This window comes from Sulfitobacter sp. (genome assembly GCF_036961165.1).
In the GTDB taxonomy this organism is placed as follows: domain Bacteria; phylum Pseudomonadota; class Alphaproteobacteria; order Rhodobacterales; family Rhodobacteraceae; genus Sulfitobacter.
On record NZ_JBALVJ010000009.1, the window covers coordinates 1 to 56,747 of the forward strand.

53 protein-coding genes, 1 tRNA gene and 1 pseudogene (1 of these 55 running past the window's edge) are annotated in these 56,747 nt (G+C 57.6%); 25 read left to right on the forward strand and 30 right to left on the reverse strand.

Annotation, left to right across the window (positions count from 1 at the left end):
- Positions 1-47 precede the first annotated feature (47 nt).
- Positions 48-179 (reverse strand): hypothetical protein, encoded by a 132-nt coding sequence (locus tag V7730_RS06545; protein WP_335746794.1) that lies wholly within the window; start codon positions 177-179, stop codon positions 48-50.
- Between the two features lie 61 nt (positions 180-240).
- Here V7730_RS06545 and V7730_RS06550 point away from each other — a divergent pair, with 61 nt between their 5' ends.
- Both V7730_RS06550 and V7730_RS06555 read left to right on the forward strand, forming a co-directional pair.
- Positions 241-1,167, forward strand: a complete 927-nt coding sequence (locus V7730_RS06550; RefSeq protein ID WP_335746795.1) for an alpha/beta hydrolase — start codon at positions 241-243, stop codon at positions 1,165-1,167.
- 409 nt (positions 1,168-1,576) lie between these two features.
- Positions 1,577-1,719: pseudogene (locus V7730_RS06555) on the forward strand (IS3 family transposase); the annotation flags it as partial.
- A 104-nt stretch (positions 1,720-1,823) separates the two neighbouring features.
- On the opposite strand, the gene V7730_RS06560 reads toward V7730_RS06555, so the two are convergent.
- Positions 1,824-1,908, reverse strand: a tRNA-Leu gene (locus V7730_RS06560).
- 149 nt (positions 1,909-2,057) lie between these two features.
- Here V7730_RS06560 and V7730_RS06565 point away from each other — a divergent pair.
- Positions 2,058-2,579, forward strand: a complete 522-nt coding sequence (locus V7730_RS06565) for a Hint domain-containing protein (protein WP_335746796.1) — start codon at positions 2,058-2,060, stop codon at positions 2,577-2,579.
- Positions 2,580-2,634: 55 nt separating this feature from the next.
- On the opposite strand, the gene V7730_RS06570 is transcribed toward V7730_RS06565, so the two are convergent.
- Positions 2,635-4,326, reverse strand: coding sequence for an NAD(P)H-hydrate dehydratase (locus V7730_RS06570; protein WP_335746797.1), 1,692 nt, complete (start codon positions 4,324-4,326; stop codon positions 2,635-2,637).
- A gap of 167 nt (positions 4,327-4,493) precedes the next feature.
- On the opposite strand from V7730_RS06570, the gene V7730_RS06575 reads away from it, so the two are divergent.
- The 5 genes from V7730_RS06575 to V7730_RS06595 all read left to right on the forward strand — a co-directional run bounded on the left by V7730_RS06575 (position 4,494) and on the right by V7730_RS06595 (position 8,441).
- Positions 4,494-4,832 carry a P-II family nitrogen regulator gene (locus tag V7730_RS06575; RefSeq protein WP_259995692.1) on the forward strand — a complete coding sequence of 113 codons (339 nt, stop codon included), beginning with the start codon at positions 4,494-4,496 and terminating at the stop codon, positions 4,830-4,832.
- A 44-nt stretch (positions 4,833-4,876) separates the two neighbouring features.
- A complete protein-coding gene (gene glnA, locus V7730_RS06580) occupies positions 4,877-6,283 on the forward strand; it encodes a type I glutamate--ammonia ligase (protein ID WP_335746798.1) in 1,407 nt (468 codons plus the stop codon).
- Between the two features lie 106 nt (positions 6,284-6,389).
- Entirely contained in the window at positions 6,390-6,902 is a 513-nt protein-coding gene (locus V7730_RS06585) for a hypothetical protein (protein ID WP_335746799.1), read from the forward strand.
- 87 nt (positions 6,903-6,989) lie between these two features.
- Positions 6,990-7,793, forward strand: a complete 804-nt coding sequence (locus V7730_RS06590; protein ID WP_335746800.1) for a lytic murein transglycosylase — start codon at positions 6,990-6,992, stop codon at positions 7,791-7,793.
- A gap of 222 nt (positions 7,794-8,015) precedes the next feature.
- Complete coding sequence (locus V7730_RS06595; RefSeq protein WP_335746801.1) at positions 8,016-8,441, forward strand: glyoxalase superfamily protein; 426 nt, start codon at positions 8,016-8,018, stop codon at positions 8,439-8,441.
- Here V7730_RS06595 and V7730_RS06600 read toward each other — a convergent pair.
- The gene (locus V7730_RS06600; protein ID WP_335746802.1) at positions 8,411-9,202 is read right to left on the reverse strand and encodes a heme-dependent oxidative N-demethylase subunit alpha family protein; all 792 of its coding nucleotides are present in this window, start codon (positions 9,200-9,202) and stop codon (positions 8,411-8,413) included. The genes V7730_RS06595 and V7730_RS06600 overlap by 31 nt on opposite strands.
- A gap of 113 nt (positions 9,203-9,315) precedes the next feature.
- Between V7730_RS06600 and dddP the strand changes: the two genes are divergently transcribed.
- Positions 9,316-10,665 (forward strand): dimethylsulfonioproprionate lyase DddP, encoded by a 1,350-nt coding sequence (gene dddP, locus V7730_RS06605; protein WP_335746803.1) that lies wholly within the window; start codon positions 9,316-9,318, stop codon positions 10,663-10,665.
- 430 nt (positions 10,666-11,095) lie between these two features.
- Entirely contained in the window at positions 11,096-12,118 is a 1,023-nt protein-coding gene (locus V7730_RS06610; RefSeq protein ID WP_335746804.1) for a LysM peptidoglycan-binding domain-containing protein, read from the forward strand.
- 66 nt (positions 12,119-12,184) lie between these two features.
- On the opposite strand, the gene V7730_RS06615 is transcribed toward V7730_RS06610, so the two are convergent.
- Positions 12,185-13,354 (reverse strand): trans-sulfuration enzyme family protein, encoded by a 1,170-nt coding sequence (locus tag V7730_RS06615; protein WP_335746805.1) that lies wholly within the window; start codon positions 13,352-13,354, stop codon positions 12,185-12,187.
- A gap of 147 nt (positions 13,355-13,501) precedes the next feature.
- Here V7730_RS06615 and V7730_RS06620 point away from each other — a divergent pair, with 147 nt between their 5' ends.
- The 6 genes from V7730_RS06620 (at position 13,502) to V7730_RS06645 (ending at position 19,220) form a co-directional block, all read left to right on the forward strand.
- Positions 13,502-14,716: a bifunctional alpha/beta hydrolase/OsmC family protein gene (locus tag V7730_RS06620; protein WP_335746806.1), complete on the forward strand. Its 1,215-nt coding sequence runs from the start codon at positions 13,502-13,504 to the stop codon at positions 14,714-14,716.
- 113 nt (positions 14,717-14,829) lie between these two features.
- The gene (purB, locus tag V7730_RS06625) at positions 14,830-16,134 is read left to right on the forward strand and encodes an adenylosuccinate lyase (protein ID WP_335746807.1); all 1,305 of its coding nucleotides are present in this window, start codon (positions 14,830-14,832) and stop codon (positions 16,132-16,134) included.
- 125 nt (positions 16,135-16,259) lie between these two features.
- Complete coding sequence (locus tag V7730_RS06630; protein ID WP_335746808.1) at positions 16,260-16,415, forward strand: hypothetical protein; 156 nt, start codon at positions 16,260-16,262, stop codon at positions 16,413-16,415.
- A gap of 118 nt (positions 16,416-16,533) precedes the next feature.
- Positions 16,534-17,052: a tetratricopeptide repeat protein gene (locus V7730_RS06635; protein ID WP_335746809.1), complete on the forward strand. Its 519-nt coding sequence runs from the start codon at positions 16,534-16,536 to the stop codon at positions 17,050-17,052.
- Between the two features lie 123 nt (positions 17,053-17,175).
- Positions 17,176-18,252 (forward strand): flagellar motor switch protein FliG, encoded by a 1,077-nt coding sequence (locus V7730_RS06640; protein ID WP_335746810.1) that lies wholly within the window; start codon positions 17,176-17,178, stop codon positions 18,250-18,252.
- A 68-nt stretch (positions 18,253-18,320) separates the two neighbouring features.
- Entirely contained in the window at positions 18,321-19,220 is a 900-nt protein-coding gene (locus tag V7730_RS06645) for a lysophospholipid acyltransferase family protein (protein ID WP_335746811.1), read from the forward strand.
- Here V7730_RS06645 and V7730_RS06650 read toward each other — a convergent pair.
- A complete protein-coding gene (locus V7730_RS06650; protein ID WP_335746812.1) occupies positions 19,217-19,927 on the reverse strand; it encodes a DUF1223 domain-containing protein in 711 nt (236 codons plus the stop codon). The genes V7730_RS06645 and V7730_RS06650 overlap by 4 nt on opposite strands.
- Before the next feature lie 228 nt (positions 19,928-20,155).
- On the opposite strand from V7730_RS06650, the gene acnA reads away from it, so the two are divergent.
- On the forward strand, positions 20,156-22,942 hold the full coding sequence (gene acnA / locus V7730_RS06655) for an aconitate hydratase AcnA (protein WP_335746813.1): 2,787 nt from the start codon (positions 20,156-20,158) through the stop codon (positions 22,940-22,942).
- Positions 22,943-23,195: 253 nt separating this feature from the next.
- On the opposite strand, the gene V7730_RS06660 is transcribed toward acnA, so the two are convergent.
- From V7730_RS06660 to yajC, 11 genes are all read right to left on the reverse strand, one after another.
- Positions 23,196-24,002, reverse strand: a complete 807-nt coding sequence (locus tag V7730_RS06660; protein WP_335746814.1) for a sterol desaturase family protein — start codon at positions 24,000-24,002, stop codon at positions 23,196-23,198.
- A gap of 390 nt (positions 24,003-24,392) precedes the next feature.
- Positions 24,393-24,932 (reverse strand): DsbE family thiol:disulfide interchange protein, encoded by a 540-nt coding sequence (locus tag V7730_RS06665; RefSeq protein ID WP_335746815.1) that lies wholly within the window; start codon positions 24,930-24,932, stop codon positions 24,393-24,395.
- Complete coding sequence (gene ccmD / locus V7730_RS06670) at positions 24,919-25,083, reverse strand: heme exporter protein CcmD (RefSeq protein WP_335746816.1); 165 nt, start codon at positions 25,081-25,083, stop codon at positions 24,919-24,921. The genes V7730_RS06665 and ccmD overlap by 14 nt, the downstream gene beginning before the upstream one ends.
- A complete protein-coding gene (locus V7730_RS06675) occupies positions 25,080-25,811 on the reverse strand; it encodes a heme ABC transporter permease (protein ID WP_335746817.1) in 732 nt (243 codons plus the stop codon). The genes ccmD and V7730_RS06675 overlap by 4 nt, the downstream gene beginning before the upstream one ends.
- Before the next feature lie 50 nt (positions 25,812-25,861).
- The gene (ccmB, locus tag V7730_RS06680; RefSeq protein WP_335746818.1) at positions 25,862-26,518 is read right to left on the reverse strand and encodes a heme exporter protein CcmB; all 657 of its coding nucleotides are present in this window, start codon (positions 26,516-26,518) and stop codon (positions 25,862-25,864) included.
- Complete coding sequence (gene ccmA / locus V7730_RS06685; protein ID WP_335746819.1) at positions 26,515-27,135, reverse strand: heme ABC exporter ATP-binding protein CcmA; 621 nt, start codon at positions 27,133-27,135, stop codon at positions 26,515-26,517. The genes ccmB and ccmA overlap by 4 nt, the downstream gene beginning before the upstream one ends.
- Before the next feature lie 6 nt (positions 27,136-27,141).
- Positions 27,142-27,495 (reverse strand): Mth938-like domain-containing protein, encoded by a 354-nt coding sequence (locus V7730_RS06690; RefSeq protein ID WP_335746820.1) that lies wholly within the window; start codon positions 27,493-27,495, stop codon positions 27,142-27,144.
- A gap of 3 nt (positions 27,496-27,498) precedes the next feature.
- Positions 27,499-28,254 carry a sulfite exporter TauE/SafE family protein gene (locus V7730_RS06695; protein ID WP_335746821.1) on the reverse strand — a complete coding sequence of 252 codons (756 nt, stop codon included), beginning with the start codon at positions 28,252-28,254 and terminating at the stop codon, positions 27,499-27,501.
- The gene (secF, locus tag V7730_RS06700; protein WP_335746822.1) at positions 28,247-29,215 is read right to left on the reverse strand and encodes a protein translocase subunit SecF; all 969 of its coding nucleotides are present in this window, start codon (positions 29,213-29,215) and stop codon (positions 28,247-28,249) included. The genes V7730_RS06695 and secF overlap by 8 nt, the downstream gene beginning before the upstream one ends.
- 1 nt (position 29,216) lies before the next feature.
- Positions 29,217-30,866 carry a protein translocase subunit SecD gene (gene secD / locus V7730_RS06705; protein WP_335746823.1) on the reverse strand — a complete coding sequence of 550 codons (1,650 nt, stop codon included), beginning with the start codon at positions 30,864-30,866 and terminating at the stop codon, positions 29,217-29,219.
- 31 nt (positions 30,867-30,897) lie between these two features.
- Positions 30,898-31,176 (reverse strand): preprotein translocase subunit YajC, encoded by a 279-nt coding sequence (gene yajC, locus V7730_RS06710; protein WP_335746824.1) that lies wholly within the window; start codon positions 31,174-31,176, stop codon positions 30,898-30,900.
- Between the two features lie 205 nt (positions 31,177-31,381).
- Between yajC and serS the strand changes: the two genes are divergently transcribed.
- On the forward strand, positions 31,382-32,674 hold the full coding sequence (gene serS, locus V7730_RS06715) for a serine--tRNA ligase (RefSeq protein WP_335746825.1): 1,293 nt from the start codon (positions 31,382-31,384) through the stop codon (positions 32,672-32,674).
- Between the two features lie 135 nt (positions 32,675-32,809).
- On the opposite strand, the gene V7730_RS06720 is transcribed toward serS, so the two are convergent.
- Positions 32,810-33,865 carry a DUF2235 domain-containing protein gene (locus V7730_RS06720; protein WP_335746826.1) on the reverse strand — a complete coding sequence of 352 codons (1,056 nt, stop codon included), beginning with the start codon at positions 33,863-33,865 and terminating at the stop codon, positions 32,810-32,812.
- 63 nt (positions 33,866-33,928) lie between these two features.
- Between V7730_RS06720 and V7730_RS06725 the strand changes: the two genes are divergently transcribed.
- Positions 33,929-34,636 carry a hypothetical protein gene (locus V7730_RS06725; protein WP_335746827.1) on the forward strand — a complete coding sequence of 236 codons (708 nt, stop codon included), beginning with the start codon at positions 33,929-33,931 and terminating at the stop codon, positions 34,634-34,636.
- A gap of 38 nt (positions 34,637-34,674) precedes the next feature.
- Here the strand turns inward: V7730_RS06725 and der are convergent, their stop codons facing one another.
- The 3 genes from der to V7730_RS06740 all read right to left on the reverse strand — a co-directional run bounded on the left by der (position 34,675) and on the right by V7730_RS06740 (position 38,338).
- Positions 34,675-36,135, reverse strand: a complete 1,461-nt coding sequence (gene der, locus V7730_RS06730) for a ribosome biogenesis GTPase Der (protein WP_335746828.1) — start codon at positions 36,133-36,135, stop codon at positions 34,675-34,677.
- 79 nt (positions 36,136-36,214) lie between these two features.
- Complete coding sequence (locus tag V7730_RS06735; protein WP_335746829.1) at positions 36,215-37,588, reverse strand: PQQ-like beta-propeller repeat protein; 1,374 nt, start codon at positions 37,586-37,588, stop codon at positions 36,215-36,217.
- Between the two features lie 66 nt (positions 37,589-37,654).
- The gene (locus V7730_RS06740; protein ID WP_335746830.1) at positions 37,655-38,338 is read right to left on the reverse strand and encodes a hypothetical protein; all 684 of its coding nucleotides are present in this window, start codon (positions 38,336-38,338) and stop codon (positions 37,655-37,657) included.
- Positions 38,339-38,593: 255 nt separating this feature from the next.
- On the opposite strand from V7730_RS06740, the gene V7730_RS06745 reads away from it, so the two are divergent.
- The 3 genes from V7730_RS06745 to V7730_RS06755 all read left to right on the forward strand — a co-directional run bounded on the left by V7730_RS06745 (position 38,594) and on the right by V7730_RS06755 (position 44,222).
- Positions 38,594-39,829 carry an efflux RND transporter periplasmic adaptor subunit gene (locus V7730_RS06745; RefSeq protein ID WP_335746831.1) on the forward strand — a complete coding sequence of 412 codons (1,236 nt, stop codon included), beginning with the start codon at positions 38,594-38,596 and terminating at the stop codon, positions 39,827-39,829.
- Positions 39,826-43,665, forward strand: a complete 3,840-nt coding sequence (locus tag V7730_RS06750) for an efflux RND transporter permease subunit (protein ID WP_335746832.1) — start codon at positions 39,826-39,828, stop codon at positions 43,663-43,665. Before V7730_RS06745 ends, V7730_RS06750 begins: the two co-directional genes overlap by 4 nt.
- A gap of 98 nt (positions 43,666-43,763) precedes the next feature.
- Positions 43,764-44,222 carry a DUF302 domain-containing protein gene (locus tag V7730_RS06755; protein WP_335746833.1) on the forward strand — a complete coding sequence of 153 codons (459 nt, stop codon included), beginning with the start codon at positions 43,764-43,766 and terminating at the stop codon, positions 44,220-44,222.
- Between the two features lie 111 nt (positions 44,223-44,333).
- On the opposite strand, the gene V7730_RS06760 is transcribed toward V7730_RS06755, so the two are convergent.
- A complete protein-coding gene (locus tag V7730_RS06760) occupies positions 44,334-46,130 on the reverse strand; it encodes an ABCB family ABC transporter ATP-binding protein/permease (protein ID WP_335746879.1) in 1,797 nt (598 codons plus the stop codon).
- A 122-nt stretch (positions 46,131-46,252) separates the two neighbouring features.
- The gene (locus V7730_RS06765; protein WP_335746834.1) at positions 46,253-47,356 is read right to left on the reverse strand and encodes a LysM peptidoglycan-binding domain-containing protein; all 1,104 of its coding nucleotides are present in this window, start codon (positions 47,354-47,356) and stop codon (positions 46,253-46,255) included.
- Between the two features lie 127 nt (positions 47,357-47,483).
- Here V7730_RS06765 and V7730_RS06770 point away from each other — a divergent pair, with 127 nt between their 5' ends.
- Positions 47,484-48,041: a TIGR00730 family Rossman fold protein gene (locus V7730_RS06770; protein ID WP_335746835.1), complete on the forward strand. Its 558-nt coding sequence runs from the start codon at positions 47,484-47,486 to the stop codon at positions 48,039-48,041.
- A 30-nt stretch (positions 48,042-48,071) separates the two neighbouring features.
- Here V7730_RS06770 and V7730_RS06775 read toward each other — a convergent pair whose 3' ends face one another.
- From V7730_RS06775 to V7730_RS06800, 6 genes are all read right to left on the reverse strand, one after another.
- The gene (locus tag V7730_RS06775) at positions 48,072-48,527 is read right to left on the reverse strand and encodes a host attachment family protein (RefSeq protein ID WP_335746836.1); all 456 of its coding nucleotides are present in this window, start codon (positions 48,525-48,527) and stop codon (positions 48,072-48,074) included.
- A 146-nt stretch (positions 48,528-48,673) separates the two neighbouring features.
- Positions 48,674-49,273: a superoxide dismutase gene (locus tag V7730_RS06780; protein ID WP_335746837.1), complete on the reverse strand. Its 600-nt coding sequence runs from the start codon at positions 49,271-49,273 to the stop codon at positions 48,674-48,676.
- 262 nt (positions 49,274-49,535) lie between these two features.
- Complete coding sequence (locus V7730_RS06785) at positions 49,536-49,937, reverse strand: hypothetical protein (RefSeq protein ID WP_335746838.1); 402 nt, start codon at positions 49,935-49,937, stop codon at positions 49,536-49,538.
- Between the two features lie 75 nt (positions 49,938-50,012).
- A complete protein-coding gene (locus V7730_RS06790) occupies positions 50,013-50,597 on the reverse strand; it encodes a sarcosine oxidase subunit gamma (protein ID WP_335746839.1) in 585 nt (194 codons plus the stop codon).
- Complete coding sequence (locus V7730_RS06795) at positions 50,590-53,607, reverse strand: sarcosine oxidase subunit alpha family protein (RefSeq protein ID WP_335746840.1); 3,018 nt, start codon at positions 53,605-53,607, stop codon at positions 50,590-50,592. Before V7730_RS06795 ends, V7730_RS06790 begins: the two co-directional genes overlap by 8 nt.
- A 58-nt stretch (positions 53,608-53,665) precedes the next feature.
- Entirely contained in the window at positions 53,666-53,989 is a 324-nt protein-coding gene (locus V7730_RS06800; RefSeq protein ID WP_335746841.1) for a sarcosine oxidase subunit delta, read from the reverse strand.
- Between the two features lie 50 nt (positions 53,990-54,039).
- On the opposite strand from V7730_RS06800, the gene V7730_RS06805 reads away from it, so the two are divergent.
- On the forward strand, positions 54,040-54,234 hold the full coding sequence (locus V7730_RS06805) for a hypothetical protein (protein ID WP_335746842.1): 195 nt from the start codon (positions 54,040-54,042) through the stop codon (positions 54,232-54,234).
- A gap of 5 nt (positions 54,235-54,239) precedes the next feature.
- Here V7730_RS06805 and V7730_RS06810 read toward each other — a convergent pair whose 3' ends face one another.
- The gene (locus V7730_RS06810) at positions 54,240-55,484 is read right to left on the reverse strand and encodes a sarcosine oxidase subunit beta family protein (protein ID WP_335746843.1); all 1,245 of its coding nucleotides are present in this window, start codon (positions 55,482-55,484) and stop codon (positions 54,240-54,242) included.
- Between the two features lie 237 nt (positions 55,485-55,721).
- Between V7730_RS06810 and ccmI the strand changes: the two genes are divergently transcribed.
- A protein-coding gene (gene ccmI / locus V7730_RS06815; protein WP_335746844.1) for a c-type cytochrome biogenesis protein CcmI crosses the window boundary here: on the forward strand, positions 55,722-56,747 show its 5' portion. Its footprint extends 204 nt past the window's final position; 1,026 of the gene's 1,230 nt are visible here — the first part of the coding sequence; the start codon lies at positions 55,722-55,724; the stop codon falls past the right edge of the window.

Genomic DNA, 56,747 nt, shown 5'->3' on the forward strand with positions numbered 1-56,747 from the left:
ATGCATCTTAGCCAAGCCGCAAAACTGTCCTAAAAAGCAGGACCACTTCAATCAAGGTCGGCCTTGTCGAGCACATCATCTACAACATCCTCGCCGAATGCCTTCTCCGCCATGTCGACGAGTTCTACGAAAATCGCGCCTTTCTCAGATGAATATTCGTGCTCCTTGCAAATACGCACCTAAGTATCGCAAGGTTGCTTGAAGCGGGTGTGTTGGTTTGATGCTGGGCAAGAGGGTTCTATGATCGGTTTTAGACTGTTTTATTTGCTGGCCCGCTTGTGGCTTACGAGCATGTGGCTGGTTGCGCCTGCGATGGCCGAGATCCGTTTTGATAACGCTCTGGGGAGCGATATTCTGGGGCGTCCCGTACGCTATGCGCTATACTTGCCGCCTGAATATGAAAAGGATAACCGGTCCTACCCTGTGCTGTACTTGCTGCACGGTGGGGGTAACGGACAGCCAAGCGATTGGTTCACTATTGCTGGGCTTGGCCAGACACTTGACCGAATGATTAGCGAGGGCACAATCCGGCCACTGATTGCCATTGCGCCTGACGGTCGTCGGGACGAAGCCAACGATATAGCAACTTATTTTCTGGACGATCAAGACGGCCGCGTGCTTTGGCAAACGATGTTCTTCGAAGATTTCATGCCCGCCATCGAAAAGCGACATCGTGCGATTGGTGGTGGGGATGCCCGCGCCGTTCTTGGGATTTCAATGGGGGCAGTGGCCGCTACGATCTATCAAATGCAGGCGCCCGATGCATTTGCAGGGGTGGCTGCCATCAGTGCGGCGTTCCGAACGCCGAAGCAGGTGCTGGATCTTTCATCTGACGGATACCGCAGCCGTTACGCTGGCGTTCTGGGTGCCGATTTAAAGGGCGAAGAACGGTTGAACGAGACTTGGACGGCGCTGCTACCGAAAACACTAGCAGATCAAACCGACAAGGCGCGCTTCAAGCGCATCCCGAGATTATACTTTGATATCGGCGCAGATGATCCCTTTTTCGAAGCTAGCACGGATCTGCACTTTGCATTTCGAAATGCGGAAATCAAACACCGGTTCCGGGTCACCGAAGGCGGTCACGACTGGAATTTCTGGCGTACCTCGTTGGAAGCAGCATTGCTCCATGTCGACGCGGTGTTGACGCGGGGCTACGGAGAGTAGCTCGATCATCTCACCCGCAAAAATACCAAACTCGCAAATTAAATATGCTCTAAGTACGTAATCCGAAACGTTTCAGTCTAAGCGCCACGAAACCTAGTCCGCTTTCTGTGTTGACGGTGAATAGGATAGTAACGCTGAGACGCGCGTGAATGAACCTTCTCAGGACCTTTCTGCCCGGTGCCTTACCAGCAAGTGAATGCATTGGACTAAACTAGTCGGCCAGTCACTCATGAAGAGGGGCACAGCTGGACACCCCTCCCAGCAAAGCTGAATACCTACATCACAAATACAGTAAAAATTCGAAAACCGCCCTTTTCTGCAGATGACGTAAACGGTTCCAACTAGACCTTGCTGATCCTCTCCCTTTGAAGGGGTCCGCCCCTATAACTAGGAAGGTGGAGCACCTAAAATGGCTATTAAGAGCCCCAGGCCGAAAGAGATTGTCGTGAAGTTGCGGCAGGTTGAAGACCTGATGGGCAAGGCATTCTTCGGGTTGATGCAATCAGACAGATCGGCGTAACTGAACAAACCTATCATCACTGGAAGATACAAATAAAGGTTGGTTAAAGCAAAGCACAAAAAGGGGATCAACGAGGGCGCTAGGGAAATCCACACATCAATAAATTACTGATATAGATACTAATAACATAAAAAATTGGTGCGGGTGAGAGGACTCGAACCTCCACGCATTGCTGCGTCAGAACCTAAATCTGGTGCGTCTACCAATTCCGCCACACCCGCACTGGCCGACTCGGAAATTTCCGAAGCGGCTGAGAAGTCACTAACAAACCACAATCAAAGAGGCGAGACAAAAAAACACGCGACATAAACATTATCTTGTCATATTGTTGGGAGAACCTGAGGCAGGTTAGATAACAAGAGAGACGCCCATGAAACCGAATACGGTCGGGCGCGTTGGTGGAGCAAATCCACAAACGGGCCAATACGCGCCTTATGCATCCCGTGATACCGGGCTGCTGCGAGGCACCATGCTACTGACACTTGAGGGCGAAATGCCTGTAGAGTTTGTAAGTGTCGGCGACAAAGTCATCACACGCGACAGCGGCATTGCCCGCGTCGAGCATATTCAGCGGACAAAACGCATGGTTCATACCATCGCTTTGGCGGCAGGATCGCTTGGTCACACCCGACCGGAGCGTGATGCGATTCTCGCTGGCGATCAGATGTGTTTGATCCGAGACTGGCGCGCGCAGGCCATGTTCAGCGCAGACCGCGCTTTGGTCGCTGCACGCACGCTGGTAGATGGCGAATTTATTCGCGATCTTGGCATGCAGGAACAAACGCTGATCCAGATTTTCTGTGACGGTCCGCATATTCTTTATGCTGACGGCCTTGAAGTCAGCACCGCAGACGGCGCCCGCGCCCGCGGTCAGATTCTTCACGCCGCCTAAGACCTGCTCTCGCATCTAAAAAAAAGGCCCCGATTCTTCGGGGTTTTTGGCGTTCCTAAAGCAGATCTCTCAGGACCGAGGGAAGAATTTCGGGCAAATCTTCGGCGATCAGACCAGGCCCAAAGGCGCGCGCACATTCGACGTGCAGCCAAGCCGCCACCTCGGCCGTCGCGAAAGGCTCGTACCCGCGCGCCAAAAGGCCGGTGATAAAGCCCGCCAGCACATCCCCTGCCCCTGCGGTGGCAAGCCAGGGCGCAGCCCGCTCTCCACGGGCGATATTGACGCTGCACCTTCCATCGGCCGCAGCGATCACGGTCTCGGCACCTTTAAACAAGACAACGCAGCCTGCGCGCTTGGCCGCGTCTCGTGTCGCATCGATCTTCGAATAAGCAGGCCCTTCGAGCGCGGGCGCGTGCAGCCTGTCAGCAACATCCGGAAACAGGCGCGCAAATTCACCGCCGTGAGGGGTCAGGACACAGCCCGCGTGAAGCAGACCAAACAACTCCTCGGGCACTTCAGAAAAGGCGCTGAGAGCGTCCGCGTCCAACACAACACGCGGCTCATGCGCGGCACCAAGAGCCACCGGCACCAGCTTGCGCGCACGTTTCCTCCCCATTCCAGGCCCAAGGCACAGCGCGTTGATGCGTTTGTCCTGCAAAATTTCCGCCAATTCGTCGGCGTCTTGCGTCTTTGCCTGCATCAGCCCCGTGATCTGGGCCGCAACCTCGGCCTTCGCGCCGCGCGGGACCCCAAGGGTTACCAACCCCGCACCGATCCTCAGTGCACCGCGCGCCGCCATGCGTGCGGCACCGGTTTTTCCCGCTGACCCCGACAAAACCAACGCATGACCATGATCGAACTTATGTTGTCTAAGCCCATGCCCCTTGTCCAATTCACGCCCCGGCCAAATGCTGCGCGTCCGGATGTGAGGGGCCTCGAATTCGAGCGCAGTTACCGCCTGCGAGGAGCGCGGCAACGCCAAATGCGCGGGATGCAGATCTTCTAAACCCAGACCGATATCGACCACACGCACGTCGCCCACACCTTCCCCCAGTGCATGAGCAATCTTGCGACGGTGGAAGGTAAGCGTCAGGTCCACATTCAGAAGACGCATTGACGCGTCGTCCTGCAACCACGCGTGCAATTTCTGGAACGTCTCATCTTCATCTCCCACCTCTTCGGGCCGTGGTGGCAGCAAAAACTTGCCGCTATCGCTGTCCATCCCTGACGGGCAATCAAGCGCCACTTTATGGAACGGCACGAACCAAGGGTGCGCCCCTCCTGCCTCGCGCTGCTCAACTGCATGAAAGGCTTTGGCTAACTCCAGCGGAATGGCGCGGTTCAGGCCGGTGCCAAACATTGCATCGACCAACAGCACGGGACGCGGCCCTTCCCCTGCACGCTCTGGCGTCAGAGGATGAACCTCCCCCATCGCAGCCCACACATCATGGTTTTTTCGAGCATCGGCCGAAAGACGTGCCGCGTTTCCCCAGAAGAAAACTTCGACGTCCCACCCTTTGTCACGCAAACGCCGCGCGACAACAAAACCATCGCCGCCATTGTTACCCGGGCCACAAAGAACCACCGCGTGCTGGCGCCCTTCGCAAAGCGCTGGCCAATGGGCCAATATCGCATCAACTGCCCCACGGCCTGCACGCTCCATCAGAGCCAATCCCGTGACCTCTCCGGCGGCAATAGCTTGCTGCTCAACCGCGCGCATTTGCTGTGCTGTCAAAAGCTCTGTCATTTTGCCGCCAAACTCCGATTCACTTCCGTCTACTTTTTAATCATGTCGCCTAGTTTTTGAGCGCACCGCATATATTTCCAGCTTAGCGCTTTGTGTAGTTCCTGTCGCGTCTGGATTCCCTTCAGCAGCGATGAAATCACTGCGGTGAAAGATTCAGGGAGGTCAGCATGAAAAAGATCGAAGCGATCATCAAACCCTTTAAACTCGACGAGGTGAAGGAAGCCCTTCAGGACGTCGGTGTTCAGGGCCTCTCTGTGATCGAGGTAAAAGGTTTTGGCCGTCAGAAGGGCCACACCGAACTGTACCGCGGCGCTGAATATGTGGTGGATTTTCTGCCAAAGGTGAAAGTCGAAATCGTTCTTGATGATGATCAGGTCGATGCCGCGATTGAAGCCATTGTAAACGCCGCCAAAACAGAGAAAATCGGAGACGGGAAGATCTTTGTCTCTCCGGTTGAGCAAACGATCCGCATCCGCACCGGCGAGACCGGTTCAGACGCCCTGTAATCCACAAATCTAACGCGACCAGACCAAAGTAAAAGGACATCGCCATGAACAACAAAGACCTGTTGAAACAGATCAAAGATGAGGACATCGATTACGTCGATATCCGCTTTACCGACACACGCGGCACACTGCAGCACGTCACCGTGGTAAGCGATCTAGTTGATGAAGATTTTCTTGAAGAAGGCTTCATGTTTGACGGCTCCTCCATCGCGGGCTGGAAATCCATCGAAGCCTCCGACATGAAGCTGATGCCCGACGCGGCCAGCGCCTATGTCGATCCCTTCTATGCGGAAAAAACAATCTGTCTGCACTGCTCTATTGTTGAGCCTGACACAGGCGAATCCTATGAGCGTGACCCACGCGGCACAGCCCAGAAAGCCGAGGCTTACCTGAAGTCTTCCGGCATCGGCGATGTGGCGTATTTTGGTCCCGAAGCGGAATTCTTCCTCTTTGACAACGTGAAATTCTCCAACACGATCAACAAAGTATCCTATGAAGTTGATGCGTCCGACGGGTCGTGGAACTCCGACACGGATTACGAGATGGGCAACATGGGTCACCGCCCCGGCCTTAAGGGCGGTTACTTCCCTGTGAACCCCGTCGACGAAGCACAAGACCTGCGCGCCGAGATGCTCTCGACGATGAAGCGTCTGGGCATGAAGGTTGACAAGCACCACCACGAAGTGGCGTCTTGCCAGCACGAGCTGGGCCTGCTGTTCGGCACGCTGACTACGCAAGCCGACGAGATCCAGAAGTACAAATACGTTGTGCACAACGTCGCCCACGCCTACGGCAAATCCGCGACATTCATGCCAAAGCCGATCTACGGCGATAACGGCTCAGGCATGCACGTGAACATGTCTATCTGGAAAGACGGCAAGCCGCTGTTTGCCGGCGACAAATATGCTGATCTGTCTCAAGAAGCGCTGTATTTCATCGGCGGCATCCTGACACACGCAAAGTCGCTTAACGCTTTCACCAACCCGACCACAAACAGCTACAAGCGTTTGATCCCTGGATTTGAAGCGCCCGTTCTGCGCGCTTATTCCGCGCGCAACCGCTCCGGCTGCGTTCGTATTCCATGGACAGAATCCCCTAAAGCCAAACGCGTAGAGGCCCGCTTCCCCGATCCGGCGGCGAACCCCTACCTGTGCTTTGCAGCCCTGCTGATGGCCGGCCTCGACGGCATCAAGAACAAGATCGATCCCGGCGAAGCCATGGACAAGAACCTGTATGACCTGCCTGCAGAAGAGCTGGCCGGCATCCCAACGGTTTGCGGTTCCCTGCGCGAAGCAATGGACGAGCTGAACAAGGACATGGATTACCTGCTGGCTGGTGACGTGTTCACCAAAGACCAGATTGAAGGCTACATCGGCCTCAAGATGGAAGAAGTGCACAAGTACGAGCACACGCCTCACCCTGTCGAGTTCGGCATGTACTACAGCTGCTAAACCAATCAGCAGACTGAATTAAGGGGCGCCTCTCGGGGCGCCCCTTTTTTCGTCCAATTCAGGCCAGGCTTCGGGCAACAACCGGCGGCAGAATGCAATGAGCACCATGAGCCACCAGATAAAAACGCAAAAAAGTTTCGAAGATCGCCTTGCCTCTTTGGCCGCTGAGGGTCAGCAAACCACCTCTTCCAGCAAAGCTGAACTATTAGCCACTACCTCACGGTCCGTGCCGCGTAAATCAGGAGGGTTCGCCAAACCGGTGATGACTGTTGGCGGCATTTGCCTCACACTCAGCATCACATTATGTCCCTTCGCAGACCGTATTGCTGATCAGATAACACAAACAAAGCTAGCCGCAGCCTCACTGAGAAGCGCGCGTGCCATGCATAAAGCCGACAGCGATTCAGCCGAAGTTGATCCATCAAAAACGGTTACCGCATTGCATGTCGCGACCAATCCGCCGACCGCTCTTATGGCCGCGTTTGGAAAGATACACGCAGAGCAAATAGCCCGGTACGGCAACCCGGATGATCTGCCAACCGAAGGGTTGGACCACAAACAAGCGGGTGCGCCAGTTATTGCCTATCGCATTGGACAGATTTGTCGTCCACCCCTGTAACAGCGCAATTGCCAAACAAACAAGGTCTTTGCAACGGCCTTTAGGTTAGTTAATCTGCCGCGAACCCAACACCAGAGGTAGAATAACATGCGTTCCATCAAAACTGTCGCCATTTCGCTGGCGCTTACGGCCACACTCGCCGCACCTGCGATAGCGGCCCAATGCGGCAACAACGCGGGCGGTTTCGATGCTTGGAAATTTGCATTTGCCGCTGAGGCAAAAAAGGCCGGCGTAAAGCAGCGCGGCCTTGAAGCCTTGGCTAGCGCCCAATACGCCACGGCGACAATTCAGGCCGACCGCAACCAAAAATCCTTCAAATACACGTTGGACAAATTCCTTCAGGTGCGCGGGGCGGACACGATTGTGAGCCAAGGCCGCAAACGTAAGGCCAAGAATGCGGGCTTCTATTCCTCGTTGGAGCAACAGTACGGCGTGCCTGCTGGCGTGCTGCTGGCCATTCACGGGATGGAGACCGGTTTTGGCGGTTTCATGGGCAGCTCGGCTGTTGTTTCAGCCATCACAACGCTGGCCTATGATTGCCGTCGTTCGGATTTTTTCACACCCCATGCCATTGGCGCGCTTATGCTGGTCGACCGTGGTTCAATCACGTCCAACACCAAAGGCGCAAAGCATGGCGAACTGGGCCATACTCAGTTCCTGCCCGGTAACGCCCTACGGTACGGCGTTGACGGCAACGGCGACGGTCGTGTGGATCTCTACAACCAAACCGATGCGATGGCCTCAACCGCGAACTTCCTGCGCAAAAAAGGCTGGAAGCCCGGTCAGGGATACCAGCAGGGCGAGCCCAACTATGCCGTGATCAAACAGTGGAATGCTGCGACGGTCTATCAGCAGGCAATTGCGATCATGGGCGCCAAGATCGACGGCTGATCCCTTACACGCCATAACCAAGATGTCACAGACCCCGGCCATGCAAATGGTCGGGGTCTTGCGTTTCGCGCACGTCCTCCCTATCTGCGGTCCTAGGGTCAGGCCCCTGCCGTCCGCAATCCGGTGAAGTTCTGCTATGCAAATTTCGTCCTCAACCACACCGATCCGTGGAATGCAGGCAACGCGGACACCTCAGACGCCACGCTTTTGGAGTGATGGACAATGACACAAATACCTTCCCGCGATGTGCTTAAGGCACAAGCAAAACGCCTGCGTGCCGAATTGGGCGCGAAAGGCACCGAGATGACCCATGCCGCAGCACTTGAGACTGTCGCGCATCAATGGGGCATGCGCGACTGGAACACGCTTGCTGCCAAAGCTGATGTCAGCGCACTGCAATGGCACCCCGGCAAGCGCGTGTCGGGTCGCTATCTTGGCCACCCGTTTCGGGGCATGATCAAGGCGGCGAGCCTGTCATCCTCTGGCTACTGGTCCCTGACGGTGCGCTTTGACGCGCCCGTCGATGTAGTGGAATCCAAGTATTTCACCTCCCTGCGCCAACAGGTGAACACCAAGGTGAATGCCACCGGAGAGTCGCCGCAGAAGACCTCGAACGGTCAGCCACATATGGTTGTGGGGCCAGAGTGATCCCCAGAGCGTCCGGCTTTTTGTCGGGCGCTTTTACTTGGCCACAACGTACGTGTGGATCGAGAAGACGACGACCTCACTGACTGGCATACGCACGATGCATTGCCGCTCCGAACGGATATAGGGGGCGGCCAGCCGGTTAGGTTCGATCCGCCGCGGCGCTGTGCAGATCGTGGCTGGTGCAGCTCTGGATCGTCATACCAAAGCCGGTTAAAGCGCCAAAGCGGCCGCCCTGCCCGCACCCCGTCAAACAGACGCTGCACCCGTCGCGCCAGTTCGTCATCGTACTCTTCCAAGGGTTCGTGGATGCCGACCAACGGCCTGCCCGCCTTTTCGGCCAGCCGCCAACTGGCCGGAAAGCAAAGCACAGCGCCAACCAGCACTTGCTCTGATCCGTGTTTACGCAAGAGACAGATATCTTCTCGGACCAACCTGCCCAGCGTTAAAAGCGGCTCTTCGTTATCGATGGCGACAACACGCCCGTCGTGGCAGATCACCTCCTGCATCTTCACGGTAAATCCAAGCTCAGGCAGAACAGTCAAAGCCTCCGCCAGCACCTCACACGCGACGTCCAGCGCCGTCGGGTCCATCCACAGCACAGCCTCCCGCGACCCTGCCAACAGCGTCAGTCGCCGCTGCATCTGCGTGCCATACGCCTCATCCACGCGCAGCCAGTCATGCGGGTCGACCGGTGCCATGCCCAGCAATCCGGCCTCTTCCAGCATCTCCAGCGGCAGGGTATTTTGTACAATCACAGTCATAGATAAAATCTATTGCACAGCCGGATCTCTAGCAAAAGCGACATGAAACCTTGTCGCAAACATTCAAGCACGGGTGCATTTTTGCGTCACGCTGACCCACAGGGAGGCCAGCCATGAACCAGCACTACAGAGAGACCCGCAAGATCGACCCGACAAAGGGCGCCACCCTGCCCGACGGCTCCCCAAATGATGCCGACCGTGTCGAGATTGGGCCCACACAACTCGCCTTTCGCGAATGGGAGGCTGCGGGGCTGGTGCTGCCCAATCTGGCTGCCATGCGCCGCTACCGCTGGGAGCGGCTTACGCGCCACATCGTTGATCGCGGCTACGGCGGGTTGCTGATGTTTGACCCGCTCAACATCCGCTATGCCACCGACAGCACCAACATGCAGCTGTGGAATACGCACAACCCTTTCCGCGCGGTCCTGCTGTGTGCGGACGGATATATGGTGATGTGGGATTATAAGAACTCCCCTTTCCTGAGCGAATTCAATCCGCTGGTGCGCGAACAGCGCTCAGGCGCGGACCTGTTCTATTTTGATCGCGGTGACAAGGTAGGCGTGGCCGCCGATGCTCTGGCGGGCGAAATTCTCGATCTGGTCATGGCGCATGGCGGTGGAGAGATGCGGCTTGCTGTAGACAAGATCATGCTGCACGGCTTGCGGTCGCTAGAGCGATTGGGCTTCGAAGTCATGGATGGTGAGGAAGTCACCGAGAAGTCGCGCAGCATCAAGGGGCCTGATGAAATCCTTGCCATGCGCTGCGCCAACCACGCCTGCGAGACCTCGGTGCGTGCGATGGAGGATTTTGCGCGGGCGAATGTGCCCCTTGGCACCACGTCAGAGGATGACATCTGGGCTGTCATGCACGCCGAAAATATCCGCCGCGGCGGCGAATGGATCGAGACGCGGCTGCTGTCCTCTGGTCCGCGCACAAATCCGTGGTTTCAGGAATGCGGCCCCCGTATAACGCAACCCAACGAGATCATCAGTTTTGATACCGATCTGGTCGGCAGTTACGGCATCTGTGTAGACATCTCGCGCAGCTGGTGGATTGGCCATCAGGCGCCACCGCCCGAAATGGTCTATGCCATGCAACACGGCGTCGAACACATCATGCAGAATATGCAAATGCTCAAACCCGGCGTGATGATTCCCGAGCTGTCAGCGAATACCCACGTCCTTGATGCGCAGTTCCAAAAACAGAAATACGGATGCCTGATGCATGGCGTTGGGCTGTGCGATGAATGGCCCTTGGTCGCGTATCAGGATCATGCCGTTGAGGGTGCCTATGACCACCCCCTTGAGGTCGGAATGGTCCTGTGTGTGGAGGCGCTGGTCAGCCCCGAGGGGGGCAAATTCTCGATCAAGCTCGAAGATCAGGTCCTGATCACCGAGAGCGGGTTCGAAAATTTGACCACTTATCCGTTCGATCCTGCCTTGATGGGTCACCGCATGGATTGATACGGCGCAAATGGCCTGCCGCGCTCGCAATGAGCTTTGGCGGGAGAAATTTCCCAACAGTCCCAGCCATATAGGTCATTTAAAATTGACCTGTCGAATTTCGACTGCAACATGTACGCCAGTTATAGGTTGCGGGCCTGCCAGCCGCAAACGCGACATATAGTTGATTGATCTGGGGGGTCATATGGGCATGAATCGGCATGATACGCGGCAACGCGTGTATGTCTGTGCGAGCAGCACAGCTGCACCGCAGCCGGTTTCACGCTCGACGGGACACGTATTTGTACCAAGCCTGCACGCTTTCCTATTCGATTTCAAAAACGTCTGGCACCGCGCTCTGATCCACATCACCGATATTGGTGGTCGTGGTTTGCGTGCGCTTCGCCAGAGTAGCTTTGTGTAAATTCTCGTCGAAAGAAGGAAGCCGACCATGCTTAACGGATCCACCCGACGCTCCGAAGCGTCACGGATCGCGCTTTATGCGGCTCAGGGCGGCGGGGCCTTCATTCTAGGGATCGTGATCACGCTGGTTGTTGTCCAGATGCGATCTCAGCAACAACAAATCGCACAAATGAGCGACATGGTCGCACAATTGTCCCAAGCGCAGCAGTTCGCTCAGGAGCCGCAAGATGTGACGCGCACGGTCGCTCCCGATTTGCTGACGGTTACGGCACCTGCGCCTGCTGTCATGGCGGCGGCTGCCACCCCAAATCCGGCGACACAGGTCATGCAAGCACTGGCTGCGGGCGAGTCTTCGGTTGCTCCGAAAGCACCAGAGCCTGCGGCCGTCGCCCTGACGGCTCCGGACACCACAGCGAACAAAATCCGCTCGCTCGTCAACGCGGCGCTCACGCCTTCAACCCAGCCTGAGCTGGACAAAAACACACTGAGCAATGCCCGTCGCCTTGAAACCCTCGCGATCATTCATGCCGGGATGCAAGAACTGGTAACAGCAGTGGTGAAGGGTAATTACGAATCCCATACCAATTATAAAGACGCAGATTTCTCGGGCCGTATCCACTTTGCTTTTGTGGGCCATGAGGAAGACCAAACCGAGCTGGAGCGTTTCCTTGCCGCTGCTGCTGAAAACGGGATCGTGAAGCACTCCAACTCCGTGGTCAGCAGCGATGGCAGTGTTAACGGCCACATTCTGCTGTTTGATCTGGTGGAACGTGCCCTGGAAAACGGCACACCGGAAGAGCAGCGCGCAGGCACCAAAATCCGCCGTGAAGCGCAGCAGATGCTTGCCAAGGCCGGAGCAGCGGGCGGACTTACCAATGCACAGGGCGAAAAGTTCTATGTGGTAGAGCCCGGCGACAGCCTTGCCTATACTGCGCTGCAATTTTACGGCAACACCAACGATTTCGAGCGGATTTATAAGGCAAACAGAACACAGATCAGCCAGCCCGACAAAATCCGTGTGGGCCAGCGTCTGCGTATTCCCAAGGCCTGACAGCTATAACTTGTCAGCGTTGAAATGCGGGAGCATGCTCCCGCATTTTTGCGTTACTGTGGTATGTTACTGGCCCAGTGCCTGACCCAGATCGTCTGCCAGATCACCCGCATCTTCGATCCCTACCGACAGACGCAACAGGCCTTCGGGGATACCTGTATGCGGTTCGATGGTGTGGCGATGCTCGACAAGGCTCTCGACCCCACCAAGAGATGTCGCGCGGTGGAATAGCTGCAAGCGTGCAGTCGCCGCCAGCGCTGCCTCGGCGCCGCCTTTAACCACAAATGACAGCAGCGGACCAAAGCCGCCTTTCATCTGGGTACAGGCCAGATCATGGCCGGTGTGGGACGGCAGGCCGGGGTAAAGAACGGCCTCGACCGCAGGATGGTCCGACAGATATTCAGCCAGTTTTTGCGCGTTGGAGGACATCCGCTCAACCCGCAGGGACAACGTCCGCATGCCGCGCAGCAGCAGCCATGCCTCGAACGGTCCCAACACAGCACCCGCCATGTCGCGATCTGCTCGGATGGCGTGCCAGATCGGGCTGCTTGCATCCGCGCAGGCCAACGCACCGGCCAACACATCCGAATGGCCGTTCAGCCCCTTGGTCGCGGAATGCATGACGATATCGGCACCGAAAGAAAGCGCACGGGTCAGCACTGGCGTAGAAGTCGTCATGTCAGCAACCAGCAGACCACCAGCCCCTTGCACCGCTTGCGCGCAGGCAGCAATGTCCACAATCCGCAGCCACGGGTTGGACGGAGTTTCGACCCAAGCCAATGCGGGCTTATGCGCTGCGCAGGCGGTGGCGAACGCCTGTGTGTCTGCGGCCTCAACCTCGATCAACGTAATCTCGCGACGCTCACAAAAGGCGCGGATCCACGCCGTGGTGCCCCAATAGATCTGGCTTTGCACCAGCACGCAGGCTCCGGCTGGCAGGGTGCGGAAGACAGCTGCAACCGCCGCCATGCCTGAGGGAAACACCAATGCCTCCTGCGCGCCTTCAAGGGTGGCCAGCACACCTTCGACCATCCGGCCGTTTGGCGCGTGTGAGCGAGAATAGACGTTGCCATCGACCGCTGGTGTATAGGTTTCATCGCGCACAAACGTCGTCGCGGGATGAATCGGCGGCACGACACCACCAGTTGCATCATCCAGAAGCCCACCTGCTTGGGCGGCAATCGTTGCGGGGCGAAGAGAATTGATAGGTTTGGAGGACATGGCGCGGGCTTTCATTGCGGGAGTGTCTTTGCTTATCAAAGGTGTATGCCTTGCGCGCAGCCTGTGCAAACGTTCTGTCACTTGGCCGTGAAGCCTGTGTCAGCCTATTGCGCCTGCCGTCGCATAGCGCCACTTTAAGTAGCGAAAGAAGGAGGCTGTTGCATGCCCGTAAATCAAATTTCATTTCCCGGCCACGATGGATCACAGCTCGCTGCACGGTTGGATCTACCGGCGGGGCCGCATCTGGCCACTGCGCTCTTTGCGCATTGCTTTACCTGCGGCAAGGATATCGCAGCCGCACGGCGGATTGCAGCACGCCTTTCAGCGATGGGAATCGCCGTTCTGCGGTTTGATTTCACTGGCTTGGGCCACTCCGAGGGAGAATTCGCCAATACGTCCTTTACCAGCAATGTGGATGATCTGGTCTGCGCCGCCAATTGGGCGACGCAGAAAGGTATGCCACCAAGCCTGCTAATCGGTCATTCACTGGGTGGCGCTGCGGTGATCAAAGCGGCAAGCAAGCTGGACGGCATCAAGGCCGTGGTCACGATCGGTGCACCTTTCGATCCTGCCCATGTGAACCAGCATTTCGCTGATGCTTTGCCACAAATCACACGGGATGGCGCAGCAGAGGTCGATCTGGGCGGGCGCAAATTTACCATCGGCAAATCCTTCATTGAGGATACTGGAAACGGTGTGCTGGGCGATGTCTTGGCCCACCTCAAAACGGCTCTATTGGTGATGCATGGGCCGTTGGATAAGGTTGTCAGTGTCGACAGTGCCGCACAGATTTTCATGGCCGCCAAACACCCCAAAAGCTTTGTGTCCCTCGATAGTGCCGACCATCTGATCTCGCACCCCGAGGATGCAGAATATGCAGCCAATGTGATCGCCTCATGGGCCGCGCGCTATATCAACCTGCCAATGCCCGCACCGCCCGTCGGCACGCCCGAAGGCATCGTGCGCGTTTCAGAGGCGGACCCGGACGGGTTCTTGCAAGATATCTCCTCTGGCACCCATGTGCATCTGCTGGCTGATGAGCCGCGCGCCTATGGCGGAACCAATATGGGCATGTCGCCTTACGGCTTTCTCGCCGCCAGTCTTGGCGCCTGCACCTCTATGACGATCCGCATGTATGCGCGGCGCAAAGGTTGGCCGCTGGAGCATGTGAGCGTGGATGTGAGCCACGACAAGGTCCACGCGCAGGACGCGGCAACCGGTTCGGGAGAGAAAATCGACCGGTTCAACCGGCTAATCACCCTGATCGGCAGCAAGCTCAGCGCTGAGGAGCGCGCAAGGCTGTTGGAAATCTCAGACCGTTGCCCGGTCCACCGCACGCTGGAGCGGACGTCGGAAATACACACAGCTCTTGTGTAATAGTCACCAATCGACACCCCCTTCGGCCTTTGCGCGCCGCGGGCACCTTGTTCTCGGCGCGACATCGGTCTATTGCGCCTGTGTCCCTTGTAGTGTCACAAAAAGGTGTGCCAATGATCCCCCGTTATTCCCGCCCTGAAATGGTTTCAATCTGGTCTCCCGAGACCAAGTTCCGCATCTGGTTCGAGATTGAGGCGCACGCCTGTGATGCCATGGCCGATATCGGAGTGATCCCCCGCGCCAACGCCGAAGCCGTATGGAAAGCAAAAGACGTTGAATTCGACGTAGCCCGCATCGATGAGATCGAAGCCGTCACCAAGCATGACGTCATCGCATTCCTTACGCATCTGGCAGAGCATGTCGGCAGCGACGAAGCGCGCTTTGTGCATCAGGGCATGACGTCTTCTGACGTTCTCGACACCTGCTTTAACGTCCAGTTGACCCGCGCAGCCGACATTTTGATCGCGGATATGGATCTGCTTCTGGCCGCGCTCAAGCGCCGCGCGTTTGAACATAAAGACACCGTGCGCGTGGGCCGCAGCCACGGCATCCACGCCGAGCCTACTACAATGGGCCTGACCTTTGCGCGCTTCTACGCCGAGATGGACCGCAATCTGCGCCGCCTGAAAACTGCGCGTGAAGAAATCGCCACCGGTGCCATTTCCGGCGCGGTCGGTACTTTCGCCAACATCGACCCCGCCATAGAAGAGCACGTCTGCGAGAAGCTGGGCCTCACTCCAGAACCGATCAGCACGCAGGTTATCCCGCGCGACCGCCACGCCGCCTTCTTTGCCTGCCTCGGTGTTATCGCCAGCTCGATCGAGAACGTAGCGACCGAAGTGCGCCATATGCAGCGCACCGAAGTGCTAGAAGGGGCAGAGTTTTTCTCTGCCGGCCAAAAAGGTTCCTCCGCGATGCCGCACAAGAAGAACCCTGTGCTGACCGAGAACCTGACAGGTCTGGCGCGCACGATCCGCATGGCCGTGATCCCAGCGATGGAAAACGTTACCCTTTGGCACGAGCGCGATATCTCGCACTCCTCAGTGGAGCGCGCGATTGGCCCCGACACGACAATCACATTGGATTTCGCCCTGCACCGCCTGACCAGCGTGATCGAAAAAATGCTGATCTATCCCGATAACATGCTGGCCAACATGAACAAATTCAGCGGTCTTGTGATGTCCCAACGCGTACTTTTGGCGCTGACCCAAGCAGGCGTGAGCCGTGAAGACAGCTATAAGCTGGTACAGCGCAATGCGATGAAGGTCTGGGATGACGGCAAGGACTTCAAAACCGAGCTGCTGGCCGACGAAGAGGTTGTTGCAGCCCTAAGTGTTAAAGAGATCGAAGAAAAATTCGACATGGGCTATCACACCAAACATGTTGATACAATTTTCAAACGTGTTTTCGGCGCCTGATAATTGCGCAAACACAGCCTAGTATCGCAAGATTGTGATGCGGCAAATTGACAAGCGGCGCGATTTCTTTTGAAATTGCGCCGTTTCGCGTTACTTTTTTTCATTGTCAAAAAAGAGTAATGAACATGAAAATGAAGATTGCACTTTCTACCGTCGTCCTGATCCTGCTACCCACGTTGAGTTTTGCCTCTGGCTGCAACTATGACAAGCAGGCCATGTCTTGCGCTGCAGGCCCCGTTTATGATGCCGAAAGCAACAGCTGCGTGGAAACCACAACCTGACATCAGAGCACTTGATGTCCCTTCCCTCCCAAGCGGTCGTGCGTGGCACAGTATTTTCTTTCCCGCGCACGACTTCGTTCTAAATATTCGTTATCAGAGTTTTCCGGAGTATCCTCTTATGCGCTTTCTCTTGGCTACCGTCCTTGCCATTTCACTGCCTGTCGCAGTCTTCGCCAATAGTGAGGAACAGGCTCCTCCGAAAAAGCCGCAATGCGAAAGCGGATTTATTTACGACAAGAAGACCAAAACCTGCGTCAGCACCAATGGTCATACGCTGGACACCGATGCGCTTTACCAAGAAGTACGCGCGCTTTCCTACGATGGCCGCTATGCCGATGCGCAGGTTTTGCTGGCACAGTTGCCCGCAGATGATGATCGCACGCTGACCTATATGGGGTTCACCAACCGCAAGATGGGCCAAGCAGAGGCCGCGATGGAATATTATGTCCGCGCTTTGGATAAAAACCCCGGCAACGTTTTGGCCCGCGCCTATATGGGCCAAGGATTTGTAGCCGATGGAAATATCTCCGCCGCGCTTGAGCAACTGCGCGAGATCCGCGTGCACGGTGGCACTGGTTCTTGGGCCGAAGCATCTCTGCGCACCGCCATCGCAACCGGCCGCCCGATTGACTGGTAAAACACGCTTTTTAACCCATACCAAAGGCTGCGCCGTTAGTTGTTTGAAGACGCGCCAGTTTCAGTCATTTTTTACCTTTAGCCGCGATACATAGTTCATCCCCTTTCACAAAGATTGGCGCCGATGAATGAAACGACCTCCCTTCCCGCCCCGTCCAACGCACAGACGCTGTCGCGGATCATCCCGCAGCCCATGCTGAGCAAGCGTGCCAAAGCTGCTATTGTCGTGCGCCTATTGATCAACGAAGGGGCGGATATCCCGCTGGAAGAACTTCCTGCCGAACTGCAGGCGCTTCTGACGCAGCAGATGGGCTCGATGCGTGTGGTGGACCGTGTCACCCTCGCCTCTGTTGTTGCGGAGTTTACCGAAGCGCTTGAATCCATCGGCCTTTCTTTTCCGGGCGGTATCGCAGGGGCGTTGGACGCGCTGGAGGGGCGGATCAGTCGAGAAACAGCAGCACGCTTGCGTAAGGAAGCAGGGGTGCGCGCGGCGGGCGATCCATGGAAACGCCTGCGTGCGTCATCAGAGCAGGAGTTGCAGAACATCATTGCGTGCGAAAGTACCGAAGTCGCAGCTGTGCTGTTGTCAAAATTGGATGTGCCGGTGGCCGCTGGGCTTCTGGGGCGTCTGTCCGGACCAGAAGCGCGGCGCATCACCTATGCGGTCTCTCTGACCAGTGATGTCACGCCCGATGCCGTTGACCGCATTGGCCTGTCACTGGCGGCACAACTTGACCAGCAAAAGGTGCCTGCCTTTGACACTGGCGCAGCAGAGCGGCTGGGCGCGATCCTAAATTCCTCATCAACGCCCACGCGGGACGATGTGATGACAGGATTGGAAGAAACCGATCAGGCGCTTGCACATGCGGTGCGCAAAACGATCTTTACCTTCGGCAACATCGCAGCGCGAATCGTGCCACGCGATATTCCCCGCGTTCTGCGCGAAATGGATGGTGCTGCGCTAATTACTGCGATGGCCGGTGCTGAAGCTGCCGGTTTTGCAGCGTCGCGTGACTTTATCCTTGAAAACATGTCAGGTCGCATGGCCGATCAGCTGCGCGAAGACGAAGCCGAGGCTGGCAAAATCAAGCCATCTGACGCGGACGAGGCGATGTCTGCCATCGTGGCAGTGATCCGCGATATGGAAAACCGCGGCGATCTGGTTTTCGTCCAGCCCGAAGATGAGGAGGAAGAGGGCTGACGCCGCCTCTTGTTGCATCGCCGCCTTGGGACTATATGTGAGGGTCACTTGTTACAGAACAGGCTTTCATGTCCGCATCAACTCCATCACAACAATCAGGCCTTGTACGTAAGGTGGGCCACTACCTGAGCAATCTGGTCATCGTAGGATTGATCCGGCTGATGCTGATGCTGCCTTACGCGACGCGGGTGCGGATGATGGGAACGGTGGTGCAGCACGTGATCGGGCCGCTTGCCGGTTACCGACGTCGCGCGCTTGATAATCTGGCGCTGATTTGGCCCGACATGTCGGCCCCAAAGCGGCAACAGATCGCGTCGCAATGTCTCAACAACGTGGGCCGTACATTCATTGAAAACTACTCTGCCAAGGATTTTCCAAAGCGGATGTCGAACAACCAGCTGACCGGCGCGGGTGTTGCCCCGATTGAGGAAGCTGTGGCGCAAGGCAAGCCCGTCATTCTGGTGAGTGGCCATTACGGCAACTATGAAGCGGCGCGCGCGGCACTGGTGGCGCGAGGTCTAAACATCGGCGGGCTCTACCGCGACATGAAGAACCCCTATTTTAACGCGCATTACGTTAAGACGATGGAGGCATTTGGCGGCCCCGTTTTTCCGCAGGGTCGACGCGGTACTGCAGGTTTTGTCCGTCACCTTAAGGAAGGTGGACAGTTGGTGCTATTGTTCGACCAGCATGTGTTCAACGCGCCCTTGTTCGATTTCCTTGGCCAACCGGCAAACACTGCAGTTTCAGCCGCCGAGTTGGCACTGCGTTATGATGCACTGTTGATCCCGTTTTACGGCATCCGCCAGCCGGACGGGCTGACATTTAAAACTGTGCTAGAGGCGCCCATTCCTGCCTCTGACCCGATAACAATGACCCAAGCGCTGAATGACAGTTTGGCCGAAAAGGTCAAAGCCGATCCGGGCCAGTGGTTCTGGGTCCACCGCCGCTGGCGACCGCAAGCTTAATCAACGCGGGCTGCTGCCACGATCGGCCCTGCGCCTGCTTCTTGCACAAGAACCACAAGCGGATCATCTCTGCTCACATCCAGCGAAAGGCTGAGTGGGCTTTGCCCGTCCCATTCAGCCGCAGTCGTCAGGCTCTCCGCAATATTGGTGTACTCGATCGTTTTAGAGCGGTTTTCACCACGGGTAATCGTGCTGACCCGGGACGGAATAACATGCAGCAAAGTCACTTCCATTGCAGTGACATTGCCTGTTGGGACTGTTCCGCTAATTTTCACCCCATCCTCAGTGCGCTGCACATCAAGCTCCATGCGGACACCAGCTTCCTTATGCTTGGCAATCGCTTTGGACAGCACCATCGGCTTGGCCCCGACAATATCGGTTTGGCCGTTTACAATCATCTGCGGCGTATAGATTGAACGCCGCCCCGCTCTAGCCGCATAGGCGCGTTGCCGTACGGCGTGGTCCGGATTGCCGAACTCATCCTTCCAGCCGATGTAATCCCAGTAATCCACATGCAGGGCAATCGCGATAACGTCATCGCGTTCACGCAGTTCACTTAGAATCTCGTCGGCCGGCGGGCAACTGGAACACCCCTGCGATGTAAAAAGTTCCACAACGACAGGGCGCTGTTCGGCAAATGCTGCTGTCGCAAGGCTTGATCCAACGGCCAAAATACCTGCGGTCAATATGTTCACAACTCGGGACATGTGATTCCAATCGTCGTTAAGGTGTCTCGTATTTGGTAGCGGCCGCTCACTGAAATAACCAATCAAGGTTTCGAGAGAGGCCCGTGTAACCAGCGGCTGTGGCGGAATTGTGGAAATTTTGGTGTACAACGGTATACAATTGCCGTGATTTCGGTTGAAAACCGCGTGAATATAGGCCATTCAGGCCCCAAGTTCTACTTGTAGACAACCCCATATTTGGAGCCACATATGACTATCATCGTCGGTCAGGATACTGCCAAAACCCGTAAAACACTCAAATCAGGTGATCAATCCTTCGCCTATTACTCGATTCCTGCCGCTCAGGCTGCTGGTCTGGGTGACTTTTCCAATCTTCCAGCCGCGCTCAAGGTTGTGCTTGAGAACATGCTGCGCTTTGAAGATGGCAAAACCGTTACCGTGGACGACATCAAAGCGTTCGCCGAATGGGGTGCCAAAGGCGGCAAGAACCCGCGCGAGATTGCGTACCGCCCTGCCCGCGTTCTGATGCAGGATTTCACCGGCGTTCCGGCGGTTGTGGACCTTGCAGCGATGCGCGACGGTCTTGTGGCGCTTGGCGGCGATGCCGATCAGATCAATCCGCTGAACCCTGTTGATCTTGTCATCGACCACTCCGTCATGATCGACGAATTCGGCAATCCGCGTGCGTTCCAGATGAACGTAGACCGCGAATATGAGCGCAACATGGAGCGCTATACATTCCTGAAGTGGGGCCAGAAGGCGTTTAACAACTTCCGCGTTGTGCCCCCCGGCACCGGCATTTGCCACCAGGTGAACCTTGAGTATCTGGCGCAGACGGTCTGGACAGACAAAGACCAAGACGGCGTTGAAGTCGCTTACCCTGATACGCTCGTTGGGACAGACAGCCACACCACAATGGTCAACGGCATGGCCGTTCTGGGCTGGGGTGTTGGCGGTATTGAAGCAGAGGCCGCGATGCTGGGTCAGCCAATTTCGATGCTGATCCCGGAAGTTGTGGGCTTTGAGCTGACAGGCCGCATGATGGAAGGCACCACCGGTACCGATCTGGTTCTGAAAGTGGTCGAGCTGCTGCGCGCAAAAGGCGTGGTCAGCAAATTCGTCGAATTCTACGGCGAAGGCCTGGATCACCTGCCACTGGCAGACCGTGCGACAATAGCAAACATGGCGCCAGAATATGGTGCGACCTGTGGTTTCTTCCCGATTGACGGTGAAACCCTGCGCTATATGCGCACCACGGGCCGCGACGAGGACCGCATTGCGCTGGTCGAGGCCTATGCAAAAGAGAACGGCATGTGGCGCGGTGATGACTATGCGCCGATCTATACCGACACGATGAGCCTTAATATGGGCACCGTCGTACCTGCCATCTCCGGCCCCAAGCGTCCGCAGGATCACATCGCGCTGACTTCTGCGCACACAGCCTTTGCCGACTACATCAAAGGCGAGCGGGACGGCAAGGACACAAGCAAAGCTTCCGAAGTACGCTGGGAAGGTGAAGGCGGCCAACCAGAGTCTAAGGACATCCCGGGTGATACCGGCCACCACAACCGTGGCTACGTGCAAACCGACGATGGCAACTACCAGCTGCATGACGGCTCTATCGTGATTGCATCGATCACATCGTGCACCAACACCTCCAACCCCTATGTGATGATCGGCGCGGGCCTTGTGGCACGTAAAGCGCGCGCATTGGGTCTGACCCGCAAGCCTTGGGTGAAAACATCGCTCGCCCCTGGCTCCCAGGTTGTGTCCGCCTATCTCGAGGCTGCCAATTTGCAAGAAGATCTGGACGCCATCGGGTTCAACCTCGTCGGCTATGGCTGTACCACCTGCATCGGTAACTCTGGCCCGCTGGAACCTGCGATCAGCAAGGCGATCAACGATTACGACCTGATCGGCACGTCCGTTCTGTCGGGTAACCGCAACTTCGAGGGGCGTATCTCCCCCGATGTGCGCGCCAACTATCTGGCCTCTCCGCCGCTCGTGGTGGCCTATGCGCTGGTCGGTGATATGAACCACGATCTGGCCGGCAGCCCGCTGGGTCAGGACCAGAACGGCAACGATGTCTATCTGAAAGACATCTGGCCCACGACACAGGAAATCGCGGAGCTGGTCGAGCAGACCGTCACGCGCGAAGCCTTCCAGTCGAAATACGCCGATGTGTTCAAGGGCGACGAAAAGTGGCAGGAGGTGGAAATTACAGACGCCAAAACCTATGACTGGCCACCCGCATCTACTTACGTCCAGAACCCGCCCTATTTTCAGGGGATGAGCAAGGAACCGGGTGTCATCACCAACATCAACGGCGCGAAAGTGCTGGCGGTTTTGGGCGATATGATCACCACCGACCACATCAGCCCTGCCGGCTCGTTCAAAGAAGACACGCCAGCGGGTCAGTACCTGCTTGAACATCAGGTGCCTGTGCGCGAGTTCAACTCCTACGGATCGCGCCGTGGTAACCACGAAGTGATGATGCGCGGCACCTTCGCCAACATCCGCATCAAGAACGAGATGCTGGACGGCGTTGAAGGCGGCTATACAAAGGGCCCCGATGGCGCACAGACCTCGATCTACGACGCGGCGATGGCGTATCAGGCAGCGGGCACACCGCTGGTCATCTTCGGCGGCGAGCAGTATGGTGCGGGGTCCTCGCGCGACTGGGCGGCCAAAGGGACGGCGTTGCTGGGGGTGAAAGCTGTCATCGCGGAGAACTTCGAGCGTATCCACCGCTCCAACCTCGTTGGTATGGGTGTCATCCCATTAGAATTCACCAATGGCGACACGCGCAAATCGCTTAGCCTGACGGGTGAGGAAACGGTAAGCATCTCCGGCCTCGACACGATCAAGCCACTGCAAGAAGTCCCTTGCGTCATCACCATGGCAAACGGCGATGTGAAGAACATCATGATCAAGTGCCGCATCGATACGGCAATCGAGATCGAGTACATCGAACACGGTGGCGTTCTGCACTACGTGCTGCGCGATCTGGCCAACAGGAGTGTCGCAGCCGAGTAACTTCTCGCAAGCGCTCCGAAAATGAAAAGCCCCCGCTGCTTCAAGCAGCGGGGGCTTTTATTTTGCAAGTCAGCTTCCGCCCCAAATTAGCGGCCGGATTCCGCGCGCCCGCGCAAGGGGCATCACTTAGTTTGACCTCGAAGGCGCTGATCACACTTTGCGCAACTGGGCCGCAGGCAATACCGCGGAGGTATACGCGCCTCCCAAATCTACCGTTTGGCGCTCATCGAGTTTTGAGCCATGCTATGCGTTGCTATTCACCCGGTGTCGCATCGCTGGTGAGTTTGCGGCGGAACAATTTCGCATAAGCCTTGGGTCGGAATGTGTAGCTCAATTGTGACCAGAGGGTGGGCTCCATCTCATCCGTGACCACGCCAAGGGGGCCATCACATGGACCTGGGACATAATGTGTGCCGAACGCCCAATCCCACAGGCCAAAGATGGTAGCAAAGTTGCGACCGTAGGCCACCTCGTCTGCAGAATGGTGCCAGCGGTGCATCGCGGGCGACACGAAAAGGATGTTCCATTTGCCGTAGGTCCAAGGCAGATCAGCGTGGATGAAGAAGCCGTAGTAGTGCCGGATCAGTGAGTTGGCGACGACGGCATAAGGCGGAAATCCGAGGATCAGAAGTGCGCTTGAATCGATGGCGAACGTGATCAAACGGTTGATTGGATGGAAACGTTCTAACGACAGCCATGTCATCTCGGTATCGGAATGGTGCACCGCGTGGGATGGCCATAAGAATGAATTGTGTTCGAACCGATGACGCCAGTAGCCAACAAAATCTCCAACCACGATAGCGACGATGACCACCGCAACGACCCGCCAGCCGCTCCAATCCTCCGGAGAATACATCACAAAGCCGGTAGAATGCCAAAAGCTGGACAGAAATGTTGCTGCGAACACGATAACAGGCACGGTAAAGACAAGATTGAACAGCATGATCTGTATGTTCAGTCCGGTCTCTGGCAGGGCGCGGCGGATGTCACTAAACAACGCTTTGCGCTTAACCAAATAGCCCAAGCACAGGAAAAATAGCGCAGGAGTCAGTATTCCCATGCCGGCGGTCAAAACCGCATTCCAAGATTTCAAAAGAAATAAAGTCAGCCAATCCATAATTGCCACCTAGCGTTTTCAATCACCTATATAGCTGTCTGGCACCAAAATGTGACATAAATTGGATGCTACTTGGAAACAATTGCGGCGCTAGGCCCCTATTGTCCTGCACTTTGTTCGGAGCGTGACGGTGTTTAAAAGAACGGAGAGCCGTATTTGGTGCATGGGTGGCCCCTGTTGGCGTGCATGCAACGCCGTTTCTCACGCCAACGGCAAACCTCCTGTTTCTTCTCTCTATGCCAAATTATTCCGTAGTGAACAGACAGCTCAGCCACTCATGGTGAAGGGGACGTAATGCGGTAAACCCCTTAGCCGTGGCCTTGGTTTTTGCTCCTATCGCCCCAACGCCTTGTTGAGCGCGGGTAAAAAGCGTTGCTCGTAGTCGGCGCCAACCAGCGGACCGGCGAAGCGGAAAAGCACCTTGCCCTCTGCGTCCAGAATAAAAGTCTCGGGCGGCGCGGTCACGCCCCAGTCAATCGCCGTACGACCCTGCGGATCAAAGCCCACACCGATGAACGGATTGTCGTCGTCTCGGAGGTATTTCGTGGCAGCAGCCTCGGTATCCTTGAAGTTGATGCCAACAATATCAATGCCGTTTGCTTCCATCTCTAGCAACTTGGGGTGCTCTGCACGGCACGGGGGGCACCAGCTGGCCCAGAAGTTCACCAATGTCACTTCGCCGCCTGCCAGCATGGCTTCAGTCGCTTGCGGGAAATTCTTCAGCGCGCGCTCGGGCACACCGGGGGCCAATTGACCTACCAGCGTTGAGGGTAGCCCTTCAGGGTTCTCGCGGTACATGCCAACAAAGGCAAACCCGACAAAGGCCGCAAAAATCAGCGGCGGGGCGATCATCAAAGGGCTAAACCTTGGCATTGCGTGCGGTCTCCTGTTCTGCCTGTCGCAATGCGGCCCTTGCTTTGGCCCCGCGGCGCAGCGTTTGCACCAGCAGACCCAACATCAGCACCAGCGTGATACCGTAAGCACTGAGGACTTCGGTGGCGTATTTTCCAAGCTCGGGCATCATACGGCTTTATCCAGTCTTACGTTAAGCGCGCGCGTGCGGCGCAGCGCAATTTCAGTACCCGTGCGGTATAGCACAAGCGCAAGAAACAGCAGGGTGAACCCTGCAATCGACAGCACCAGCGGCTGCCAGAACACGTCCGAGATGTTCTCTTCCTTATCAAGACTCAGCGTCGCGCCCTGATGCAAGCCCTGACTCCAGAACAGCACAGCATAGCGCGACATCAGCGCAAAAACAGATCCGACAAGACACAGCACTGAGGTCAGATCAGCGGCTGTGTCAGGATCCTCAACGGCTTCCCAAAGCGCGATATAGCCCAGATAGAAGAGAAACAGGATCAGAAACGAGGTCAGGCGCGGATCCCATGCCCACCATGTACCCCACATCGGCTGGCCCCAGACAGCCCCTGTCACCAGCCCGATCACGGTCATCACCAATCCCACAGGAGCCGCTGCCTTAGCGGCAAGCGCGCTCACGTGGTGGCGTCGGACCAGCCAGATCAACGAGGTGATCAGCATCATGATCCATGCGTTTATGGCGATCCAGGCAGCAGGCACGTGGATGTATATAATCTTGATGGTCGAGCCTTGACGGAAGTCGTCCGGCGTGGCGAAAAAGCCCCAGCCAAGCCCGATAAGGATACCCAGCGCCGCAGCAGCCCAGGCAAATGGCTGCACACGCGCACTAAGCGCCAGAAACTTGACCGGATTTGCGTATTTCCAAAGTGACATGAGAGGTATCTATTACTCCGTGAAAGAAGGCTCAATGGGGAACGGCGCGCTCACCTGATTGTCATCCGCAGGGCAGCAGCCGCCGCGAAGGGCAACAGCGCGATCGACCCGAGGCTGATCCCGACCAGCAGCAACAGTGGTGTATCAACCGCCATACCAACCGCGCCGCGCCGCGCTGCCTCAGCCCCGAAAATGAGCGTTGGCACATAAAGAGGCAGCACCAGCAGCGACATCAGCAAGCCACCACGCTTGATCCCGACGGTCAAAGCAGCGCCAAAAGTGCCAATCATCGACAGCGCCGGCGTACCGAGCAACAAGGACACAACCAGCCAGACAAAGCCCTGCGGTGGCAGGTTCAATAATACACCCAGAAAAGGGGCCGCCAGAACCAGCGGCAGTCCTGTGGTGATCCAGTGGGCCAGCCCCTTGACCGCCAGCGCCGCTTCCAGCGGCAGTGGCGCCGTTGCCAAAACGTCCAACGTGCCATCCTCGAAATCCAGCGCCAACAGCCGGTCAAGCGACAGCAGGCACGCCAAGAGCGCGCCCAGCCAGAGGATACCCGGCGCGATAGATGCGAGCAGCGCACTTTGTGGTCCCACGCTGAACGGCACTAACACGACAAGGATCAGGAAAAACGCAAGGCCAAGGCCAAAGCCACCACCGGCACGAAAGGCTAGCCGCAAGTCGCGGATCAGCAGCGCGATCACAGGAATGCCTCATCGCTGGCGCCGTGCATCTCGCCTACCACCGCGCGCAGCGGCGTCACATCGAGTACCTGTGCATCATCCAGCCCCAGATCGATGTGGGTCGCGAGCAGCGCCATCCCCCCTGCCCGCAGATGCCCGCGCACCGCGTCAGCAAACATCCCGACCGCATCGGCATCCAGCGAAACCGTCGGCTCGTCCAACACCCAGATGGGCCGTCCGGTGACCATCAGCCGCGCCAGCCCCGCGCGCCGTTTCTGCCCAGCCGAAAGCGTGCCGGTCAGACGGTCCGCCAAGGGGCGCAGGGAATATGCCTCCAGCGCCGGAGTAATGTCATGGCTACCATAGACTGAAGCCCAGAATGTCAGGTTCTCTGCAACGCTCAGCATGGCTTTGAGCCCGTCTGCATGGCCCGCGTAGGCCACCGCGTCAGCTGCGCCCTCGATGTGACCTGACAGCGCGGGTTGCAGTCCGGCGATTGTGCGCAGCAACGTTGTCTTACCCGACCCGTTTGGGCCGCGCAGGATCAGTGCCTTACCCGGTTCCAGCGTGAAAGAAACACCGCTCAGAACAGGCACGCCACCGCGCGCGACAGCCACATCGGACAAACGCAGACCCATGCCGCCTCAGACCGGCAGCATGGCGAGAGAGACGCGCCGCCCCTCGCTCAGCAAGACGTTATAAGTGCGTGCCGCCGCTGGAGAGGACATGGCTTCGACCCCAACGCCTGCTTCTTCCAACCGCGCGCGTAGGCCAGCGGGTAGATGGGCGATCTCGGCCCCTGTGCCGATAAAGATCACATCGCTTTGCGTCACCAGCGCTTCCAACGCTTCGATGTCATCCAAGCCGCCCCAAGTCTGCGTGCCAGAAGGCGCAGCGATCACCGGCCCATGAATCACCTGACCACCAATTCGGAAAAAACCGGGGCCATAGCCTTCGACAGGCTTGGCATCGTTAAAGACGATCTCATTCAAACGCATGGTTCATCCTTTCCATAGGGGAAGACCAACCGTAGCCGATACCGCGATGACGAGATAGGCCACGGTGCGAAAAATCCGCTCGGATGATGGGTCAAAAAGCCGCGCACCCACCATGTTGGCGATCACGTTCGGGATACCGACCAGCAGACCCAGAACAACAATTGACCAGTTCATCATCCCCAGCAGCCAGAAAACCCCGAACAGCATCAGATCAATCGCCAGCAGATAGAGCTGAAAGTTGGCGCGGATCACCGATATGGGCAGTTTGCTGGCCATGTAAAGCATGATCACCGGAGGTCCGGGCAGCCCTGCAAAACTGACCATGAACCCGCCCAGTGCCCCTGCACCCAACGTCAGTCGTGGCGTGAGCGCGCGGTGCAGACGCCGGCCTGAGACCATCAATCCCAGTAAAACAAATACGCTGGCCGATACGATCCAGCCGAATAGGGTCGGGTCCGTCAGGCTCAGCGCCCAGATGCCCAGCGGCAAAGCAAGCACCGCGCCAACCAACAGCCGTCCGAGGTCCAATCGTGTGCAAGTCCGCCATGCGGCACGCACGTTAGGCAGCGGGCCAACCAGCTCTGTCGAGATCATGAAGATAATCGCCTCAACCGGTGGCAGGACCATGCTTGCCGCTGGCATGATGATCATGGCCGAGCCGAAACCTGCAAATCCGCGTACCAGTCCAGCAATACAGACTGCCAGCACCAACCAGAGCAGCCCCTGCGTAGCAAGGGCTGCTGCCAGTATGTCAGGCATCAATGTTGGCGAATTGGTTGCCGGAATTCGCGTCAGGTTTGGACCAGTCGCGTTTTACGCCGAAGTACAGCAACACTGCCGAGGCGACGAAGACGGAGGAATAAGTCCCGACAATAACGCCCCAGATCATGGCAAAAACGAAGCCACGGATCACGTCTCCGCCTAATACAAACAGCGCGATCAGCGCCAGCAGGGTGGTCATGGAGGTCATGAAGGTCCGGCTCAATGTCTCGTTGATGGACTTGTTGAGCACTTCCTTCAACGGACGGTTCTTGTATTTACGCAGGTTCTCGCGAACGCGGTCGAACACCACCACCGTATCGTTGAGCGAGTAGCCCACAATGGTCAGCAAGGCCGCAATAATCGCCAGATCGAACCGGATCTGCAGCTCCGAGAAGACACCGATGGTCAGCACCACGTCATGGATCAACGCCAGCACGGCACCGGCAGCGAACTGCCATTCGAACCGCAGCCAGATATAAATCAGTACCGCCCCAATCGCGAGAGCCACTGCCATAATCGCCGTATTGATTAGTTCACCCGACACTTTCGGGCCGACGGATTCCACCGAGATGAACTTGATATCCGGACGAACCGCAGACAGCACATCCTCAACCGACTGAATAAGCTCGGTTGTCACAGCTTCCTGATCATCCTGTGCCTGGATACGGATCATGGCGACATTCTGGTCGTCACGGAACTGGGGGTCGAAAACTTCTGTGATGGTGACGTCACCTATGCCCAGCGTCGCGATGGCATCACGGTATTCGGCAACCACAACGGGGCGCGGGCTTTCGGTGCGGATGCTCGTGCCGCCCCGAAAATCAATGCCAAAGTTCAGGCCCTGAAGCAGGAAGGACACAAGCGCCACCACCATCATCAGGCCCGAGATACCCAGCCATAGTTTCCAGCGGCTGAAGAAGTCAAAGTTCGTGTTCTGTTTTGCAAGTCTGAGGCGCATATCAAAGCTCAATCGTTTTGGGACGGCGGCGCTCATACCAGATGACCACCATCAAACGTGTTACGTAAATCGCCGTAAAGACCGACGTGAGAATGCCAAGGCCCAGCGTGATCGCAAAACCGCGTACCGGACCCGAGCCTATGGCAAAGAGGATCACGGCGGTGATGAAGGTCGTGATGTTGGCATCCAGAATGGCGCTGAGCGCCTTTTCATAGCCCAACGCGATGGCTCGTGCTGGGCCTTTGGCCGTCAAAACCTCTTCGCGGATTCGCTCAAAAATCAGCACGTTGGCGTCGACCGCCATACCAACTGTCAGCACGATCCCTGCGATACCCGGCAAGGTAAGTGTCGCACCGATCAGGCTTAGTAGGCCGAACAACAGCCCGACGTTGATGATAAGCGCGATGTTGGCAAAAATGCCGAACAACCCGTAGGCCGCCCACATGAAAAACAGCACAGCGGCAAAAGCAACGACCGTCGCGATCTTGCCCGCATCAATACTGTCCTGACCCAATTCCGGCCCAATCGTGCGTTCCTCAAGAAATTCGAGCTTGGCAGGCAGGGCACCTGCACGCAGCAAAACCGCCAGACGGGTCGAATCCTCGACGTTGAAGTTACCGGTGATGATGCCTGAGCCGCCCGGAATATGGCTTTGGATGGTCGGCGCGCTGACGACTTCATCATCCAGCACAATCGCAAAAGGAGAACCGATGTTTTCGGCCGTGTAGTTTCCGAACTTACGCGCACCGCTTGTGTTAAAACGGAAGCTTACTGCAGGCGCGCCGTTCTGGTCAAAGCTGGGCTGTGCGTCGACCAGCTCTTCGCCGGTCACAACAGGCGCGCTTTCGATCACGTAAAACAGCCCCTCTTCATCAAGCGACGGCACAGTCTTGTTGCCGATACCCGAGTTCTCGGAGCCGTTTGTCGTGCGGCGCACAACCGGATTGAATGTCAGCTGCGCCGTGGTGCCGATGATCTCTTTCAGCTCCGCGGCAGAGCCGATGCCGGGCACCTGAATAAGAATGCGGTCCACACCTTGCCGCTGGATCGTCGGCTCACGGGTACCGACTTCGTCGATACGGCGGCGGATAATCTCAAGGGACTGCTGCATGGTCCGCTCGTCCGTCGCGCTTTTTTCCGCATCGGACAGAACAACAGTAATTACGCTGGTGTCACCAGAGACCTCGATGTCATTGGCCCCTACCCCGGTAAGTGTCTGCACAGGCTGCGCGAGACCACGAACAATTACCAAAGCCTCGGTCATCTTGTCGGCGTCGCTTAGGCGCACCTTCAATTCACCTGTCGCGGCCTCCTGACGGCGGACCGCTGTCAGGCCGCGCAGCGCATCGCGCACTTCGGGCCACATCGCTTCAAGGCGGGCATCGTAAACGTCCGTGACACGCACCTCAGCCAGCAAATGCGCACCGCCGCGCAGATCAAGACCCAGATTGACCAGCCCGTTGGGCAGGAAATCCGGCCAAAGCGCGCGCTGCGCGTCCAGCTCTGGCGTGTTGCCCGAAAGCTCGATCGCCTTGACCGCGTCATTATGGCTCTCGACGGGGCCATAGAACGCATTGGGCATCGCCAGCAAAAGCCCGACCGCACAGGTCAGCCAGATGGCGATGCGTTTCCATACGGATATCTGGAGCATGTCGCCCGCCTTTGACTTATAGCTTAGGGGATTACTTGGCCGGTTCGGTCTTGCTGACTACCGTCGCAATGGTGCTCTGGATCACACGAACCTTGATGCCGTCAGCAATCTCAAGCTCCAGCTCGCCGTCTTCTTTGACCTTAACCACTTTGCCGATCATCCCGCCTTGGGTGACGACCTGATCGCCGCGGCGCAGGGCTGCAACCATCGCCTGATGGTCCTTCAGCTTTTTCTGCTGCGGACGGATCAGCAGGAAGTACATGATCCCGAAGATGAGGATCAACGGGATGAATTGCTGGATGCCTTGCATGGATAGGTCCTTTTGTGTTCGGCTTGCGGGGACGTTTCCCCAGTGTCTCAAGTTCGGCAGAACCTATGCGCGGGTGCGCCGCTTTGCAAGGCGCGGTAAGCCCGAAAAGCAGGCGCTGACAGCAGATTTCACAGTCCCTCTACCCTGCCATCAAATAATCGGCCATAACGCGGGCGACACGATTCAATCTATGAAGGACAGACAGATGCATGACATTCGTGCCATTCGGACAAATCCCGACGCTTTTGACGCCGCTTTGGCGCGGCGCGGAGATGCTCCGCTGTCGTCGGATATCCTCGCACTTGATTCTGCGCGGCGCGCTAAAATTCAGGCCGCAGAGGCCGCTCAGGCCGAGCAGAACGCTGCTTCGAAAGAGGTAGGTGCCGCAAAGGCCAAAGGCGACGAGGCCGAGTTCGAGCGCCTGCGCGCCCTTGTCTTTGAAAAAAAGGCCGAAGTCGCCGCCATGCAGGCCGAAGCGAAAGAGCTGGATGCAAAGCTGACCGATATGCTGGCGCGCATCCCGAACGCTCCTGCTGATGACGTGCCTGAAGGCGCGGACGAGAACGACAATGTCGAGGTAAAGCGTTGGGGCGATGTGCCTACTTTCGCTTTTGCTGCACGTGAACATTACGACATCGAAGCGGTCGCCGCGTCTATGGATTTCGAAACCGCTGCCAAAACATCCGGCGCGCGGTTCGTCATGCTCAAACGCGGCGTGGCACGCATCCACCGCGCATTGGCGCAATTTATGCTTGATACTCACGTCGATGAAAACGACCTGACAGAGGTGAACACCCCTGTACTGGTGCGTGATGAGGCGATGTATGGCACTGATAAACTGCCGAAATTCGGCGAAGACAGCTATCGAACCAAAGAAGGTATGTGGCTCGTTCCTACCTCCGAGGTACCGCTGACCTATACCGTGGCTGGTGATACGCTTGAAGCTACCGATCTGCCGCGTCGCATGACCGCGCACACGCTGTGCTTCCGGTCAGAGGCTGGGAGTGCCGGGCGTGACACTTCTGGCATGCTGCGCCAGCACCAGTTCGAGAAGGTGGAGATGGTCTCGATCACTCTGCCCGAGGAATCAGACGCAGAGCAGCAACGCATGCTGAGCTGTGCAGAGGGGCTTCTTGAGAAGCTGGGCGTGCCCTATCGCACAGTGATCCTGTGTACCGGTGACATGGGATTCGGCGCGCGCCGCACCTATGACATCGAGGCGTGGTTGCCCGGTCAGAACGCCTATCGCGAGATCAGCTCGGTCTCGACCACCGGTGATTTCCAAGCCCGCCGGATGAATGCACGGTTCAAGCCTGCCGAGGGCGGCAAGCCGCAGTTCGTGCATACGCTCAACGGGTCCGGCCTTGCGGTTGGACGCTGCCTGATTGCGGTGCTGGAGAATGGCCAGCAAGAGGACGGCACCGTGGTGCTGCCCGCCGTGCTTGCGCCCTATCTGGGCGGCAAGACAACGCTGAACACGGACGGAACGCTGGCTTAACGCCCCGGCTCGTTACGCGGCGGCGCCGGTTTAGCGACCGGCGCCGCGCCAAACAGATCAGGCATCAAACTCTTGAGCGAGCGCGGCCTGTAGTCGCGTCGCCCCTTGACCCGGGCGTCCGCGCTGGGGTGCAGATCAACAGGATGCCCCGGCCCCCGACGCAATTTCAGGATTACCCGCCACGGTATACAGCCACGGCGGCTGGTTCAGCGTGTGACTATCAGCCATCGGATCAGGGACACGGTCCAGAAGGTCCTGCATATCAATGTCCAACCCCGCCTCTTTCGCGCCTTCGGCAATCCACAACAGCGATTGTCCAGTCAGCGCGCGCGCCTTGGGCGCCGAGCCGCCAACAATCGCGTGGTTGCCGGTGAACCAAACCTGCTGGTAGGGCCGCTTCGGGCTGCGGTCGCCCTTGTTCAAGCCCGGATCATCGCGCGACGCTTCCAGATTGTCCCACAGGGCGGGACGGTAAAACACGCGGCGTTCATCCAAAGCAACCGCATGGCGCGCAGCCCTCACCATTGAGCTAAGCATGGTGTCGTGAAAGCGGTATTTACTGTTCCACAGATTGGCCACGGGCCCCAACAAAGGCGCAGGAACGCCAAGCGATCCGACCGTATCCCAGATGCCCAGATAGGCGATATCAACCTTATGCATGCGGTCAGGGTCATCGCGCCACGGGGTGACCGTGCGCCAATCCATATCGGCTTGCGAGGTCGCAAAACGCGGCGAAAGTTTGCAGCGCGCCTGAAGCACATGCAGCGCATCTGGGTGGTTCTCGGGACCGGGTTTTCGGTAAAGCCTGAATGCTTCGTCCAACTTATCCGTTGTGGGATCAGGCATAATCCCGCATTTACGGATGATGCCGGCCAGCGAACGTGCCGTATAAGCGCCCCGCGAGAACCCCAAGATAAAGATATCGCCCCCCACCTTATACTGTTCACTCAGCGCGGCATAGGCGTGCTTAATGTTGTCGTTCAGGCCCCAGCCGAACGCGCCGCCGCCCAACTTCATCAAGCTTTTGCTGAGGAAACCTACCTCAGCGCCACCGGTCCCGACACCTTCGAAATAACGGGTGTGTTGTGCGTTGCTGGTGCGTGTTTTCTGAAACAGGCGGACCACATGGGTCGGCTGCTGCATCGTTGGGTCGTTCCATGTGCCGTCGCAAAAAATTGCTACGGGTGCCATTGGCAAAATTCCTTTGTGCTATATATCGATTAGCAAAGCGTAGCTTTGACCAGAAAGGTCCCCATGTCACGTAATGCAGCAGCGATCGTAGCGTTTCTTTTTGCAGTTTTCTTTGCAATCTCCCCCGCATTTGTTCAGGATTTCGGCGGTTTTTCCCCTGATCAGTTCCCTGTCCCGCAAGATGAGCCGCCGGTTCAGCCCGAAGGCTATGCCTTTGCCATTTGGGGTGTAATTTACCTGTGGCTGATCGTGGGCATGGGGTTTGGCCTATGGAAGCGTCGGGAGGATGCGCAGTGGCATCCGATGCGGCTGGCCCTGATCCCCTCGCTCGCAGTGGGCAGTGTGTGGCTGGCCGTCGCGGTTGCAAGCCCTGTCTGGGCATCCGTGCTGATCTGGGTGATGCTGATCACGGCGCTGGTCGCGCTGTTCCGCAGCCCCGTTGATGATAGATGGTATGCTGCCCTGCCCTTAGGGCTGTACGCTGGCTGGCTAAGTGCGGCGTCTTGCGTGTCGCTGGGGCTGCTGGCAGCGGGCTATGGCTATCTGGACGGCACGACAGCCGCGGTGGCTGCGATCATTCTGGCACTGGTACTTGCCTCAGCTGTGCAAAGCCAGCTTGGCCGCGCGCCAAGCTACGGTATCGCTGTGATCTGGGCTCTGATAGCTGTGGTGGTGCAAAATTTTAGCAGCAACGCGACCGTCGCAGCATTGGCGGCTGGTGGAGCCACCGCGCTTGTCTGGCCCACAATCAAAGCATGGCGCAACGGATAATGAAAAACGCCGGAATTCGCGAAAATTCCGGCGTTCAATTATTCCCGCCGCTTGCCGGCAGTGTGCTTGCGCAGCTTTGACGGTGCTGCTTTTTTGCGCCCTTTGTAGGGGTTGGCATCAGACTGTCCGCGCATCCACAAACGGATTGGCGTGCCGGGCATGTCAAAATCAATACGCAAACCATTAACCAGATAGCGGCTATAACTGTCCGGCACTTTGTCCGGGTGGCTACACATGACCACAAAACCCGGCGGACGTGTTTTGGCCTGTGTCATATAGCGCATCTTGATTCGCTTGCCCTGCGGTGCGGGGGGCGGGTGCGCCTCCATCATGCCCGAAAGCCAGCGGTTCAGCTGGGCGGTGGTCACACGGCGGTTCCACATCTCATAGGCGCGCATGATGGCCTGATGCAGGCGGTCAATACCCCGCCCTGTCTTGGCTGAAACTGTGATCAGCGGCGCGCCACGCAACTGCGGCAGCAGACGCTCAAAACTCTCTTTGAGCTCTTTAAGTTTGTTCTGCCGGTCTTCCTCGACATCCCACTTATTCACCGCAATCACGACAGCGCGGCCTTCACGTTCGGCTAAATCGGCGATCCGCAAGTCCTGTTGTTCGAACGGAATTTCCGCGTCCAGCAAGACGACGACCACCTCGGCAAACTTTACCGCACGCAGGCCATCGCTAACGCTGAGTTTCTCCAGCTTTTCCTGAATCTTGGCCTTCTTACGCATGCCCGCAGTGTCAAAGATGCGCATTGGCACATCGTCCCACACGGTCATAAGCGAAATGGCATCGCGGGTGATCCCCGCCTCTGGTCCGGTCAGCAGGCGATCTTCTTTCACGATCTGGTTGATCAGCGTGGACTTACCGGCGTTGGGACGGCCCACCACAGCCACCTGAAGCGGCTTGGAACGGGTCGGAACGCGCACGGCGTCCTCGTCTTCATCATCGTCGCTGACATCCACGTCAACTTCGGGCGCGTCATCCTTTGCCTTTTCGGCAAAAGCATCCGCAAGCGGCATCAGGTGGGTGTAGAGATCATTCAGGCCTTCGCCGTGTTCGGCAGACAGGCGGATCGGCTCACCCAACCCCAGCGAGTAGGCTTCGATCACGCCAGCATCAGCGGCGGCACCCTCGGCTTTGTTGGCGGCAAGGATCACGTTGGCCGAGCGTTTGCGCAGGATGTCGGCGAACACCAGATCGGTGGGCGTGATCCCTGTGCGCGCATCAATCATGAACAGGCACACATCAGCCATATCCACGGCGCGCTCTGTCAGGCGACGCATCCGGCCCTGAAGACTATCGTCAGTGACGTCTTCCAGACCAGCAGTATCAATGACAGTAAAGCGCAGATCGGCCAGCCGTGCGGCTCCCTCGCGCAAATCGCGCGTGACGCCGGGTTGGTCATCCACCAATGCAAGGCGTTTGCCGACTAGACGGTTGAACAGCGTAGACTTGCCCACATTGGGACGGCCCACGATAGCGAGGGTGAAGGACATTAGGAGGCTCCGAAACGGCGTTAGACCCGCGCAATAGCGCAAAGCGCCACCTTAAGAAAGCCCCCTCTGGCAACGCGCCCTAACGGTAGGCGAGCAATTGGCCATTGGCAGACACAACATACAACGTACGACTAGCCACAACGGGGGCAGTTGTGGCCCCGCCAGGGATCTCTGCGCTGGCGACAAGAGCGCCATTCACCGGGTCGAAACTACGCAGAATGCCGTCGCCAGAGGCAACGATCACACGCCCGCCGGCCACGATGGGACCGTGATGGGTAAAGATGGTGCCCTGCCGCTTTGGTTTGGTCTTGGTAAAATTCGGCAGCGGCGTGCCCCAAATCCGTGAACCGTCAGATGCATCTAGACGCAGCAATTCGTTCAGGTCGCTCACGGCAAAAATGCTGCCTGCGATCGGCCAGACAGGGCCGGTGGCGCCTTCGGCAGCAGACCAGATGCGCGCGCCAGAGGCCGTATCAAGGGCGACAATGCGGCCCGACTGGTTGCCCAGATACACACGGTCACCCGAGATGACTGGCCCAGCCGTTACGTCTGAAATATTGCTCAACGCCCTGCCCGGACGTTTGCCCAGCACTGACGCATCCCAGCGGTTCAGGCCACCACGGCGGAAGACCGCCTGCACTTCGCCTGAGCCAAAGGCAAAAATCGCCAAATCTTCGGTAATCGCTGGCGCAGGTGCGCCAAGAATGTTGTTTGTGTCCTCGGATGCGCCGATCTGCCACGCGACGGTACCGTCGCTGCGGTTGACCGCCCAGCCGGCATTGTCACCCGCTGTCACATAAACCAGATCACCGGCAACTGATGGCGTGCCAGAACCGCTGGCATCAAGCTGTTGGGTCCAGCGCACGGCACCGTTGCTGACATCCAGCGCGGCCAGAACGCCAACGCCGACGGACACGTAAACTGTATCACCAGACACGACGAGACCGCCGCCTGTGGCATCGCCCTCCTGATCGCGGGAGGGCCGCAGATCGGCCTGCCACAGGGTGGCACCCAAAGTCGATATGGCCGTAACGACAGAATGTGCATCCAGCGTGAAGACTCGACCGCCAGCGACCACCGGATCAGCTGTGATGCGGTATTTGCGGCTGTCACCAGTTCCGATATTTGCCGACCACGCCAGCGTCAAAGAGCTACCAAGTGCAGGATGGGTGACACGCGCGGCGGGGCTGCCTGCGGTCTGGCTCCATTCCGCGTTCACACGCGCAGCAGGTAGACCGATTGCACGGGTTTGGTTCCCCTCGAATGCCGGAGCACTGTCCAGAGATGCGCTTTGATCCTGCAAGACCGAGCGGATGTCTTCGCGTTCACCAGGCAGGATCACATCCGGCTCGGTACAGGCGGTCAGGAATGTCGCCGCACCCAGAAAAGCCAGAAGTGCTGCGCGTTGCGGCATCCGGCGGCTGCGCTGCAAGGAAAAGTCTGTGTTTGTCATTGCCTGCTCACTCTGGTCTGCGGCGCGTTTCCGGTTCCGATGACACGGGACCAGTCGGCGGCATCCTTATCCGTTATTGTCGTCCGTCGGGGCACCAATCAGATCAGGCTCCCCACCCAAGGCTACAATCACCTGCAATGCACGTTGTTGCAAGTCCGGTGTAACCCCTGCATCGCTCAGAATACCCTGATAGGTGGTAATCGCGGTTGCAGTGTCGCCTTCCTGAATGGCGATCAGCGCCAGCTGCTCCTGCGCCAACAAGCGCAACGTGCCACCAGCACTTCCCAGCGCTTCAAAGCCCTGCTTGCGTGTGGCGGCGTCCAGCGTCTCGGCTTGAAGAGTCAACGCCTTGAACTGTGCAATCTGGCGATAAACCTGTGGGATTTCACTGTTAAGGGAAACAGTCTCAAGGCTTGAGACAGCGCCAGCGGTATCACCAGCTGCGACCTGTTCGGACGCGGTAAGCAAGGCCAGCACGGCGTCGGCCTTAGGGCCGGGTGTCTCTACCTGCCCCAACGCGGCGACACGCTGTGCGGCGTCATTGCTTTCCAGCGCGTCCAGCACCGCATCGCCAAGGCTTTCTGCCTGCGCGCGCGCCTGAGCCGCACGGTATTCTGAATACGCGGCACCGCCCACAATCAGCAGCACGGCCAGCACGCCGATCCAGCCATAGCGCTTAAGCTTGGCCATCATCTGGTCGCGGCGCAGCTCTTCGGTTACTTCTTCGATAAATCCGTCGCTATTACTCATCCGGCTATGGCCCCTGCCTATCCTGTTTTGCCTCTCTTAACGAACGCGCAAGTGCAAGCCAAGTCCCAAGCCTGTTGCACAGCTAATCAGCGCAATGGCCCGTGCAGTGCGGATAACGGCAGAAATCGTGTCGAATCTTATATTCTGAACTATGCTGTTCACTTCTGATGCATTACATACGGGCAAAATGCGGCGTTTTGGTTTTTTGCATCCGGCAATCAGGCCCCTTTGCGCAGACATCTAAAGAGGCTTCACATGCGTATCTTTCCCATCCTGGCTGCCATCGCGTTGGCAGCGTTACTGTATATGGCGATTCTTGAACGGCCTACGCTGCTGGCCCTTTTCGGGGTCGGGACAGAAGAAACCGCCCAGACCGACACCGAAGAACCGGTTGTAGCGCCAACAGTGGCGGAAAAGCGGGTCAAGGTTGTGGTGGAACGGTTGAACGCGCAAAACATCGATAGTGCTGTTGTGTTGCGTGGCCAGACAGCAGCAGCGCGGCAGGTAGATGTCCGCGCACAAACATCAGCCATCGTGATTTCAGAACCATTGCGCAAGGGCGCGCAGATCGAGACAGGCCAAATCATGTGCCGCTTGGACGAAGGCACACGTCGCGCAGACCTTGACCAAGCACGCGCTCAGCTCGCTGAAGCCCAATCGCGCGTTCCCGAATCCGAAGCTCGGGTGCAAGAAGCGAAAGCCCGTCTGGAAGAAGCGCAAATCAATCAAAACGCATCATCCCGCCTCAATGAAGGTGGCTTTGCCTCAACCACTCGGCTGGCGAGCTCAGACGCTGCAGCTGCCACAGCACAGGCGGGCGTTAGTTCGGCCCAATCCGGTCTAAGCGCTGCGCAATCAGGGATCGAAGCTGCGCAAGCCGCTGTAGCCGGCGCCCAGACCGAGCTTGACCGCCTTGTGATCAAGGCCCCGTTCAACGGCATGCTGGAAAGCGACACAGCCGAGCTTGGATCGCTTTTGCAGCCGGGTGCGCTGTGCGGCACAATCATCCAGCTTGATCCGATCAAGCTGGTCGGATTTGTGCCCGAAACCCAAGTTAACCTTGTGGAAGTAGGCGCCATGGCCGGCGCGCGTCTGGCAGCGGGCGGCGGCGAAGTGCGCGGCAAGGTCACGTTCATCTCGCGCTCGGCTGACCCGCAGACCCGCACCTTCCTCACTGAAATCGAGGTGCCGAACCCCGCGCTGAAAATTCGCGACGGGCAGACCGCAGAAATCCTGATCGCGTCCCAAGGCGCCAATGCGCATCTGGTGCCACAAAGCGCACTGACGCTGAATGACGAAGGCACGCTTGGCATGCGGTTGGTGGATGACAATAACATCGTGGATTTCCGTGAAGTACAGATCATCCGCGACACCACCAAAGGTATCTGGGTCACGGGCCTGCCTGCACAGGCAAATGTGATCGTGGTCGGACAGGAATACGTGGTCGAAGGTGTCGAAGTTGTTCCGACATTCCGGGAGGTCACGCAATGACCCGAATCGTCGATTGGGCTGCCTCGCGTGCCCGCATGGTCCTTGCCTTCATTCTGCTGAGCCTTGTGGTCGGCGCTTACGCCTACACCACCTTGCCCAAAGAAGGTGAGCCGGATATCGAAATTCCGGCTCTTTTTGTGTCTGTCCCCTTCCCCGGCATATCGGCAGCGGATTCAGAAACACTGCTGCTGAAACCTATGGAGACCGAGCTGAGCGATCTTGACGGGCTCAAGAAGATGACCGGTACTGCCTCCGAAAACTATGCGGGTCTTGCGCTGGAATTCGAATTCGGTTGGGACAAAACCTCGATCATTGCGGATGTGCGCGATGCGATGGGCACTGCCGAGGCGCAGTTTCCCGAAGGGGCCGAAACCTATTCCATCAATGAGATCAACTTTTCCGAATTCCCGATCATCATCGTCAACATGACCGGCCCCGTGCCGGAGCGCACGATGGCACGTTATGCCAAGCTGCTTCAGGATGATCTAGAGGGGCTTGAGGCCGTGCTGGAAGCGGGCATTGCGGGCAACCGCGACGAGATGCTCGAAGTGCTGATCGACCCGCTCAAGCTTGAATCCTATGACGTGACTGCTGCCGAGCTGATCCAGACGGTGCAAAACAACAACCAGCTGATCGCCGCGGGCGAGATCGAAAGCCAGAACGGCACGTTCTCGGTCAAGATCCCGTCCAGCTTTGACGAGCCGCGCGATGTCTACAATTTGCCGGTCAAAACAAATGGCGACCGCGTTGTAACACTGGGTGATCTGGCACAAATCCATCTGACGTTTGAGGACCGCCTAGGCACCGCCCGCTTTAACGGAGAGCCGTCAATGGCCCTGCAAGTGGTAAAGCGCAAAGGCTACAACCTTATCGACACCGCCAACGCGGTCAAAGAACTGGTCGCAGAAAGCCGCGCGCAATGGCCGGATGAGCTCAAGGCAGCGGTTCAGGTTGGCACCTCAAACGACCAGAGCCGTGTGGTCAACAGCATGGTGAACCAGCTGCTTGGATCGGTTTTCACTGCAATTGCGCTGGTGATGATCGTTGTGCTTGCAGCGCTTGGTATCCGTGCCGCCTTGCTGGTCGGTTTCGCAATCCCGACCTCGTTTTTGCTGTGCTTTGCCTTTCTGGCGCTTATGGGCATTTCAGTTTCCAACATCGTGATGTTCGGTCTGATTTTGGCCGTGGGCATGCTGGTGGATAGCGCCATTGTGGTGGTGGAATACGCCGACCAGAGCCAGCAACAGGGTAAAGGCCCGATGGAAGCTTACGTAGAATCAGCCAAGCGCATGTTCTGGCCAGTGATCTCTTCTACTGCGACCACGCTCTGCGCCTTCCTGCCGATGCTGTTCTGGCCCGGTGTGCCGGGTGAGTTTATGGGCATGCTGCCTGTCACACTCATTTTCGTGCTCTCTGCGTCATTGGTCGTGGCGCTCGTTTATCTGCCTGTTCTGGGCGGCGTTACTGGCAGGCTGGAACGCTGGATGGCCACCAACATGGAGCGCATCGCCGCCCTGCCATGGTATCTGCACATTCTTCTGTTTCCCGCCGCCTTCGTGATGATCTTTCCCGCGCTTTCATTGCTGGCACCCGGTAAGGCTGGCGCTCCGGGGCTGCTGTTCGGCTGGATGGGTGGCCAGTTTGGTGCGATGGACGGGCTGGACCTGCTCACCTCTGTGATCCCGACGTTCGTAACAGTCTTTGGCCTTGTGCTACTTGCCGCTCTGGTGCTGCTCGTGGCGCTGGGTGGGTTCATGTTGTTCCTGCTGACGCTGTTTGCAGTACTGACGCGGCTTGGCAAATGGGGACGCTGGCTTACCTCGAAATTGTTTCGTAAAGAGCCTGACCGCATCTTCGCCGGCTACAAACGCTCCCCATTCGGGCGCGCGATTGAGCTGATCACCGGCAACCCCGTGATGCCACTGGTGATGTGCGGCGTGGTCTTTGTGTTCGTTGGCACAACGCTGATCTTCTTCTCCAACAACTCCAAAGGCGTTGAGTTCTTTGTGGAATCAGAGCCGGAGCAGGCCATTGTCTATGTGCTGGCACGCGGCAACCTGTCGCTGAACGAAAAGGACGATCTTCTGCGCCAGGCAGAGCAGGTCGTGATCAATCACCCCGGCATCGCCACCGCCTTCTCTTTCGCTGGTGAGGGTGGTCTGGACAGCAACACTGGCGGTTCGCAGGCACCCAAGGATTTGATTGGTCAGGTGCAATTTGAGACGATCCCGTGGGAAGAACGCGCCCTTCGCCCCGAGCTTGACGGTGACATTGTCATCGCAGAACTGACCGAACAGCTATCGAACATCCCCGGCATCCAGATCGAGGTCCTTTCGCTGGACCGAGGGCCCGCCTCCGGCAAGCCTGTGCATCTGCGATTTCAGGGTGACCGGTTCAACGATCTGGTCGCGGCCACCACGATGGCGCGCGACCACTTCAACACTGTCCCCGGCCTGATCCTGATCGAAGATACGCGCCCCCTGCCAGGCATCGACTGGCAGATCGATGTGGATGTGGAAAAAGCGGGGCAATACGGCGCGGATGTTCTTAGCGTGGGGGCGATGGTGCAGCTTGTCACGCGCGGGTTGTTATTGGACACCATGCGGGTGGACACTTCGGATGAAGAGATTGAGATCCGCGTGCGCTTACCCGAGGAGGACCGCCTGCTCTCTACCCTTGATACGCTTAAAGTACGCACAAAGGACGGTCTTGTGCCACTGTCAAACTTTGTCACCCGAACAGCGGTGCCCAAATTGGCCGAGATCAGCCGGATTGACCAAAAACGCTATATGGAAGTCAAAGCGGACGTGACACCGGGGCTTATGAAGATCGTTAAAGTGGCACAAGCAGGTCAGGATGCCACCGCAATGCCAACGCTCGCCACTCTGCGCCCTGCAGGACGGGATGCCGACTTTACCGACATCGCCGGTACGCGGTTCAAGATTACCGATCTCACCGCTGCCGCCGATGGCATTGACCTAAAAGAGGACTACCAAGCGCTCAAATTGCGGCTTGTGCCCGTCAACGCGAACGAGCGTATTGCCGAGATTTCCAAATGGGTTGAAACCGCGGATCTGCCCGACGGCATCACCTATGAATGGACCGGTGATCAGGAAGATCAGGCCGAAAGTCAGGCCTTTCTAAGCTCGGCCTTCACGGCGGCATTGGGGCTGATGTTCATCATCCTGCTGGCGCAATTCAATTCCTTCTACAACTCTGTTCTGGTGTTGGTGGCGGTGATCCTGTCCACCACGGGTGTCCTGATCGGGATGCTGGTGATGGATCAGACCTTCTCGATCATCATGACGGGCACTGGGATTGTCGCCTTGGCGGGGATTGTGGTGAACAACAACATTATCCTGATCGACACCTATCAGGAGTTCAGCCAGTACATGCCGCGGATCGAAGCGATCATTCGTACGGCGCAAGCGCGTATCCGCCCTGTGCTACTGACCACCATCACGACGATGGCAGGCCTTGCGCCGATGATGTTTGGTCTCAGCCTCGATTTCGCCAACGGCGGCTATACGATCGACAGCCCCACTGCCCTGTGGTGGAAGCAGTTGGCGACGGCTGTGGTGTTTGGCCTTGGGGTCGCGACTGTGCTGACGCTTGTGGTCACGCCATCGCTGCTGGCGATCCGCGTCTGGGCCTCGACCTATGCGATGTGGGTGGCACGCCTACTCGCGCGGATGTCCATGGGCCGCGCAAGCCGCGCCGCACGCGACTGGGCCTTGCAGCGCAACGCCCGCCGCCAAAGCCCGCAAGAGCTTATCTGGAGCGGTGATGAACTTGACCAGATGCCGCAGGTGCACGGCATCAAACCGGCAGAGTAACGCCTGTTCACTGTTAAGTGACCATAAGGCCCCTCGCGATCTTCGCGGGGGGCCTTATGGTTTGAGGCATCTGCCCACTGTCACAAAGGATGTCTCCTATGCTGCGCCACATCAAACCCCTCATCGCTGCGACACTTCTGGGCGCTGCCGCCCTGCCCGCATCGGCCGAGATGATATCCAAGACCAGCCCGCATACTGTTGCGGTCACCATGGACCGCTTGGAAGCGGCAGTGACTGGTGCCGGTGCCACCGTATTTGCCCGCATTAATCATGCATCCGGAGCCGCCAAAGTCGACATGGATCTGCGGCCCACCGAGCTGTTGATTTTTGGGAATCCCAAATTGGGCACACCTGCGATGATTGATGCGCAAACCGCCGGGCTTGACCTGCCCCTTCGGGTTCTTGCCTATGCAGACGCCGAAGGTGTGGTGCAAGTAAGCTACCATGACCCCGCCAGCCTTGCGTCGGACCACGGCCTGCCCGTAGATGCGCCCTATATCGCGACAATGACAGGTGCGCTGGACAAGCTGACAGCCAAAGCAGTCGCGACAGAGTAACGCTGCAACGAGCGCCAAGTCGACATCCTGCGCACTCTCATTTCTAACGGGAGCGCGGGAAAACATGTTGCCACCCCCGCAGGGGGTGCCAATGAGATCACGGCTGGGCGACTATTCTTCGGATTGCTGGCGATGCCACAGCTGGGCATAGCGCCCGTTCTGCGCCAGCAGCGCCTCATGGGTGCCACGCTCGACCACTTCGCCCTTCTCAAGCACAATGATGCTGTCAGCTTCGGCGATGGTGCTGAGCCGATGCGCAATGGTCAAAACCGTCCGCCCCTTGCCCGCCTGCCGTAGAGCGTCCTGAATTTCATGCTCTGTCTCGCTGTCCAGCGCGCTGGTCGCTTCATCCAACAGCAGGATCGGCGGGTTTTTGAGCAATGTACGTGCAATACCCACGCGTTGCTTCTCTCCACCAGATAGCTTCAGGCCGCGCTCACCCACCGACGTCTCATAGCCCTCTGGCAGTGCCGCAATGAAATCATGGATTTGGGCCGCTTTGGCTGCGGCTTCGACTTCCGCCTGTGTGGCCCCGTCACGGCCGTAAGCGATGTTATACCCGATCGTGTCGTTGAACAGCACCGTGTCTTGCGGCACCACGCCAATCTGTCGGTGCAGTGAGTTTTGCGTCACATCGCGCACATCCTGCCCGTCAATCATCAGGCTGCCCTCTTGCACATCATAAAAGCGGAACAGCAAACGTCCGATGGTCGACTTGCCCGATCCGGTTGACCCGACAATCGCCACCATCTCGCCCGGCTTGGCCACGATGCTGACCCCCTTGAGGATCTTGCGGTCGGGGCCATAGCCAAAGTGGACATTCTCCAGCCGCACTTCGCCGCCTGTAACTACCAGATCGGACGCGTCGGGCTTGTCGTTGATTTCGGAAGGCTGCTCCAGCAGGTCAAACATTTGCCCCATGTCTACCAGGGCCTGACGGATTTCGCGGTAGACCGTACCAAGGAAGTTCAGCGGCACCGTGATCTGGATCATGTAGGCGTTCACCATCACGAAATCACCGACCGTCAGCGACCCATTCTGGACGCCCACAGCCGCCATCACCATCACGGCCACCAGTCCCACGGTGATAATCAGCGACTGGCCGAAGTTCAGGAAGGCCAGCGAATAGTTGGTCTTGATCGCGGCCTGCTCGTAGCCCGCCATGGCCACATCATAGCGACCAGCTTCGCGGGCTTCCGCGCCGAAGTATTTTACAGTTTCATAGTTGAGCAGACTGTCGATGGCCTTTTGGTTGGCGTCAGTATCCTGATCGTTCATCTGGCGACGCAGCTTCACCCGCCATTCGGTCACAGCAAAAGTGAACCAGACATACAGCGCAATCGTCACGGCAACGACCAGCAGATAGGTGATGTCAAACAGGATCATCAGAATGATCCCGACCATCATCAGTTCAAGGATCAGCGGCCCGATACTGAACAACAAGAACCGCAAAAGGAACTCCACGCCCTTCACACCACGTTCGATGATCCGGCTCAGACCGCCCGTCTTGCGGGTGATGTGATAGCGCATGGACAAGCGGTGAATGTGGTTGAACGTCTCAAGCGCCAGCATGCGCAGCGCGCGCTGCGCCACAGGCGCGAAAATCGCATCGCGCAGCTGTTGGAAGCCTACGCCCATCAGTCGTGCCATGCCGTAAGCGACGGTCAGGCTGATCGCCCCCAGCGCAAACATCGGCGCGCCCTCTCCTGCCATTGCGTCCACCGCATCGCGGTAGAAGAACGGCGTGGCAACCGTGATTATTTTGGATACCACAAGCGCAATCATCGCCCAAACCACGCGCTTGCGTACCCATGCCATGTCCTTGGGCCACAGATAGGGTGCCACATTCCGTAGCACGCGCATGGAGGATTGCCGCTCCTGCTCGGCCGCGATCTCTTCTTCGGTCATGGCAGGCTTGCGCGAAGCTGTCTGTTCAGATGTTTTCTGGGCGGGGTCGGTTCTGTCAGCGGTCATGGGTATTCCTATGCAGTCGCCCCACTACATAGGACTGTTCACAGGCAAGGACCACCTCAGTTTGGTAGATCAAAGATCTGTCCGGGATAAATTAGATCAGGGTTGCGGATGCTACCAGCGTTGGCCTCAAACACCCGTACATACAGCGTGCCGTCGCCGTAGCGGTCACGCGCAATTGCCCAAAGGGTGGCACCGGCCTGCACGGTGACCGATTTGACCGGGCCATCAGCGGTTGCTGCCGCTTGCGCCAGTGTTTCGGCAGACTCACGTTTGAACGGTGTCTCCACACGGCTACTGACCGCGCCCTGTGTGCTCACTTCGTCTACCCGCAGCGTGTAGACGCCTTCATCCACATCCGGCAAATCCCCGCGCCAGCGGCCCTGCGCATCCACCGGAAGACTGATCACCGAACGATTATCGAGATAAACGCGCACCTTTGCAGTGTTCGGCTGCGCGCGCCCCGTTAGCTGCACATCACCTGCTTCGGAATACCCGATGGTATCAAGGGCAATAGAAGTCATTGCCTGCGGTGTATCCGAAGACAGAAGGCTAACCCCTTCTGCATCGGATTTCAGCACGGTCACAGCAGCAGGGTCAGTTTGTTCCGGCGCCATAGTCACCGCTTCAGCCTCGGTAGGTTCGTCCGCAGCCGCAAACTGTTCGACGGGTTCGCCTTCGGGCGCGACTTCATTAACAGTCACCGCAACTGATGGTGCCAGAATGATTTCCTCAACTGACGCCGTAACCGCATCATCATTCTGCGCAGAAAGGCTGACTACCTGTGCCGATTGCTTCGGCGGGAGAACGGCAATTGCGGCAAATCCACCGGTGCTGTCGGCCTGCGCTGTCGCAACTTCGGCCCCGTCTAACAGGATCTTCACATCGCTCATCGGTTCTGCCCGGCCGGCGATGACGGTTGTGCCGTCAGGTTCTCTGCGAACTTCGTCGAAGCTTGGGGCTTGGGTGCTGGCCGCATCCTGCGTTGGAGCGACTTCATCTGTGGTTGCTGCCGGTTGCGGCGCTGACGGGACTTGCACAACTGGTGCATCGCTATCAAAGCCAAACCCGATGTAGGCTCCAACAGCAAGCGCCACTGCCATGCCGCCACCCGCGATCACCGCACCTGTATTGCCGCCGAGGCTTGCCCAAATTTTGCTCATTCAAAAGCATCCCTGTCCGTATCGCGTCATCCACGCGTTGAGCCTTTGTAACGAACGCGCTATCACGGGTCAAAAGCACAGTACCGCTAGGCTTATTATTCCCGAAAACGTGATGCAGGAGCACCTAATGCCCGTAAAATCAATTTGTGTCTTCTGTGGGTCGCGCCCCGGAGCCGACCCCGCCTACACTGCAGACGCCGAAGCCATGGGCAAAGGCATCGCCGCCAAAGGCTGGCGTTTGGTGTACGGCGCAGGTGATGTCGGGTTGATGGGAACTGTGGCACGAGCCGCACAAGCTGCGGGTGCAGATACCTTTGGTGTGATCCCCGCGCATCTTGTCGCTTGGGAAGTGGGCAAGACCGATCTCACCCGCTACATCGTCACCGAGACGATGCACGAGCGTAAGAAAGTCATGTTCATGAACTCGGACGCTCTGGTTGTTTTGCCCGGAGGCGCGGGTTCACTTGACGAGCTGTTCGAGGTGCTGACGTGGCGGCAATTGGGCCTGCACGATAAACCAATTTATATCGTGAATACAAATGGCTACTGGGACCCGTTAAAGCATCTGATGAACCACGTCACTGGTAATGGCTTCGCTGATGAAAGCTTGTTGGACTTTCTCACATGGGTGCCGGACAGCGCAGCGGCCCTTGATGCGTTTGCTCAACATATCGAAGCCCGATAACACCAAAGCGCTGTCCTTTGATCAGCTCAATCAGGCATCCTCAAGCGCTGATTTAACGATTTTCTCGATCTCGACGAGCGGATGGTTGGTCAGCGTCTTGGGAATCTCTGCCACCACCTTATCGCTGACCTCCATGTGCAGCTCATCGCGCAGGCCGCCCAGCGTGCCCGGGTCGGCTACAATCACCAGACGATCAAATTCGCCCTTGTGGGCCTTCTTATAGAGGATGTCCGCCAGATCAGCGGCAAAGCGCTCTTTGGCCAGCTCATGCCAGTCTGTGTCCTGTACAGCGGAGCGATTCATCGAAGGGCCGTCGTTGAACCGTCCCGATCTGTTCGCCGCCTGCTCTCTCGCCGGAGGGTTGTCCTGCGTTTCTTTTCTGACAACGGTAAGAAAGGGATCTTCGTGATCCGTCCCATTGCGCAAGAATAGTGCTTTCTCGCTATCGGTCACCAGCACCCATGTGCCTTTGGTCAGGGCTGTCATTGTGGATCTCCTTTTTTTTGCTGCGTCATGAGTAGAACGCAGCCGCCTAGTCCGAAGTTCCAAAGCAAAAGCCCCGCAGCGCGAGGCATACGGGACTTTAATTCTTTGGTGGCGCTTAGCCCGATCTAAAATGGGCCAAGACCGAGTTACATGCGCGAGGAAACGTTTTCCCAGTTCACCAGTTTGTCGAGGAAGTTCGACAGGTAGTCAGGACGCGCATTGCGGAAGTCGATGTAATATGAGTGCTCCCATACATCGCAGCCCAGCAAGGTGGTTTGGCCAAAGCAAACAGGGTTCACGCCGTTCTCTGTTTTGGTGACCTTCAGGGCACCATCACTTTCTTTGACAAGCCATGCCCAACCCGAACCAAACTGGCCCGCGCCTGCTGCTTTGAACTCATCTTTGAATTTATCGACAGAGCCAAAGCTTTCGACCAGCGCTTTTTCAAGCTCGCCGGGCATCGCGGAGGAGCCAGGCCCCATCATTTCCCAGAACTGGTTGTGGTTCCACAGTTGGGAGATGTTGTTGAAGATGCCGTTCTGGGCAACAGCATTGGCATCGTAGGTGCCTTTGATGATCTCTTCGAGAGATTTGCCAGCCCATTCAGTGCCTTCAATCGCTTTGTTGCCATTCACAACATATGCGTTGTGGTGCTTGTCATGGTGGAATTCCAGCGTCTCGGCGCTCATGCCTTTGGATGCGAGAGCGTCGTGGGCATAGGGAAGATCGGGAAGTTCAAAAGCCATTGGGGCCTCCATTAAGGTCATTCTCTGCCCCCTAAATGAAGGGCGCACCCGACCTTCGTCAAGGTCAACTCGTGAAAGAACTGGGTTTCTCACTTCCAAAGACGCATAGTTTGCCTGTCTCGGCCATATTCCGCAGAGCTCAGCCCCGAACCCAGCAATTTAGGAGACTATTTCGTCAAAAACCACGCCATCGCGGGTGAGCTAAGTAGAGCAGCAAAAGTTGCAGCAAGAAGCTTCAGTTTCAAAACAGTATTCTCCAAATTCATTTTTTAATAAGCTTGCAGGTCCCAGCACCGCTGATCGGGTTGTCATAGCCATGATAGACCCCACTGAGTGTGAAAGTCCCACTTTGGGGACGCAGCGTGACCTTGTAGCTAAGAGTCGATGTTCCAACGTTACTGGATTTGACACCCTTCAGCGTCCAATTGAACTGGTACCGATTATCGGACCACTTCTTAAATTTTACAGGTATTGAAGCTTTGTGGACCTCATTGATAAACGCATCGTATGCGAATCCTACAGTGGCCTCGGCATCAAAGGCCAAGATGATGCGGGACACAACGAAACCGCCAAAACCGAAATCTGTCGTTGTACAGTCGTAGGACTCTGCCACGGAGGCAAATGGAGACAGCGTTAATATTGCGCTTAGAAATAGATATTTCATAACGATCACACATTAGGGCGTCCAACTATCGCATGCGCGCTCCCCGACTGCAATCCAAAGGTGAAGTCGCGCAAATCACTCCGCGCGGCTCCAATTCACATCAACTTTAGAACCCGGCTGTGCCGCAATGCTGAGCAGGTCAAAAACGTACTGCGCGACCGACCGGAAACAGACAACGTGGAACACGTCTTCTTCCGGCATCCAGAAGGCTGCCGGAACCTGCGCCATACGCGTACGGCGGAACATGCCGGGGGTGAAGGCGGCGGGCGACAAATCAACTGGTGCCAGCTTGGCCATCACTTCGCGGGCATGTGGGCCGCGGACTTCGAACACCGCGCGGGCGTCTGACACATTGACCGAAAGCGTATGGCTGCCTGCCAGCTTTTCTTGCAGGTCGGCCAGCATAGCCGTGGCATCTGCATAGGCGCACATGATCAACAGCTCGTCGGTTGACATCCACGCCATACCGCCGGTGCCTTCGGTCAGGCATTGGCGTTGCTCGGGCATGTTCACACCCGCAGCAGCGATGGCGGCTTTCTGCAACGGCTTGGCGGCCAGATCCCCGCGCAGGGTGATCATGCCGACCGCCCCCATCTCAGAAATCTGAGCGATTCCATCGCTGTATACGGCGTTCTTCAAAGCGGATACCGGCTCAGACATTCTGCTTCTCCCCTGCTTTATCATAGAACACCGGATCGACGATCCGCGCTTTGTAAGTTTTGCCATCAGTGCCGGGGAACTCCAGCACTTCGCCCATGCGGTCGGGTCCGTGATGGACCAGCCCCATTGCAATGCCCCTGCCCAAAGTGGGCGAGTGGTAGCTGGAGGTCACGCGACCGATCATGTTGCGCTGGCCGTTCTCGTTCACGCCCTCGCCCACGGCATAGGCCCCATCAGGCAGCACAGCGCCGTCTGTGGTTTCCAGCCCGACCAACTTCCAGCGGTTCGGATCAGCCATGTGAGAGCGCAGATGCGCACGCTTGCCCAGATAGTCCTCTTTCTTCTTGGACAGTGCCCAATGCAAATTAAGGTCCTGTGGGATCACGGTGCCATCCGATTCATCCCCGATCATGATAAAGCCCTTTTCGGCACGCAGGATGTGCAGGCATTCAGTACCGTAAGGCATCACGCCCAATTCGGCCCCGACGGCCAGCAGCGCGTCCCAGAACGCCTGTCCGTGGCTTGCATCAACGGCAATCTCATACGATAGCTCACCCGAGAATGAGATGCGGTAGACGCGGACATTGAAGCCACCGATCACACCGTCCGCCCACTCCATAAAGCCCAAAGCCTCTGCCGAGACATCCATGCCACCAAGTTTTTCCAATGCCTTGCGGGCATTCGGACCAACCACGGCGATCTGGGCATATTGCTCGGTCACGTTGGCAACAAAGACTTTCCAGTCCCACCATTCGGTTTGCAGCCACTCTTCCATGTGGGCATGGATGCGTTCTGCACCGCCGGTGGTGGTGTGGCACAGCCAAGTGTCTTCGTCGATGCGGGCGACAACGCCATCGTCGATCAAGAAGCCGTTGTCGTTACACATCAGACCATAGCGGCATTTGCCTGGCTTCAGGGTGCTCATCATGTTGGTGTAGAGCATGTCGAGGAACTCACCCGCGTCCGGCCCTTTGACGATCAGCTTGCCGAGCGTGGAGGCATCCAATAGGCCCATCTTTTCACGGGTGTTGGTTACTTCGCGCATCACTGCGTCATGGGTGCTCTCACTGCCCTGAAGGTACGCGTAGGGGCGGCGCCATTGGCCCACCGGTTCCCACTGCGCGCCGTTGGCTTCATGCCAGTCATGCATCGGTGTGCGGCGGATCGGTTGGAAGGTCGCATCGCGCGCCTCACCGCCCAAAGCAGCCATCGAGACAGGGTGATACGGCGGACGGAATGTGGTGGTCCCAACCGACGGGATATCTTCATTCAATGCACCAGCTAAGGTCGCCATGCCATTGATATTGCTCAACTTACCTTGATCAGTCGCCATGCCCAAAGTGGTGTACCGCTTGGCATGCTCGACCGAAACAAAGCCCTCTTGCGCGGCCAGCCGCACGTCGGAAACTTTGACGTCGTTCTGGTAATCCAGCCATGCTTTCTCACGCAGTTTGACGCTTGCGCCCTGCGGCATCAGCCAGACCGGCGCCATCGGCGCTTCGGAGCGCGGCGCGCCCTTGCTGGCCTTTGCGTCACGGGGCAGCTTTCTGCCCAGGCAGCGCAGCGTGCCATCGGCCGCAGCGAATGCATCATTCAGCATGTCGTCCATCTGGAACAGGCCAGACGCGGCACCGGCGGTAGAGACGAACTGCCCCCCGTCGGCGCCTTGCGGGGCATTATCTGGATCAGGGCTAAAGCACGCGTTGGCCGTGTCCCATTTGAGCTTACCGCCACAGTGGGACCACAGGTGCACCACCGGAGACCAACCGCCAGACATGGCGACCGCATCACAGGTGATCTCTTCCAGAACAGCCCCCTCACCAGCCTGTGCGCAAATTGCCACGCCAGTAACCCGTTTGCCGCCTTTGACCGAAGAGATACCCTGCCCCATCAGCACACGAATGCCCAAGGCCTTGGCCTGCACCATCACATCGCTGTCTTGCGGCAGCACCCGTGCGTCCAGAATGGCAGGCACGTCCAGCCCTGCGTGTTTCAGCGCGAAAGCGGTCAGGTAGGCGTCATCGTTGTTGGTCACAACCACGGTGCGGTCACCAACCGAAACACCGAAGTTCACCACATAATCACGCACCGAAGCCGCCAGCATCACGCCCGGGATATCGTTACCTGCAAAGCTGAGGGGACGCTCGATCGCGCCGGTTGCGGTGATGATATGGCCTGCCCGCAAGCGCCACAGGCGGTGACGGGGGCCGGAAACCTCAGGCGCGTGATCGGTCAGGCGCTCATAGCCCAGCACATAGCCGTGATCATAGACGCCTGCGCCCATGGTCCGTGTGCGCAGGGTGACGTTCGCCATCCCCTCCAGCTCGGCCACGGTGGCGTCAATCCACGCCTGTGCGGGGGCATCGTTGATCTCTCCGCCGTCTATAGGCGTGCGGCCACCCCAATGGGCGTTCTGCTCCATCACGATGACGCGCGCACCAGAAAGAGCGGCTACACGTGCAGCTTCAAGCCCGGCTACACCACCACCGACAACCAGCACATCGCAGAATGCATAGAAATGCTCGTAGGTGTCCTGATCGCGCTCTTTGGGCGCACGGCCCAGACCTGCCGAATGGCGGATGATTGGCTCATACACGTGCTTCCACAGGGGACGCGGGTGGATGAACATCTTGTAATAAAAGCCCGCCGGCAAAAAGCGTCCAAGGTGTTTGTTGATCCCGCCTACGTCGAACTCAAGGCTGGGCCAGTGGTTTTGGCTTTCGGCGCGCAGACCGTCGAACAGCTCGGTTGTGGTGACGCGGGCGTTGGGCTCGAAAGAGCTGCCTTCGCCAAGGTTCACAAGGCCGTTAGGCTCTTCCGGGCCAGCGGCCACGATCCCGCGCGGGCGGTGATATTTGAACGAACGACCCACTAGCATCTGGTCATTGGCCAGCAGGGCGGAGGCAAGTGTATCGCCTTCGAAACCGGTCATATGTTTGCCGTTAAACCGGAAACTGACGGCTTTTGACTTGTTCAACAGGCGGCCGCCTGTGGCGAGACGGGTGCTCATGTTGTAGGCTCCATCGCGGGTTGGAAGTGCGGATGAGTAGAGAAAACTGGGCGGTGCATCACGACGCAGCCCGCCAGCCGGGGCGTTTCGCGTCAATTTTCGCCAGCAGCTCTTCGGGCGGCGCATAGGTCTGGGCGCTATAGGTGCCGAAGACCTCAAGCGTCATGGTATCTCGGGCCATATGGAACCACTTGCCACAGCCGTTTTGGTGACGCCAGCGTTCAAAATGCACACCCTTGGGGTTTTTGCGCATGAACAGATAGGTCTCAACCTGATCATCAGAGGCACCGATGCTGTGGCGGGTGATATGCGCCTCGCCATGGGCGTGAAATTCGGTTTCCTCGGCGGTCACACCGCAGCAGGGGCAGGATACGATCAGCATGGACGGGCTCCAAACTTGAAAATTGTAGCATTTGATGCGAAGTTACCGACATGGAAATATTTTTTGTTCTGATCCTTGCCGTATTTGTCGCGGGTCTGGCTGTTGCAATTTACGAGTGGCGTAAGAAGCGCACTTTGCTGGAGCATGACCTGAAATTGCAGCCGCACGAAGACGGGCATATCCTTGCCGCGCGCGTGCATGCTGAGGATGTGACGTTTCACCGCCGCAGTGGATTTGATCGCTGATATCATCAGTGTGCCACCCCTGCTGCGACACTTTCGTCGATGAAACGCCCTTCGCTGAAACGCTCCATTCCGAATGCATCGGTAAGTGATGAGCGGCCTTTGGCCATCAGCTCGGCCATGGCCCAGCCTGATCCGGGGATAGCTTTGAAGCCACCCGTTCCCCAGCCGCAGTTGATAAAGATGCCATCCACAGGTGTTTTTGACAGGATCGGCGAGCGGTCGCCGGTCACATCCACGATACCGCCCCACTGACGCAGCATTTTGAGACGCGATACCATCGGGAACGTCTCGATCAGTGCGCGCACGGTTTCTTCGATGTGGTGGAAGGACCCGCGCTGGGTGTAGTTGTTGTAGCCGTCCGTGCCGCCGCCAATGACCATCTCGCCCTTGTCAGACTGGCTCATGTAGCCGTGCACGGTGTTCGCCATGACGACCACATCCATGCAGGGCTTGATCGGTTCGGACACCAGCGCCTGAAGCGCAACAGATTCGATGGGCAGACGGAAGCCCGCCATTTCGGCCAAATGACCCGAGTGGCCGGCTACTACCATGCCCAGCTTGTTACAGCCGATATCGCCACGATTGGTTCTGACGCCCACAACCTTGCCGCCCTCAGAGCGGATGCCCGTCACTTCGCATCGTTGGATCACGTCCATGCCCATATCAGAGCATGCGCGTGCATAACCCCACGCAACAGCGTCATGGCGCGCGGTGCCGCCACGAGCTTGCCAAAGACCACCCAACACAGGATAGCGCGGACCATCAAGGTTGATGATAGGCACCAACTTTTTGACCTTCTCGGGGCTAATGAATTCGGTCTTAACTCCTTGCAGCATGTTGGCATGCGCCGTGCGTTGGTAACCACGCACCTCATGTTCGGTTTGTGCAAGCATGATCACCCCGCGCGGGGAAAACATCACATTATAGTTGAGATCTTGCGACATGGTCTCATAGAGGCTGCGGGATTTTTCGTAGATCGCAGCCGATGGATCCTGCAAATAGTTGGATCGGATGATGGTTGTGTTCCGGCCCGTGTTGCCGCCGCCCAACCAGCCCTTTTCAAGGATCGCTACATTGGTGATGCCGAAGTTCTTGCCCAGATAATACGCCGTCGCAAGGCCGTGGCCCCCTGCCCCGATGATGATGGCATCATAATGCTTTTTCGGAGCGGCATCGCGCCACGCACGGGTCCAACCGGTGTGATGGCGCATCGCTTCGCGCGCCACGGCAAATACGGAGTATTTTTTCATCGCTGGTGTCCCTGAGGCAGAAAAGTGTGGATTCGGGCCTGACGCGCCCTGCTAGGTTCTTCATGGGGGAGTGGTCAGAAAAGAGGATACTCCGCGCGGCACTCTTTATCAATTTTGCGACATAGGCCGCAAGGAGTGCTGTGCAGGGGGCGGTCTATTCGTCGCGGGGGGAATTGACCTCTTTTGTGTTAAGGCTGCGCGTACTATGTGAAGGTAGTCACGGGAGTTTCTATATCAATGCTTAGTTTCTGGGTCGTCGCCACTGCAATCACTTTGATGGTGGCCGCCATTTTGATCCGCGCGGTGTTAAAAGGCACAAAGCGAGAAGTTGAATCGCGCGCGGCCTCGGACGTTGCCGTCTACCGTGCGCAACTGGACGAGGTTGATCGCGATGTCGCGCGTGGCGTCGTTGCAAAGGCTGATGCAGAACGTGTGCATGCTGAAATCGCCCGCCGCCTGATCGCTGCCGACAAAGCCCAAAGCGCCGAGCAGGCAACATCAGCGCGCGCGCCGGCGTTTGTCGCGCTTGCCGTTATTGGTGTGGCGGTCTTGGGCAGCGTCTTGAGCTATTTGTGGCTCGGCGCGCCCGGTTACGGCGATATGGCGTTAAAGGACCGGATCGCTTTCGCTGAAGAGGTCCGCTTGAACCGTCCCAAACAAGAAGTGGCTGAGGCGTCGCTGCCGCCATTTGTGGAGCCGATCGATATCGACCCGCGCTATCAGGAGTTGCTGACCCAATTGCGCAACACCGTGGCCCAGCGCAAAGACGATGTTCAGGGCCATGTCCTGTTGGCCCAACAAGAGCGCCGCATCGGTAACTACATCGCTGCCAAAGAGGCGCAGCAGCGAGCGCTGACCCTCAAGGGAGGCGATGTGACAGCGCAGGACTTGGCTGATTTGGGTGAAATGCAGGTGGTCGCCGCCGGTGGCTATGTCTCTCCCGAGGCCGAAATGAGTTTGCGTGCTGCCTTGAACAAAGATTCGCAGAATGGCGCTGCGCGGTATTACCTTGGTTTGATGCTGGCGCAGACAGGCAGGCCTGATCAGGCCTTTCGCATATGGGATAGCCTGTTGCGTGCGGGCCCAGAAGACGCGGCATGGATCCCGCCCATTCTGGGGCAAATTGAAGAATTGGCGCGGCTGGCTGGCGTGAGCTACTCTATTCCCGCCATCGGAGGCAGCACGGAACGCGGCCCAACAGCAGCAGATGTTGCCAATGCGCAAGACATGACACCCGCAGAGCGGATGGAAATGATCGGCAGC

Coding starts and splice junctions, on each gene's coding strand:
- serS (WP_335746825.1), top strand. CDS start 31,382: ATGCATGACATTCGTGCCATTCGGACAAATCCCGACGCTTTTGACGCC.
- purB (WP_335746807.1), top strand. CDS start 14,830: ATGATCCCCCGTTATTCCCGCCCTGAAATGGTTTCAATCTGGTCTCCC.
- V7730_RS06745 (WP_335746831.1), top strand. CDS start 38,594: ATGCGTATCTTTCCCATCCTGGCTGCCATCGCGTTGGCAGCGTTACTG.
- V7730_RS06775 (WP_335746836.1), bottom strand. CDS start 48,527: ATGACAGCCCTGACCAAAGGCACATGGGTGCTGGTGACCGATAGCGAG.
- V7730_RS06600 (WP_335746802.1), bottom strand. CDS start 9,202: ATGACTGTGATTGTACAAAATACCCTGCCGCTGGAGATGCTGGAAGAG.
- V7730_RS06665 (WP_335746815.1), bottom strand. CDS start 24,932: ATGCCAAGGTTTAGCCCTTTGATGATCGCCCCGCCGCTGATTTTTGCG.
- V7730_RS06640 (WP_335746810.1), top strand. CDS start 17,176: ATGAATGAAACGACCTCCCTTCCCGCCCCGTCCAACGCACAGACGCTG.
- V7730_RS06595 (WP_335746801.1), top strand. CDS start 8,016: ATGACACAAATACCTTCCCGCGATGTGCTTAAGGCACAAGCAAAACGC.
- V7730_RS06570 (WP_335746797.1), bottom strand. CDS start 4,326: ATGACAGAGCTTTTGACAGCACAGCAAATGCGCGCGGTTGAGCAGCAA.
- V7730_RS06610 (WP_335746804.1), top strand. CDS start 11,096: ATGCTTAACGGATCCACCCGACGCTCCGAAGCGTCACGGATCGCGCTT.
- dddP (WP_335746803.1), top strand. CDS start 9,316: ATGAACCAGCACTACAGAGAGACCCGCAAGATCGACCCGACAAAGGGC.
- V7730_RS06755 (WP_335746833.1), top strand. CDS start 43,764: ATGCTGCGCCACATCAAACCCCTCATCGCTGCGACACTTCTGGGCGCT.
- V7730_RS06805 (WP_335746842.1), top strand. CDS start 54,040: ATGGAAATATTTTTTGTTCTGATCCTTGCCGTATTTGTCGCGGGTCTG.
- V7730_RS06585 (WP_335746799.1), top strand. CDS start 6,390: ATGAGCCACCAGATAAAAACGCAAAAAAGTTTCGAAGATCGCCTTGCC.
- V7730_RS06780 (WP_335746837.1), bottom strand. CDS start 49,273: ATGGCTTTTGAACTTCCCGATCTTCCCTATGCCCACGACGCTCTCGCA.
- V7730_RS06690 (WP_335746820.1), bottom strand. CDS start 27,495: ATGCGTTTGAATGAGATCGTCTTTAACGATGCCAAGCCTGTCGAAGGC.
- V7730_RS06785 (WP_335746838.1), bottom strand. CDS start 49,937: ATGAAATATCTATTTCTAAGCGCAATATTAACGCTGTCTCCATTTGCC.
- V7730_RS06750 (WP_335746832.1), top strand. CDS start 39,826: ATGACCCGAATCGTCGATTGGGCTGCCTCGCGTGCCCGCATGGTCCTT.
- V7730_RS06725 (WP_335746827.1), top strand. CDS start 33,929: ATGTCACGTAATGCAGCAGCGATCGTAGCGTTTCTTTTTGCAGTTTTC.
- der (WP_335746828.1), bottom strand. CDS start 36,135: ATGTCCTTCACCCTCGCTATCGTGGGCCGTCCCAATGTGGGCAAGTCT.
- V7730_RS06565 (WP_335746796.1), top strand. CDS start 2,058: ATGAAACCGAATACGGTCGGGCGCGTTGGTGGAGCAAATCCACAAACG.
- V7730_RS06740 (WP_335746830.1), bottom strand. CDS start 38,338: ATGAGTAATAGCGACGGATTTATCGAAGAAGTAACCGAAGAGCTGCGC.
- V7730_RS06770 (WP_335746835.1), top strand. CDS start 47,484: ATGCCCGTAAAATCAATTTGTGTCTTCTGTGGGTCGCGCCCCGGAGCC.
- V7730_RS06765 (WP_335746834.1), bottom strand. CDS start 47,356: ATGAGCAAAATTTGGGCAAGCCTCGGCGGCAATACAGGTGCGGTGATC.
- V7730_RS06590 (WP_335746800.1), top strand. CDS start 6,990: ATGCGTTCCATCAAAACTGTCGCCATTTCGCTGGCGCTTACGGCCACA.
- V7730_RS06735 (WP_335746829.1), bottom strand. CDS start 37,588: ATGACAAACACAGACTTTTCCTTGCAGCGCAGCCGCCGGATGCCGCAA.
- secD (WP_335746823.1), bottom strand. CDS start 30,866: ATGCTCCAGATATCCGTATGGAAACGCATCGCCATCTGGCTGACCTGT.
- ccmD (WP_335746816.1), bottom strand. CDS start 25,083: ATGATGCCCGAGCTTGGAAAATACGCCACCGAAGTCCTCAGTGCTTAC.
- yajC (WP_335746824.1), bottom strand. CDS start 31,176: ATGCAAGGCATCCAGCAATTCATCCCGTTGATCCTCATCTTCGGGATC.
- V7730_RS06550 (WP_335746795.1), top strand. CDS start 241: ATGATCGGTTTTAGACTGTTTTATTTGCTGGCCCGCTTGTGGCTTACG.
- V7730_RS06675 (WP_335746817.1), bottom strand. CDS start 25,811: ATGTCACTTTGGAAATACGCAAATCCGGTCAAGTTTCTGGCGCTTAGT.
- V7730_RS06795 (WP_335746840.1), bottom strand. CDS start 53,607: ATGAGCACCCGTCTCGCCACAGGCGGCCGCCTGTTGAACAAGTCAAAA.
- V7730_RS06635 (WP_335746809.1), top strand. CDS start 16,534: ATGCGCTTTCTCTTGGCTACCGTCCTTGCCATTTCACTGCCTGTCGCA.
- V7730_RS06800 (WP_335746841.1), bottom strand. CDS start 53,989: ATGCTGATCGTATCCTGCCCCTGCTGCGGTGTGACCGCCGAGGAAACC.
- V7730_RS06615 (WP_335746805.1), bottom strand. CDS start 13,354: ATGAAAGCCCGCGCCATGTCCTCCAAACCTATCAATTCTCTTCGCCCC.
- V7730_RS06695 (WP_335746821.1), bottom strand. CDS start 28,254: ATGCCTGACATACTGGCAGCAGCCCTTGCTACGCAGGGGCTGCTCTGG.
- secF (WP_335746822.1), bottom strand. CDS start 29,215: ATGCGCCTCAGACTTGCAAAACAGAACACGAACTTTGACTTCTTCAGC.
- V7730_RS06810 (WP_335746843.1), bottom strand. CDS start 55,484: ATGAAAAAATACTCCGTATTTGCCGTGGCGCGCGAAGCGATGCGCCAT.
- V7730_RS06645 (WP_335746811.1), top strand. CDS start 18,321: ATGTCCGCATCAACTCCATCACAACAATCAGGCCTTGTACGTAAGGTG.
- ccmA (WP_335746819.1), bottom strand. CDS start 27,135: ATGGGTCTGCGTTTGTCCGATGTGGCTGTCGCGCGCGGTGGCGTGCCT.
- V7730_RS06660 (WP_335746814.1), bottom strand. CDS start 24,002: ATGGGAATACTGACTCCTGCGCTATTTTTCCTGTGCTTGGGCTATTTG.
- V7730_RS06650 (WP_335746812.1), bottom strand. CDS start 19,927: ATGTCCCGAGTTGTGAACATATTGACCGCAGGTATTTTGGCCGTTGGA.
- glnA (WP_335746798.1), top strand. CDS start 4,877: ATGAACAACAAAGACCTGTTGAAACAGATCAAAGATGAGGACATCGAT.
- V7730_RS06790 (WP_335746839.1), bottom strand. CDS start 50,597: ATGTCTGAGCCGGTATCCGCTTTGAAGAACGCCGTATACAGCGATGGA.
- V7730_RS06760 (WP_335746879.1), bottom strand. CDS start 46,130: ATGACCGAAGAAGAGATCGCGGCCGAGCAGGAGCGGCAATCCTCCATG.
- V7730_RS06720 (WP_335746826.1), bottom strand. CDS start 33,865: ATGGCACCCGTAGCAATTTTTTGCGACGGCACATGGAACGACCCAACG.
- V7730_RS06620 (WP_335746806.1), top strand. CDS start 13,502: ATGCCCGTAAATCAAATTTCATTTCCCGGCCACGATGGATCACAGCTC.
- acnA (WP_335746813.1), top strand. CDS start 20,156: ATGACTATCATCGTCGGTCAGGATACTGCCAAAACCCGTAAAACACTC.
- V7730_RS06630 (WP_335746808.1), top strand. CDS start 16,260: ATGAAAATGAAGATTGCACTTTCTACCGTCGTCCTGATCCTGCTACCC.
- V7730_RS06575 (WP_259995692.1), top strand. CDS start 4,494: ATGAAAAAGATCGAAGCGATCATCAAACCCTTTAAACTCGACGAGGTG.